The organism is Burkholderia sp. BCC0419 (assembly GCF_902830285.1).
Taxonomy (GTDB): domain Bacteria; phylum Pseudomonadota; class Gammaproteobacteria; order Burkholderiales; family Burkholderiaceae; genus Burkholderia.
In genome coordinates, this window is record NZ_CADESR010000014.1 from 1 (window position 1) to 57,671 (window position 57,671).

Sequence of the window (57,671 nt, forward strand, 5' to 3'; positions counted from 1 at the left end):
CAGGACGTTGATAGGTCAGGTGTGTAAGCGCAGTAATGCGTTCAGCTAACTGATACTAATTGCCCGTAAGGCTTGATCCTATAACAAGTCTGTTTCGCGCTACAGAGCGCGTCGGACGGTTGGATTCTCGTGTGTGATACACACAACTCAAAATTACTGCTTCTTCCAAGATTGGTTGCGCTGCGAAGCAACGCAACAACCCCCTTTGCCTGATGACCATAGCGAGTCGGTCCCACCCCTTCCCATCCCGAACAGGACCGTGAAACGACTCTACGCCGATGATAGTGCGGATTCCCGTGTGAAAGTAGGTAATCGTCAGGCTCCCTCAAGCCAAGAACCCCCGCCCGACAAGGCGGGGGTTTTTGCATTTCGGCGCCAAAAAAGCACGCGGCGAAGCGTCACCAAGGCTACGTCCGCTGACTTCCCGCAGACGCAATCCATCGCAGCGCCGAGCCCGTCAATTCGGTGCTCCGCCGTTCTCGAGCACTCTGCGGTTGTGCCGTCCGGCATTTCCCGCCAGTTCCTTTCCGCTAACCGTACCCATCCGTCTTCAGATCGGTTCCGGCCAACGCCACACATCCAGAGGCGATGTGTGATGGCCGGTGATGAGCGATGTTGATCGACAATGATCGATAAATACCGCTTGCCGGCGAAAAACTCCTACTTCATCTTCCCCTTCGATGCGCCGCGTCCCGTGCACCACTCGGCGAACGGAGCGCGAAATCATCATAAAAATCTATGCGCATAAAGTTCATTCACGCGACATGCTCGGCAGAGCGGAGATCAAGTCCTTCAGGGTAATATCGCCGTTCGTCCCGCTTCCCCGGTGCTTGCCTGCATCCGTCGGTGGTCGGCGCTTTTTGCACTCCGTCTCCTGCATCGTTCATGACTGACAGCCCTGCCCAAGGTAGTCGGACGACCGACTTCTTGCCATATCTCGTCGCCGCGACGTTCTTCATGGAGTATCTCGACACGACCGTGATCGCGACCGCACTGCCGCAAATGGCGAGCTCGTTCGGCGTCGGGCCGAACGCACTGAGCCTCGGGATGACGGCCTACATGCTGGCGCTGGCGGTGTTCATCCCGATCAGCGGCTGGATCGCGGATCGCTATGGCTCGCGAACGGTCTTCGCGAGTGCGATCGTCGTCTTTACCGGCGCGTCGGTGCTGTGCGGGTTGTCCGAAGGTGTGATGTCGTTCACGGCTGCCCGGCTGCTACAGGGTGTCGGCGGGGCGATGATGGTGCCGGTCGGGAGAATGATCGTCGTGCGGAGTACCGAGAAGGCGAAGCTGATGCGTGCGATCGCGACGATCACGTGGCCGGGCATCGTCGCGCCCGTCGTCGGGCCGCCGATCGGCGGCTTCATCACGACCTATGCATCGTGGCGATGGATCTTCCTGTTGAACGTCCCGTTCGGCGTTGTCGCGCTCGTTTGTACCTGGCTGATCGTCCGGAATACGCGGGCCGACGAGCAACGGCCGCTCGACTGGGTCGGCTTCGTGCTGGCCGGCGGCGCATTGACCTGCCTGCTGATCGGCACCGAAGCGGCCGGCCAGCAGGATGTCGACTTCACGCGCGCGGGTGTCCTGGTGGGCGCAAGCGCGCTGTTCGGCATCGCCGCATGGCTGCATGCGCGACGCTGCGCGCATCCGCTGCTCGATTTCACGACGCTGAAGGTGCCGACGTTCTCGGTGACGGTGATCACCGGCTCGATCACGCGGATGGCGATCAACGCCGTCCCGTACCTGCTGCCGCTGCTGTTCCAGATCGGCTTCGGGCTGTCGCCGTTCCAGTCAGGGCTGCTGCTGCTCGCGAGCGCGCTCGGTAATCTCGGGATGAAGGCGGGCACGTCGTGGATCCTCGACCGTTACGGCTTTCGGCGCGTTGCGCTCGTTGACGTGACGATCGCCGGCATCTTCACGATCGCATGCGGCTGGCTGACCGCGTCGACGCCGCTGGCGATCACGCTGTTCGTCGTATTCGTCTACGGGCTCACGCGGTCGATGCAGTTCACGACGCTTGCGACGCTGGCCTATGCGGATATCCCGGCTCAGCAGACGAGCGCGGCCAGCACGCTGTGGAGCGCCGCGCAGCAGATGACGATCGGGATGGGGATCGCGTTCGGTGCATTGTCATTGCGGCTCGCGGCATTGGGGCGCGGCGATGCGGCCGGCATGCACTACGTGCTCGACGATTTCCGCTGGGCGTTCGTCGCGGCGGGCGTGCTCGCGCTGCTGACGTTGCCGGGCTACGCACGGCTGGCTTCCGATGCCGGCGATCGGCTGCGGGCCAATGTGGCGCGCGGATAGGCCGGACTGCAAATCGTATTGGCGAGGCGACAGGTGAGTACGCATGTTTTGCGGTGCTCACCGGAAGCGCTGATTCGTTGCGGCCGCAATCGCCTGACGGTCAGCGCAAACGGTTTCCAGTCACCGCGGGCGAGCGACCTTCTGGCCGGCCATGCTTGGTCGGAACGCTCTTCGAACGATGACGTGTGGTTCCGGGACGAGCATGAATGCGATGCGCGACAAGCGGCACGGCAGCAGCGCAGTTGTCCCGATTCCCGCTACTGCGCGTCATGGAAGATGATGCCGACCGTGTGGCGATGGCCGCTTCGGATTCGGCTCACGCCGTGGCGCAGGTTGACGCGATAGACGCCGCGGGTTCCCTGCACGGGCCGGCCGTGTACCGCGAAGATCACTGCATCACCTTGCGTCAGCGGCACCACTTCCGCACGCGACTGCATGCGTGGTCGCTGTTCCGTCAGCACGAATTCCCCACCACTGAAATCGCGACCCGGCGCCGACAGCAGGATCGCGACCTGCAGCGGAAACACGTGCTCGCCATACAGGTCCTGGTGGAGACAGTTGTAGTCGTCGGCGCCGTATTGCAGGATCAGCGGCGTCGGTCGAGTTTGTCCTGCCGCGTGGCAGCGATCGAGGAACGTCGCATGGTCTTTCGGATAACGAACGTCGATCCCGAGCGCCTGGTTCCAGCGATTCGCGATCGGTGCGAGATGCGGGTAGATCGTCGCGCGCAACTCGGCGATGACCGCTGGCAGTGGATACGCGAAATACTTGTACTCGCCGCGGCCAAAGCCGTGCCGCGCCATTACGACACGTGAACGATAGAGCGCATCGCGCGGATAGAGCGACACAAGTGCATCGCACTCGCTTGCCGACATCAGGCCCGGCACGCGCGCGCATCCGTAGCGATCGAGCTCGGCATCGACGCTCGGCCAGTCGAGAGTGTCGACGCATTGCGCGATGTCCAGCGATTCGACGGCAGGTTGCAGATCGGCAATGTTCACGGGCGTACCTCGGGGCATCGGCAGTGTGGCGCCGTGTGCGGGCGCGCACGGTCGAATTCACGATGAAAGTTGACGAACCCAGTCTAGCGGCGTTTGTGCGCCGGTACGCTCCAGATCTTGCGCTTTAATTCGGACGAGGAAACGGGGAAACGTTGCAGGCACGGCATCGACACACTGAATGTGGCGACGTGCCGGAGCGGAGAGACGGAGCCGCGGAGAGACGGAGCAGCGGAGAGACGGAGAGACGGAGAAGCGGAGAAGCGGAGAAGCGGAGAAGCGGAGAAGCGGAGAAGCAGAGAAGCAGAGAAGCAGAGAAGCAGAGAAGCAGAGAAGCAGAGAAGCAGAGAAGCAGAGAAGCGCCAGATCCAACCCACCGCGGCGGATGGCCGGCTATCGCCCGCCACCCGCCGCGTCCACGATCAGGCCAGCGACCGGAACAACCAGTAAAGCCCTGCCGCCAGCGCGATCGACGCCGGCAGCGTCAGCACCCACGCGAGGACGAGGCTGCGCACCGTGCTCCATTGCAGTCCGGAGCCGTTCGCCGCCATCGTGCCCGCGACGCCCGACGACAGCACGTGAGTCGTCGACACGGGCAGCCCGTACATGTCGGCGGCGCCGATCGTCAGCATCGCGACGAGTTCGGCCGATGCGCCTTGTCCGTACGTCAAATGCTGCTTGCCGATTTTTTCGCCGACGGTCACGACGATCCGCTTCCAGCCGACCATCGTGCCGAGGCCCAGCGCGATCGCGACGGCGACCTTCACCCACGTCGGAATGAACTTGGTCGCGTGGTCGAGCTGCTTGCGATAGTTGTCGATCGCGAGCTTGTCGTCGGCGGCGAACGCGGGCTGGCCCGACTTCTCGATCAGGCGAATCGCTTCGGAGACCAGATACATCGTGTTGCGCACGTTGTCGACGTCGCGCTGCGGCACGGCTGCCATCGAGCCCGACGTACCGACGGCGGTCGCGAGCGACGTGGACAACTGCGCGACGGCCGGCAGCACGGCGGGCGTCAGTTCACGATGCTGCACGTAGTGTTCGACATCGGCGCGCGGGTTCGCGGACGGCGCGACACCGTTCGTGTACTTCCCGAACGTCGCAGCCGCCTGGTTCGCGACCGCCACGAAGGTCTGCGATTCGGCGGGCGTGACGGCCTTGTTCAGCGCATACGCGGTCGGCACCGTGCCGATCAGGATCAGCATGATGAGGCCCATCCCTTTCTGTCCGTCGTTCGATCCGTGTGCGAACGACACGCCGGTGCAGGTGAGGATCAGCAGGCAGCGAATCCAGAACGGCGGCGGCTGGTCCTTCGGTGGTTCCTTGTACAGCTCCGGAATCCGCACGAGCGCCTTCAGCGCGAGCAGCAGCAGCGACGCACACAGGAAGCCGACGATCGGCGAGAGCAGCAGCGACTTGCCGACGCCGAGCGCCTGACCCCAGTCGACGCCGCTCGTGCCGGACGGCCCGTGCATCAGCTGGTTCATCAGCCCGACGCCGATGATCGACCCGATCAGCGTATGCGAGCTCGACGACGGCAGCCCGAAATACCAGGTCGCGAGGTTCCAGACGATCGCGGCGATCAGCAGCGCGAACACCATCGCGAAGCCCGAGCCGCTGCCGACCTGCAGGATCAGCTCGACCGGCAGCAACTGCAGGATGCCGAACGCGACGGCACCGCTCGAGACCATCACGCCGAGGAAGTTCCACATGCCCGACCAGATCACCGCGACGTTCGGCGTCAGCGAGTGCGTATAGATCACGGTCGCGACCGCATTCGCGGTGTCGTGGAAGCCGTTGACGAATTCGAAGCCGAGCGCGATCAGCAGGGCGGCGCCGAGCAGCAGGTACGGGAACAGCGACCCTTCGCGGACCGGTGACAGATCGTCGACCAGGTGCGTGGCGATATAGACGGCACCAAGCACGAGCACCAGCAGGAACATGGCATAGCCGATCTGCCTGGTGCGTGCGATGGAGCCAGGATTGTTCGGGGCGGACGAAGCAGGTTGATTCATGACGACATCTCGTAGGGGAACCTCGTCCGATCCTAGCTGCGGCTAGCAGTCAGTTTGATGACAGTCGGGATGACGAACGGTGTGTCTTACGGAGATGTAAGGCGAGCGGCGGCATGCGAAGCGTCGGGGCGCATCGTTCGCTCACATAGTGAACACGACAGCGGCTTACGCGTGGGTATCGCGCAGGTCATCGTCCGTCGCGGCCAGCGTCCAGCCGGCCGGCGACGCGACGAACGTCGTGCACGACAGTGGTGCCACGTCGAGACGCATGGCCGCGCCGGGATCCATCCGCCGCACATGCGCGATGGCCGCGCGGACGATCGGCGCATGCGTGATCGCGACGACGTCGCGATCGGGCTGCAGCGTGCTCAACCATGCGCCGACCCGATGCGCGGCGGCGTCGAACGATTCGCCGCGATGCGGCGACGCGGACGGCGTGCCGATCCACGCGGCCAGTTCGTCAGGCAGGTTGCGCGCGAGATCGTGCAGCCGCTTGCCGCGCCAATTGCCGTAATCGATGTCGCGCAGCGCGTCGTCGATGTCGGCGTGCAGTCCGAGTGCGTCGGCGGTCTGCCTTGCGCAACGTGCCGGGCTGCACAGCACGAGCGAGCCGGCAACGCCCGTCCAGCGGCCGCGCAGCGCAGCGGCTTCGGCGAGCCCGTGTGCGTCGAGCGGATCGTCGTCGGGAAACGTGCCGCTGCGCATGGCGCGGGTCGATGCGTGCGCGATCAGGCGCAGCGAGGCATGCAGGTTCATGTCGGTTGTCGGATGATCCGGAGCGGGGCGCGCATGCCCATGTGGCATCGCTTCAATACGCGAACGTTCGCGCGTACAATTCGCCCGATACGAAGCGTGGAAGCCGGTGCAATTCCGGCGCGGTCGCGCCACTGTAACCGGGGAATCGATGATCCCGGAAGCCAGACCTGCCTTCGTACCCATCCATCATTTGTCGGGGCGCGATTCCCCTGAGGTGCATCCATGAGCGAAGCAGTGCTGAAGCCGGCGGTCGTGCCGGCACCCATCCCCGTCCGTGAGCTGTTGCCGTGGGCCGTGTTCGTCGGCCTGATCCTGCTGCTCGCACTCTATTTCGTCGGTGCGGAACAGGGCGCGACGTCGCTCGTGCCGGGCATGGTCGTCCACGAATTCGTCCACGACGGCCGCCATCTGCTCGGCTTTCCCTGCCACTGACGCGGAGCCTACGATGGTCGGAAAGCTGCTCATGCGCGGGATGCTCGCAGGCATCGCCGCAGGCCTCCTCACGTTCGGTTTCGCGAGAATCGTCGGCGAACCGCAAGTCGATCAGGCGATCTCCTTCGAAGAAAAAAACGCTGCCGCCCAAGGCGAGGCACCGGAACCCGAGCTGGTCAGTCGCCGCACGCAGGCCGGCCTCGGGCTGCTGACGGGCGTCGTGACCTACGGTGCGGCATTCGGCGGGCTGTTCTCGCTGGTCTTCGCGTATGCGTACGGACGAGGCAGCCGCCTGCCGGCACGGCCGCTGGCCGCGTGGCTGGCGCTGGCGGCGTTCGTCGCGCTCGTGATCGTGCCGAACCTCAAGTACCCGGCCAATCCGCCGTCGGTCGGCGACCCCGACACGATCGGCTATCGCACCGGCCTGTTCTTCCTGATGATCGCGATCTCGGTCGCGACGATGGTGTTCTCGGTTGGCGTGCGCCGCCATCTGCTGGCGAAGCTCGGCCAGTGGAACGCGTCGATCGTCGCCGGGCTCGTGTTCGTCGCGATCATCGCGGCCGTGCAGGTCGGGCTGCCGTCGGTCAGCGAGCTGCCGGCCGATTTCCCGGCGGCCTTGCTGTGGAAGTTCCGCGTGGCGGCCATCGGCATGCAGGTGATCATGTGGACGACGATCGGCCTGCTGTTCGGCGCGTGGGTCGAGCGCGGCGAACGCGCGGGCATGCGCGCCGCCTGACGCGCGGGGCAGCCGGGCGCGCCTAGCGCAGCATGCGCGGCGCGCTCCACGTCGATTCGCGCGCCAGCGCGACGAATGCGGCCAGATAGTCGATCGATGCGTCCGCTTCGCGGATGCCGAGGAAGATCTGCTTCGCGATGCCCTGCTTGCCGAGCTTGACCGGCACGACCGGCATCCGGTCCGCGTACTCGTCGGCGAGCCACCGCGGCAGCGCGGCCACGCCGCGCCCGCTCGCGACCATCTGCAACATGATGTCGGTCGTCTCGATCGACTTGTGCCGCCTCGGCACGATGCCGGCCGGCGTCAGGAACTGGTTGTAGATGTCGAGCCGGTCGGTTTCGACCGGGTACGTGATCAGAATCTCGTCGGTCAGTTGCTCGGGGCTCACGTAGTCGACATGCGCGAACCGGTGCGCATCCGCGACCACCAGCACCTGTTCGTAGTCGAACACGGGATCGAAACGCAGCCCCGGCTTGTTCAGCGGATCGGGCGTCACGAGCACGTCGATGTCGTAACCGAACAGCGCGCCGATGCCGCCGAACTGGAAGCGCTGCTTCACGTCCACGTCGACGTCGGGCCAGCACGACAGGTAGGGTGACACGACCTTCAGCAGCCACTGGTAGCACGGGTGGCACTCCATCCCGATGCGCAGCGTGCCGCGCTCGCCCTTCGCGTACTGCTTCATCCGTTCCTCGGCGAGTTCGAATTGCGGCAGCAGCCGGTTCGCCAGCTTCAGCAGATACTGCCCGCCCTGCGTGAGCCGCAGGCCGCGGCCTTCCCGATCCCAGATCGGCGTGCCGAGCTGCTGCTCGATTTTCCTGACGGTATGGCTGAGCGCCGACTGCGTGAGGTGCAGCACATGGGCCGCCGCGGTCAGCGAGCCCTGACGCTCGACTTCACGAATGACGACGAGATGGAATCGTTCCAGCATGGATCGTGCTCATGCAGCGAATGCATGAAAAATGTTAATGGATGAATGAAATAATGCCATTTTATTTCATGGTTTGAAATCCCTATGATGGCTGCCGGATCTACTATTTCTTCTGGACGGCAGCTTCATGGTCACGACACACAACCTCGGTTTTCCGCGCATCGGCGCGCAGCGCGAACTCAAGTTCGGTCTCGAACGCTACTGGAAGGGCGAATCGTCGCGCGACGAACTGAAGGCGCTCGGCGCCGAGCTGCGCCGGCGTCACTGGCACGACCAGCGCGATCTCGATCTCGCGCCGATCGGCGACTTCGCGTTCTACGACCAGGTGCTCGACATGAGCTTCACGCTCGGCAACCTGCCGAAGCGCGTGCAGGATTTTCACGGCGATGCGCTCGACAACTATTTCCGCGTCGCGCGCGGCCGTTCGGCTCAGTCGGCGGAAGAGCACGCCGCGTGCTGCGGCGGGGTCGCGGCCGGCGAAATGACGAAGTGGTTCGATACGAACTACCACTACATCGTGCCGGAGTTCCATGCGGACACGAACTTCTCGCTCGATCCGTCGCGCCTGCTGCAGCAACTGGCCGAAGCGAACGCGCAGGGCGTGCACGCGAAGCCGGTGATTCTCGGCCCCGTCACGTACCTGTGGCTCGGCAAGGCGAAGGACGATTCCGATCGCCTCGCGCTGTTGCCGAAGCTGCTGCCGGTGTACGGTGCGCTGCTCGATACGCTGACCGCGCAGGGCGTCGAATGGGTGCAGATCGACGAGCCGATTCTTGTCACCGAGCTCGATGCCGAATGGCGCCAGGCGTTCCGCACCGCGTATGCGGCGCTGGAAACGCGCCGCATCAAGCTGCTGCTTGCCACGTACTTCGGCCAGCTTCAGGACAACCTGACGCTTGCGGCGTCGTTGCCGGTCGACGGTCTGCACGTCGATGCAATCAACGCACGCGACGAAGTCGACGCGCTGGTGCGTGAACTGCCGGCCGACCGCGTGCTGTCGGTCGGTGCGATCAACGGCCGCAACATCTGGAAGACGGACCTGAACGCGACGCTCGACTGGCTCGAGCCGCTCGCGAAGCAACTGGGCGACCGGCTGTGGCTCGCGCCGTCGTGCTCGCTGCTGCACGTGCCGGTCGATCTTGCGAGCGAGGAGAAGCTCGATGCCGAAATCCGCTCGTGGCTCGCGTTCGCGCTGCAGAAGCTCGACGAGCTGAAGGTGCTCGCGACCGCACTGAACGAAGGCCGCGACAAGGTGGCCGACGCGCTCGCCGCGAATGCCGCCGCGATCGATTCGCGCCGCCGCTCGCCGCGCGTGAACAACCCGGCGGTGAAGGCCGCGATCGCGCGCATCGACGCGCGGCTCGGCAATCGCGCGAGCCCCTATACGCAGCGTGCGTCGAAGCAGTCGGCGCGCCTGAACCTCCCGGCGTTCCCGACGACGACGATCGGCTCGTTCCCGCAGACCGCCGAAATCCGCCAGGCGCGCAGCCGGTTCAAGGCCGGCGCGCTGGACGAAGCCGGCTATCGCACGGCGATGCAGGCCGAGATCGAGCGCAGCGTCCGCGAACAGGAATCGCTCGAACTCGACGTGCTCGTGCATGGCGAAGCCGAGCGCAACGACATGGTCGAATACTTCGGCGAACAACTCGACGGCTACGCATTCAGCCAGTTCGGCTGGGTGCAGTCGTACGGTTCGCGCTGCGTGAAGCCGCCGATCCTGTTCGGCGACATCAGCCGCCCGAAGGCGATGACGGTCGAGTGGATCACCTATGCGCAGTCGCTGACGGACAAGCCGATGAAGGGCATGCTCACCGGCCCCGTGACGATCCTGAACTGGTCGTTCGTGCGTGACGACCAGCCGCGCTCGGTATCGTGCTACCAGCTTGCGCTGGCGATCCGCGAGGAAGTACTCGATCTCGAGAAGGCCGGCGTGCGCGTGATCCAGATCGACGAAGCGGCGCTGCGCGAAGGGCTGCCGCTGCGCCGCGCGCAATGGAGCGAATACCTGAAGTGGGCGGTGGAGTCGTTCCGCATCACCGCGAACGGCGTGCAGGACGATACGCAGATCCACACGCACATGTGCTATTCGGAGTTCAACGACATCATCGCGTCGATCGCCGACATGGATGCGGACGTGATCACGATCGAGACGTCGCGCTCGGACATGGAGCTGCTCGACGCGTTCGACCACTTCAAGTATCCGAACGAAATCGGGCCGGGCGTGTACGACATCCATTCGCCGAACATCCCGACGCAGGATCACATCGTCGGGCTGATGAGGAAGGCGGCCGAGCGGATTCCGGCGGAACGCCTGTGGGTGAACCCGGATTGCGGGCTGAAGACGCGCCAGTGGGCGGAAGTGATTCCGGCGCTGACGAACATGGTCGCCGCCGCGAAGACGCTGCGCAATCGGGTGCGGTAACCACGCAGCGAGCGTTGTACGGCGCCGTTGCGATCAACGATCGCGACGAAAAAAATCGGCCCGCAGAAGCTGAGCGGGCCGATTTTCGTCATGCATGCATTTTCGCTACGCGCCTGGCGTTACGCGGTGCGTGCGCCGCGCGGCAGCGCGTCGTTCGTCTTGCCGGGCGCGCCTGCATCGTCGATGCTGACGCGGCGCGAGATCAGCCACACGCACAGCGACGACAGCACGGCGGCGCTCGTGTACTGGATCGCGAGCGGCCACCATTGCGGGGCCGTGTTCTGCGCGATCAGCGTCGCGACGAGCGGCGTGAGACCGCCGGCGAGCGCACCGCACACCTGATAAGCGATCGAGATCGCCGTATAGCGGATCCGCGCGACGAAGATGCCGCTGACGAAGCCCGCGACGACCGAGTAGTAGCCCGATTCCGCGAGCGTCGCGAGGCCGACGCCGACCGTGATCGACACCGGCGTGCCCAGATGCACGAGCGGCAGCATCACGAACGGGACGATCATCGCCCAGGCGCCGGTGATCAGCAGCACGCGCGTGGTGCCGAAGCGCTGCGCGAGGAACGCGGCCGCGAGCTGCACGACGAACTGCAGCACCGCGACGATCGTCATGCAATGCAGCACCATCGACCGGTCGAGCGACAGGAACTGGGTCGCGTAGCTGATCATGAAGATGTTGCTGAAATACACGCCGGCGATACCGTACACGTTCGCACCGATCGCGAGCAGCAGCAGCGGCCAGTACTTGAGCGCTTCGCGCAGCGGCTTTTGCGCGATGTTGCCGCTCTTCTTCACTTCCTCGAACTCGGGTGATTCCGACACACTCGCACGGATCACGAAGCCGACGATCAGGAGCACTGAACTCGCGAGGAACGGCACGCGCCAGCCCCAGCTCATCATGTCGTCCTTCGACAGCGTGCTGATCGCGCCGAACGCGAGCATCGACAGGATCAGGCCGCTCGCGCTGCCGAGCTGCGCGAACGACGCGAAGAACGTGCGCTTGCCTTCGGGCGCATGCTCGCCGGCCAGCAGCACCGCGCCGCCCCATTCGCCGCCGACCGCGATGCCTTGCAGCACGCGCATCAGCACGAGCAGGATCGGTGCGATCACGCCGGCTTGCGCATGGGTGGGCAGCAGGCCGATCGCGACCGTCGACACGGCCATCAACATCAGCGTCGCGAGCAGCGAACGCTTGCGGCCGAAGCGGTCGCCGAGATAGCCGAACATCACGCCGCCGAGCGGCCGCGCGAAGAAGCCGACGGCGAACGAGCCGAACGATGCGAGCAGGCTGACGAAGCGGTTTTCGCCGGGGAAGAACAGCGGCCCGAACACGATGGCGGCGGCGGTCGCGTAACTATAGAAGTCGTACCACTCGATCGTGGTGCCGACGAACGAAGCGAGCGCCGCCCGCTTCGGTTGCTTGACGGAAGTCCCCATCTTGATGTGTGCTCCTCTGGAATCCTCTGATTTTGGAATAGTGGCGGCGCCGGGATCAGTCGCGGTACGCGACGCCCGGCAGCACGCACAGCAGCTCGTACGCGAGGTTCGCGCCGAGCAGCGCCGTGGTGCCGAACGGGTCGTACGGCGGTGCGACTTCGACGAGATCGCAGCCGACGATGTTCAGCCCCTTCGCGCCGCGGATGATCTCGAGCGCCTGCGGCACCGTGAGGCCCGCGATTTCCGGCGTGCCGGTGCCCGGCGCGTAGGCCGGATCGATGCCGTCGATGTCGAAGCTGATGTAGACGGGCGTGTCGCCGACGCGCGCGCGCACTTCTTCCATCAGCGGCGCGAGCGACTTGTTCCAGCATTCCTCGGCCTGGACCACGCGGAAGCCCTGCTCGCGGCACCAGTCGAAATCCTCGGCCGCGTAGCCGGTGCCGCGCAGGCCGATCTGCGTGACCTTGTCGCCGTGCAGCAGGCCTTCCTCGACCGCGCGGCGGAACGGCGTGCCGTGCGCGATCTTTTCGCCCATCATCGTGTCGTTCACGTCGGCGTGTGCATCGACGTGGATCAATGCAACCTTGCCGTGTTTGCGGTGGATCGCGCGCAGGATCGGCAGCGCGATCGTATGGTCGCCGCCGAGCGTGATCGGCTTGCAGTCGTGCTCGAGAATCGCGTCGTACGCGGCCTCGATGCGGGCGATCGAATCGTGCAGGTTGTACGGATTGATCGCAACGTCGCCGATGTCGGCGATCTGCAGTGAATCGAACGGCGCAGCGCGCGTGGCCATGTTGTACGGGCGCAGCAGCACGGATTCGGTGCGGATCTGGCGCGGGCCGAAGCGCGCGCCGGTGCGGTTGGACGTGCCGAGATCGAACGGCACGCCGACGAAACACGCGTCGAGGCCTTCGGCGGTGGCCACGTGCGGCAGGCGCATCATCGTCGCGATGCCGCCGCAGCGCGGCATTTCATTGCCGCCAAGCGGCTGGAAATGGGTGTGGTCGTTCATGGGGTCGTCTCTTCCGGAGTGGGGTTGCCGTATCATGCGACGCGGTCTGGCGCACAGTTTTACGCGCTCCGTCGGGAAAGAAGAATGCGAAGATATCGACGTAAACATCGATCATCGTCGATGTATGGAAGGGGATGAACGTGCTGGGGAATCTGTCGACCCTCGATCTGCGGTTGATCCGCGTGTTTCTCGCGGTCACGGATGCGGGCGGCGTGTCGGCCGCGCAGGCGGTGCTGAACGTCGGCCAGTCGACGATCAGCGCGCAGCTGTCGTCGCTCGAGACGCGGCTCGGCTACCGGCTCTGCGAACGCGGCCGCAGCGGCTTCCGGCTCACGCCGAAGGGCGAGCGGTTCCACGCGATGAGCCGCAAGCTGCTGGCGGCGCTCGACGAATTCGGGATGGCCGCGCGGCACATGGATCGCCAGTTGGTCGGCACGCTGAACATCGGCCTGATCGGCCATACGCCGGTCAGCCAGAATGCGCGGATCGCCGAGGCGATCGCCGCGTTCCGTACCCGCGACGAGGCCGTGCGTTTCTCGATTTCGGTGCGCGCGCCCGGGGATCTCGAGGAGAAGCTGCTGAGCGACGAGATCCAGATCGCGGTCGGCTATTTCTGGCATCGCGTGCCGTCGCTGCACTACACGCCGCTGTTCATCGAGCGCCAGGTCGCGTATTGCGGCCGCGGCCATCCGCTGTTCGACGGCGCGGGCACGCTGACGCCGGCCGACGTCGCGGGCTTCGAATGGGCGTGGCGCTCGTATCCGCTGCCCGAGGCGCAGCTGTCGACGACGCCCGACCGCGTGACCGCGACCGCCGACAACATGGAAGCCGTCGCGCTGCTGATCCTGTCCGGCCATCATCTCGGCTACCTGCCGCAGCATTTCGCGGCGCCGTACGTCGCGCAGGGGCTGCTCGCGCCGCTCAATCCGGAACAGCTGCGCTACGACGTGACGTTCCACATGGTCGTCGCGCGCAACGGCCGAGGGAATCCGCTCGTGGAGGCGTTTCTCGAGGATCTCGAGCGCGCGCACGAGGCGCCCGACGTTGCGTGACGCCGGCGCTGCCGGAAATGTGAACAAGCGTTGCGCCCGGACGGCTTGCCGCTCCGGCGTGCATCACGGCACCGGCAACCCCGCGTCGTGCTTCACCTCGCGCAGCGACAGCGCCGATTCGATCGACGTCACGCCGGGCAGCATCCGCAGCGAGTCGCGCAGGAACGTGCCGTAGTCGTCGAGGTCGCGCGCGACCACCTGCAGCAGGTAGTCGGCCGTGCCCGCGACGTTGTGGCAGGCCAGGATCCGCTCGATGCCGAGCACCTCCCGTTCGAACCGGTCGGCAACCTTGCGGTCGTGCGTCGCGAAACGTACGAGCACGAACGCAACCACGCCGAAGCCGAGCGCCTGGCGCGACAGCTGCGCGCGGTAGCGCTCGATGTAGCCGTCGTTTTCGAGACGTTTCAGGCGCCGCGCGCAAGGCGTCTCGGACAGGCCGACGGATTCGGCGAGCCGCGCGATCGGCAGGCGGCCGTCGCGTTGCACCGCAGCGAGGATCGCGCGGTCGGTCTTGTCGAGGTCGATCATATTGGCGGAATCCTTTTCGTGATCTCGTGATTGTGGCGGATTCCCCCACGAATCGCCATTCCTGAGCCACAGATGGCCAATAATCCCTCCTCCTTCAACGGCAACATATCGTCATTGGAGGACGGGGGCAGACCATGATTTCCACGCATTTGCTGTTGATTTATCTTGCCGCGCTGGCGGCCATTTATGCGGTGCCGGGGCCCGACATGGCGCTCCTGCTGCAGACCGGCATCGGCCGCGGCGTGCGGCCGGGGATGGCGGCGGCGGCCGGCCTGTCGCTGTCGCGCACCGCGCACGTGACGCTGTCCGCCTGCGGTGTCGCGGCGCTGATCCGCAGCGCGCCGTGGCTGTACGAGGTGATCCGCTACGGCGGCGCGCTCTATCTCGCGTACGTCGCGATCCAGGTGTTCCGCTCGCCCGTGTTTGCGCTCGGCAATGGCGATGCGGCCGCCGCCGCCGCGGGCGAACTGCGGCAGTCGTTCGTGAAGGGGCTGCTGACGAACCTGCTGAACCCGAAGGCGCTGCTGTTCTGCTCGGTGCTGCTGCCGCAGTTCGTGCGGCCCGAGGCCGGGCCCGTCGTGTGGCAAATGTTCGAACTCGGCGCGATGCTCGTCGCGGCCGGCGTGTGCTTCGACCTGGCGTGCGTGTTCGGCGCGTCGCGCATCGCGGCGTGGATGCGCGCGCATCCGCTCGCGCAGACGGTGCAGCGCTGGACCTTTTCCGCAGCGCTGATCGGTTTCGCACTGCGGTTGTCGATGGACTGAGCGTCGCCCCGACATGGCCGCCGCGCGGAGCGATCGACCCGCGCGGGCGGGCCATGCGCGAATCGATACTGGCCGCGCGCAATGCCGGCCTTCGTGTACGCCTTGCCGCAGAAGGGCGTGCGCGCAAATCATCTGACTGTTCTAAACTTCCTCTAACTTCGCGCCGTCGCAAACGCGCCGTCGCGAATCGACTGACCGAACGGAACCGTCTTCCGCAGGCTATGTCCGATTTCCTGGCTGTTCCGTGCAACGCGGTACCAAGGAGGGTCTGAACATGGCAAGGCATCTTCAAGCCGACCGTGAACCCCGCATCATTGCCGAGTCCAAGTGTCTCGGCCAGTGCGATCCGGCAGAACGCATCCACGTCACGATCATGTTGCGGCGGCAGGAAGAAGGGCAACTCGACGCATTGGTTCACCAGCTCGCCACCGGCGACGCCCGCGCAAAACCGGTCTCGCGCGACGCATTCGCGCAGCGTTTCTCCGCCAATCCCGACGATATCCGCAAGACCGAGGACTTCGCGCATCGTCATCAACTGACGGTCGATCGCGTCGACCCGGTCGAAAGCGTCGTCGTGCTGTCCGGCACGATCCGGCAGTTCGAAACCGCCTTCAGCGTGAAGCTCGAGCGTTTCGAGCATCGGTCGATCGGCCAGTATCGCGGCCGCTCGGGCCCGATCGTGTTGCCCGACGATATCGGCGATGCGGTGACGGCCGTGCTCGGCCTCGACAGCCGCCCGCAGGCGCGGCCGCACTTTCGGATACGCCCGCCGTTCAGGCCGGCGCGCGGCGCTACGGCCGTGACGTTTACGCCGCCGCAGCTCGCTTCGCTATACGGTTTCCCTGCCGGCGACGGCGCCGGGCAATGCATCGCGATCGTCGAGCTCGGCGGCGGCTATCGCGCGGCCGACATCCAGCAGTATTTCCGCGGGCTCGGGATCACGACGCCGCCGACGCTCGTCGACGTGAACGTCGGCACCGGCCGCAATGCGCCGACCGGCGAGCCGAACGGCCCGGACGGCGAAGTCGCGCTCGACATCGAGATCGCCGGCGCGATCGCACCGGCCGCGAAGATCGCGGTGTACTTCGCGCCGAACAGCGACGCGGGCTTCATCCAGGCCGTCAACGCGGCCGTCACCGACAAGACCAACCAGCCTTCCGTGATCTCGATCAGTTGGGGCGGCCCGGAAGCGATCTGGCAGGCGCAGTCGGCACACGCGTTCAACCGCGTGCTGCAGGCGGCCGCCGCGCAGGGCATCACCGTCTGCGCGGCGTCGGGCGACAGCGGCTCGGGCGACGGGCTGCAGGATGGCGCCGATCACGTCGATTTCCCCGCGTCGAGCCCGTACGTGCTCGGCTGCGGCGGCACGCAGCTCGACGCGCTGCCCGGGCAGGGCATTCGCAGCGAAGTCACGTGGAACGACGAGGCGTCGGGCGGCGGTGCGGGCGGCGGCGGCGTCAGCACGATGTTCGACCTGCCGGCGTGGCAGCAGGGGCTCGCCGTCACGCATGCCGACGGCAGCAGCACGCCGCTCGCGAAGCGCGGCGTGCCGGACGTGGCCGGCGACGCGTCGCCGCAGACGGGCTACGAGGTGTCGGTCGCGGGCACTCCAGCGGTGATGGGCGGCACGAGCGCGGTCGCCCCGCTGTGGGCCGCGCTGATCGCGCGGATCAATGCGGCGGCCGGCGCGTCGGCCGGCTGGCTCAATCCGGTGCTGTACAAGCATCCGGGCGCGCTGCGCGACATCACGAAAGGATCGAACGGCACGTATGCGGCCGCGTCGGGCTGGGACGCGTGCACGGGCCTCGGCAGCCCGAACGGCGCGCAGCTCGCCACGATCCTCGCGCGCAAGCCGTCGAGCTGACGCACCGGCGCACGCCTTTCCGTTCGACGCGGGTGGTCTGCCCGCGTCTTTTTTCACCTCCAGGAGCAGCACGATGGGCATCGATTCCGCATCTTCCGGCGGCGTGTATCCGCTGCATCACGGCGACCACAATTCGCATGGCGTGCCGCCGACCATCAACCCGGTCGCGCTGAGCCGCGGCCGCGACCAGCCGTTCTTCGATCCGGTTGCGTACGGCAACGGCCCCGACGACTCGGTGACCGACACGACCGAGGCGGCCGCGATCACGCATCACACGATCCTGATCGACGGGAAGCGGATTGCGTACACGGCGACGGTCGGCCATCTCGTGACCGTCGATCCGAGCAGTTCGCAGCCGGCCGCGAAGATCTTCTACGTCGCGTTCACGGCCGACGGCGCGAAGGAGGAAACGCGGCCCGTGACGTTTTTCTATAACGGCGGGCCCGGTTCGTCGTCGGTGTTCGTGCTGCTCGGCTCGTTCGCGCCGAAGCGCATCAAGACGTCGATGCCGGGTTTCACGCCGCCCGCGCCGTACCAGATCGAAGACAACCCGGACAGCATGATCGACCACAGCGACCTGGTGTTCATCAACCCGGTCGGCACCGGCTATTCGGCGGCCGTCGCGCCGAACAAGAACCGCGATTTCTGGGGCGTCGACCAGGATGCGAATTCGCTGAAGCAGTTCATCAAGCGCTACCTGACGAAGAACAACCGCTGGAATTCGCCGAAATACCTGTTCGGCGAATCGTACGGCACCGCGCGCAGCTGCGTGCTCGCGTACAAGCTGCACGAGGATGGCGTCGACCTGAACGGCGTCACGTTGCAATCGTCGATCCTCGATTACCGGCAGGCCGGCAACCCGGTCGGCACGCTGCCGACCGCCGCGGCCGACGCGTGGTATCACAAAAAGCTCGGCATCAAGCCGGCGCCGACCGATCTCGGCGCGTTCGTCGAGGAAGTCGCGCAGTTCGCGCGCACCGACTACCTGAGCGCGCTGCGCAACGTGCCGCATGCCGACCCGGCCGCCGTGCAGAAGCTGTCGGACTACACCGGCATCGACACGGCCACGCTGCAGTCATGGGGGCTCGATATCGCGGGCTATAACGCGCGCGGCAATTCGCTGTTCCTGACGACGCTGCTGCACGCGCAAGGGCTGGCGCTCGGTTCGTACGACGGCCGCGTGACGGCGATCTCGACCGGCATCGCCGGCAAGATCGACCCGAACTCGGGCGGCAACGATCCGACGATGACGGCCGTGACGGGCGTCTACACCGCGATGTGGAACAGCTACCTGAACGAGCAGCTGAAGTTCACGTCGAACTCCGCGTTCACGGACCTGAACGACCAGGCGTTCCAGAACTGGGACTTCAGCCATATCGACCCGACCGGCGCGCAGCAGGGCATCGATGCGAAGGGGAACGTGATTCTTTATACGGCGGGCGATCTCGCCGCGGTGATGGCGCTGAACGTCGACCTGAAGGTGCTGTCGGCGAACGGCCTCTACGATTTCGTCACGCCGTTCTACCAGACCGTGATCGATCTGCAGCAGATGCCGCTGGAGGACCAGAAGGTGCGGCAGAACCTGTCTGCGCGGTTCTATCCGTCGGGGCACATGGTGTATCTCGACGGCGGCTCGCGCACCGCGCTCAAGCGCGATCTCGCGACGATGTACGACGCGACGGTCAGCGATACGGGCGCGCGGATGCGGATTCGTGCGCTGCAGGCGAAGAAGACGGGCGGGCACGCGTAGCGTTGCCCGTCGCGCACGCGCCGCGCGCAACCGTCACGGTTCGCGCGGCGCGTGTTTCGGCCGCCCGGGGGCCGGCTTACGCGGCCGGCCAGTCGAACATCGTGTACGGCAGCGCGCGCTTGTGGCGCGAACCGTCGTAGAAGCGCAGCACCGTTTCGTAGACGCGGTCGGCGACCGGCTTGCCTTCGAGGAAATCGTCGATCTCGTCGTAGGTCACGCCATACGCGTGCTCGTCGGGGCGCAGCGGGCGCAGTTCCTCGAGGTCGGCCGTCGGCACCTTCATCACGATCAGCTCCTCGCCGCCGAGCGCGCGCGCGACCGCGCGCACACGACGCTTGCTCAGGCCCGCGAGCGGCAGGATGTCCGCGCCGCCGTCGCCGAACTTCGTGAAGAAACCCATCAGCGATTCGGCCGCGTGATCGGTGCCGATCACGATGCCGCGCCGCGCGCCGGCCACCGCGTACTGCGCGATCATGCGCTCGCGCGCCTTGATGTTGCCGTGCACGAAATCCTGCTGCGCCGGGGTTTCGAACGCGTGGCCGGACGCGACCAGCGAACGGAGCATCGCATCGGCGGCCGGCTTCACGTCGACCGTCATCACCTCGTCCGCGCGCACGAACGCGAGCGCGCGCTGTGCATCGTCTTCGTCGTTCTGCACGCCGTTCGGCAAGCGCATCGCGATGAAGCGCGCATCGTAGCCGCCGGCGCGCAGCTGTTCGACCGACAACTGCGCGAGCCGCCCGGCCGTCGACGAATCGACGCCGCCGCTGATGCCGAGCACGTAGGTCCGCAGGCCGGTCGAACGAAGGTATTGCGCGAGGAAATCGACGCGGCGGGCAATCTCGGCCTCGGCATCGAAGTGCGGGGCGACGTTCAGTTCGGCAATGATCGCGCGTTGGCGGCTGGCGTAATCGGCGGATGTCATGAAGGAAGTTCCGGAACGAAATGCAAGGCGCACATCATAAGCGCAATCGCGGCGTGCCGCCGCGCCGGGCCTGCGTTTCCGGCGTTTCGCGTTGCTTCGACGAGACGCGGCGCATCGCCGTGGTGCACGGTGCGCCGGGCGGGTGCGGAGTGCCGCGCGAAGGGCGGCCGTGCGCGCGGCTTCGACGAGTGGGGATGGCGGCCCGATGACGGGCGTTGGCGTGGCCGCTCGATCCCGCATGCGTGTTCGCCCCGTCAGCGCCGCGCGAGCACGACGCCCACCAGCGCGAGCGCGAAGCCGGCGAGCTGGATCGTCGCGAGCGTTTCGCCGAACAGCCCGTAACCCTGCAGCGCAGCCAGTGGCGGCGCGAGAAACAGCAGCGACGTCGCGCGTGCCGCATTGCCACGCCGCAGCATCCACATCAGCATCGTGACCGCACCGCCGGACAGGAACACCACGCCCCACACGAGCGACACCCACAGCGCCGGCGCGCCGATCCAGCGGGATTCGTGGAGCAGCACGACGAAGACGGCCGCGACGATCGCCGCGCCGAAGTTCTGCACGGCGACCGCCGTGCGCAGGTCGCTCTGCGCGAGCTTGCCTTTCTGGTACAGCGAACCGGCGGTGATCGACCCGACCGCCAGCACCGACACGGTGACGACGAGCCACGCAGGCGCCGCGCCCGGCGGCGGCGCGACGCCGCCCGTGACCTTCGGCGCGAGCACGAGCGCGACACCGGCCAGCCCGAGCGCCATCCCGAGCCAGCCGCGCGCGGGCAGGCGTTCGTTGAACAGCGGGACCGCGAGCACGGCGGTGGCAAGCGGCTGCAGCGCGCCGAGCAGCGCCATCACGCCCGCATTCAACCCTTGCGCGACGGCCCAGTAGCTCGCGCCGAGATAGACGCCTTGCAGCAGCGCGCCGGCGATCAGGTGGCGCGGCCATTCGCGGCGGGCCGGCCACGGCGCGCGCGCGACGAGCGCCACCACGCCGAACAGCGCGGCCGTGCCCGCGAAACGCGCGAGCAGGAACAGGTTCGGATCGGCGTAGGGCTTGATTGCCCGCGCAACGATGAAGCCGGTGGACCAGAGCGCGACGAAAGCGGCGGCGACGATCGAGGTAAGCATGCGTGACGGGCCGCGAGGCGGCCGGACAGAACCGGGAAGTCGGCCAGTATCGGCCGAAGCGGCGCCGGCGTCTTGTCGAATCCTGCACTCGTGCCACGCGGCGCGTGATCGTGCCGGCGGTCATCGCGCGCTGGATGTGCGGTGCGGCGGGGACGAGCGCCCGCGGCACGGCGCTGCGCGGATGGGCGCGCAGCAGCGACGATCAGTCGATCGAGAACGTGTCGAGCGGCTGGTTGGCGCTCGCTTCGGTCGCGAAGCGCGCGGCGAGCTGTTCGTAGAGCCGGCGCGCTTCGTCGAGCGTCAGGTCGATCCAGTACGGATCGCCGGCGGCGTCGTTGAGGCGTTCCGGCGGAAACTGGATTTCAATCACACTGCCTTTGCGATACATGGCGCGAGCCCCTTTGTCGGTCGGTCGTTCGGCGAAGCGCAAAGTGTAGCAACCGGCGCCGCGCGGATTCGCGCGCGCCAGACAATACTGAATTTCGCTTTCGGGAAACGCGCCCGGCCGCCGCCCGGCCGCGTTTCCCGGCGCGGTCAAATGGTCGTCAAACGTCCGTAATACAATGGCCGGCTTACCCATTACCAGTCGCCTCGGGCGCACACGCGATGCTGGCGGAACAACGTCATCAATACATCCTGTCGGAGCTCGGACGGTCGGGCGCGCTGTCGGTCGCGGAACTCGTGCGTTCGCTCGACGTGTCGCGCGAAACCGTGCGGCGCGACCTGAACGCGCTGGCCGCGCGCGGCCTGCTCGTGATGACGCACGGCGGCGCGCTGGCCGCGGATCGCCGCGAGCCGAGCCTGTCCGAGCGCGAAGCCGCGAACGCCGACGCGAAGCGCACGATCGGGCGGCGCGCGGCCGAATTCGTGCCCGACGACGCATCGGTGCTGATCGATTCGGGCAGCACGCCGCATGCGGTCGCGCTGGCGCTCGCCGACCGGCACCGGCTGTCGATCTACACGAACGACTGGCGCACCGCGTTCGTGCTCGCGCGGCGCAACGGCAACCGCGTGACGCTGCTCGGCGGCGAGCTGTCCGACGACGAGGACGCCACCTTCGGGCTCGACACGATCCACCAGCTCGCGCAATACCACGTCGATTTCGCGTTCGTCGGCGCCGGCGGCATCACGCCCGACGGCGAGTGCACCGACTACTCTCGGCTCGCGGCCGAAGTGCGCAGCCGGATGATCGCGGCGGCGGGCATGGCGATCATCGTTGCCGACCATTCCAAATTCGGCCGCGTGACGCCGGTGCGGATCAACGGCGCGGCCGCCGCCCGCTATCTGGTGACCGAACGCGCGCCCGACAAGGCCGTGCGCCGCGCGCTGACGGCGCGCGGGATCGAACTGCTCGTGTGCGACTGACGCGGGTCCGACATACAAGGTTCATCGAACCGTCATCACGCGGGAAGAACCGCCGTCAAGACTGACCCATTCACCTCGACCGGCCGTCAGGCCAGGGAGCAACGAATGACCGTCAGCGTGCGCAGCTATCTTTCCCCCACCCTGGTCCTGCTGGCTTTCGACTGGCCCGATGCGGCGTCGCGGTCCGATTTCCTCGGCTTCGCGATCCGGCGCACGCCGGGCTTCTGGTCGGCCGACGGCAAGACGCGTGCGCCGGATAGCTGGCTGCCCAACCGCCTGACGTTCGACGGCCCGGCCGCCGACACGCAGGGCGATGCGCCGACCGATCAGGCGCCGATCCAGAAATTCATGTGGTGGGACGCGCGCATCGATCCGCAGGACCGCGATGCGTCGTTCCGCTACGACGTCTATCCGGTCGTCGGCACGCCGGCGAACCTGCAGGTGCTCGACGCGGAAGCCGGCACTTGCGACGTCGTGCTGCCCGCGCACATCGAGGACGGCATCGGCACGTGGTTCAACCGCGCGGTGGTCAGCTCGCAGGCGTTCGCGAAGCAGGTCGCGGCGCTCGGCCTCGCGCCGGATGCGGCGCCGAGCGCCGCCCAGGCGCTGAAACTGCGCACGTGGCTCGCGAACGACATGGAGCAGGTGTTCGCGGAAATGCTCGATCCTGCGTCGCGCGCGGTGTCGGCCGTCTATCACCTGACCGACACGCTGTGGGCGCTGCCCGCGTTCGAGGCGTTCGGCCGCCGGCACGGCGAAGCGTCGCTCGCGATCGTCTACGACGCGCACACGACGGCGCGCAAGGGCAAGCCGCCGCTGCCGTCGCCGAACCAGCCGGCCGTCGATGCGCTGCAGGGCCTCGCGACGCTCGCGCCGCGCGACAAGACGCACATCATGCACGACAAGTTCATCGTGACCGATGCGCCGTCCAACCCGGCGCCCGCGCGCGTGCTGACCGGTTCCGCGAACTTCACGACCGAAGGGCTGACCGAGCAGGCCAACGTGCTGCATGCGTTCGACTCGCCCGCGCTCGCCGCGCTGTACAACGAGCGCGCCCACGCGCTGGCCGGGAACCCGTCGATTGCGGAGACCGCCCGGCTGTCGCCGGGCTGGTCGGCGCCGATGACGATCGGCAGCGCGCAGGTGCGCGTCGCATACTCGCCGGAGCCGTCGGGGCAGCGCACCGAGATCGACACGATCGTCGCCGCGATCGCGGCCGCGAAGCATTCGGTGTCGTTCTGCCTGTTCATGCCGACCGACGCGGCGCTGCGCGATGCGTGCTTCGCGGCCGGCGACCGCGGGCTGATGATGTTCGGCCTCGTGAACAAGATCAACGCCGGCAGTGCGACGAAGGCCGATGCCGCGCAGCAGGGCGGCCAGACGCTCGATGCGGCGACGCTCGCGAACCTCGAGCTGTACCACCGCAGCCGCGACAACCACGACGTGATCGACGCGTCGTATTTTTCGCCGGCCACCGTGCCGCAGGGTTTCGAGCCGGAGCTGCGGCTCTTCCCGGGCGAACCGGCGCCGGCCTTTCCGCCCGTCGTGATCCATCACAAGTTCATCGTGATCGATGCGGAAGGCGCGAATCCGGTCGTCTATACGGGCTCGGCGAACATGAGCCGCAATTCCGAGCAGTACAACGACGAGAACCTGCTCGAGATCCGCGACAAGCGGATCGCGGCGATCTATCTCGCGGAATTCCTGCGGCTTTACGAGCACTACCGCGCACGCGCATTGGCGATCCATGCGAAGCAGCGCGGCACGGGCGCGCATGCGCGGCTCGCGCTCGCGCCCGATTCGGGCTGGGCGAAGAAGTATTACGTGGCGGGCAGCCCGGAACAGAAGGCGCGGATCGCGCTGGCGTCGACCGCGCCGACGGACTGATGCGTTGAAGTATGCGGGGCGCGGACGTGTCGCGCCCCGGCTGGCGGCTGCTGGCTGCCGGCGCCGCTTACGCGGCGACGTAGCGCAGCACCGCGTCGGCGATCGTGTCGCGATGCCGCGCGCGCAGGCGCGGCGCCGACGGATCGCGGCCGAATGCGGCGCCGAACGTGTAGCGGTTCGACACGCGATGGAAGCAGAACGAGCTGATCAGCAGATGCAGGTCGAACGCGTCGATGTCCTTGCGGAACGCGCCGCTGGCCGCACCGCGCTCGACCAGTTCCTCGAGCGTCTTGATGATGCTGACGTTGCGGTTCTTGAACGACTTGAGCTGTTCGAGATATTTCGCGCCGTGGATGTTCTCGATCGACACGAGGCGGACGAAATCGCGATGCTTGTCGTGATAGTCGAACGTGAATTCGACGAGGCGGCGCATGCCTTCGCGCGGCTCCATGTCGCCGACGTGCAGTTCCTGCTCGAGCGCGCGGATGTCGCCGTACACCTTCTCCAGCACGGCCTCGTACAGGCCTTCCTTGCTTTCGAAGTAGTAGTAGAGCATCCGCTTCGTCGTGTTCGTGCGCTCGGCGATCGCGTCGACGCGCGCACCGGCGAGGCCCATCGCGGAGAATTCCTGCGTGGCGACATCGAGGATGTTGCGCTTGGTTTGCTCGGGATCATATTTACGCCGCGCATCGGACGCAAGCGCGCGGGGGTCGGACGTGGCGGCCTTGCTTCCTGCTTTCATGTGACTTTGTTGTGGTTCGCGGCGGCTTGGAAAAGGCATTCTAGCATGTGGGAAATGCCCGCCCGGCCGACCTTCCGCTCTAATCGGCAAGGCCGTCGGCGCGATCGTTTCGGCCGTCGCGGGCGCTCAGCGGCGGCAGGATGCGAGCGCGTCGCGGGCCTGGTACGCCGTATACGTGAGCTGCGCGGCGGCGAGGCCGGCCAGCCCGAACGTGCGCGTGAGCCCGAACGCGGCGAAGCCGTCCGGCACCGGCCGGCCTTCGGCCAGCGCGGCGGCGAGCGCCTCGCCGGCCACCGTGGTCGGCGCCATCCCGTGGCCGCCGAATGCGATCGCATGCCATACGCCGTCCGCGTCGCGGCCGATCTGCGGCATCTTGTGCCGCGCGTAGCTCATCAGGCCGCCCCACGCGTAATCGACCTTCACGCCTTCCAGTTGCGGATACACGCGCAGCAGGTCGCGCCGCAGCAGGCGCGCGATCGCGTCGGGGCCGCGGTCGAGCACGGAGATCCGGCCGCCCCACAGGATCCGCGTGTCCTTCAGCGGACGGTAGTAGTCGAATGCGAAACGCGTGTCGTAGATCGCGTACGGCGCGTCGATCGCGTCGGGCAGGCGCGTGCCGAGCGGCTCGGTCGCGATCACGTAGGTCGCGATCGGCAGCACCGCGCGCTCGATGCGCGGCGACACGCCGCGCGCGTAGCCGCCGCCGGCGAACACGACGTCCTTCGCGCGCACCGCGCCCTGCGCCGTGCGCACGACGTAGCCGGCGCCGTCGCGCGCGATGCCGAGCGCCGCCGAGCGCTCGTACACGCGTGCGCCGCCGCGCGATGCGGCCGCCGCGACGCCGAGCACGTACTTGAGCGGATGGAAATGGAATGCGTTCGGCTCGAACAGGCCGCCGTAGTAGCGCTGCGTCTTCAGCCGCTCGCGCAGCGCGCCGGTCGGGACGGGTTCCCAGTCGACGCCGAGTTCGTTTTTCATCAGCGTGCGCACACTGTCGAGCCGCGACGGATCGTCGAACCAGTTCGCGAGCATCACGCCCTGGTCGACGATGTCGCAGTCGATCCCGTAGCGGGCGATGCGCGCGCGGATCAGGTCGACCGCGTCGACGGTGAGCCGGTACAGCCGGCGCCCTTCGTCGCGGCCGAGCGTGCGCAGCAGGTCGGCGTTGTCGAGGCTGTAGCCGCCGAATACGAAGCCGCCGTTGCGGCCGGACGCGCCGAAGCCGACCCGTTCGCTGTCGAGCACGACCACGTCGTGCACGCCGCGCTCGACGAGGCCGAGCGCCGTGCACAGTCCGGCGAGGCCGCCGCCGACGATGCAGACCTGGGTATCGATCGTGCCGGTCAGTTGCGGGTAGGGCTGGCGGGTAACGGTGGCTTCGTAGAAGTTCTGCATGCGTTTTCGGTGATTCGTGACGGCGATAAAACGGACGGCGCGCGTCGATCTTGCCTGAACGCGCGCGCCGCGTCGAATGGGGTTTTCAGCGCAGCGGCCGCCGTGATCGGGCGGCCGCCGGCGCATTACCGGGCTTCAGGCGCCCGGCGTCGGGTTGACCGGACGGGCGACGTAGGCCGGATAGCCGGCGTTGGCCTTTTCGGTGGCGTCGGGCGTCGCGTTGCGTTCGATCCACGGCGCGATTTCCATGTCCTCGTAGCGCACCAGGCGGCATTTGCGCACGAGCGCGTAGCCGAGCCAGATCGCGAGGAAGAACGGCAGGCCGATGTAGGTCGCGGCGATGCCGGCCCAGTCGATCTTGTCGGCGAGGAATGCCTGGTAGTCCTGGCCGAGCGCGACGATCGCGCACAGCGCGAACGCGAACAGCGGGCCGAACGGGAACCACTTCGACCGGTACGGCAACTGGTCGAGCCGATAGCCCTGCTTCAGGAAACCCTTGCGGAAGCGGTAGTGGCTGACCGCGATGCCGAGCCACGTGATGAAGCCGGCCATGCCCGACGTGTTCAGCAGCCACAGGTAGACGGTCTTGTCGCCGTAGAGCGACGTGAGGAAACACAGCGCGCCGATCGCGGTGGTCGCATACAGCGCGTTGCGCGGCACGCCGCCCGGCGACAGCTTCGCGAACAGCTTCGGCGCGCGGCCTTCGACCGCGAGGTTGTAGAGCATGCGCGTCGATGCGTACATGCCCGAGTTGCCGGCCGACAGCACGGCCGTCAGGATCACCGCGTTCATCACGCCGGCCGCGAAGGCCAGGCCAGCGTGGCGGAACACCAGCGTGAACGGGCTCACGCCGATATCGGTCACGTCGCTCTTCAGCAGGCTCGGATCGGTGTACGGAACCAGCACGCCGATCACGACGATCGCGAACACGTAGAACAGCAGGATGCGCCAGAAGATCTGGCTCACCGCGCGCGGAATCGTCGTGCGCGGGTTTTCCGATTCGCCGGCCGCGACGCCGATCATTTCGGTGCCCTGGAACGAGAAGCCCGCGATCATCGCGACGCCGAGCATCGTTGCCCAGCCGCCGACGAACGGCGCGTCGCCGATCGTGAAGTTGCCCCAGCCGGCGCTCGGGCCGCCCTGCATGATCCCGAAGATCATCAGCAGGCCGACGCCGACGAACGCGAGCACCGTCAGTACCTTGATCAGCGCGAACCAGTATTCTGCTTCGCCGAAGCCGCGCACCGACAGCGCGTTGAGCGCGAAGATCAAGGTGAGGAACAGCGCGCTCCACCAGACGCCTAGCACGTCCGGAAACCAGTAGTGCATCACGAGCTGCGCGGCGACGAGCTCCACCGCCAGCGTCACGGCCCAGCTGTACCAGTAGTTCCAGCCGAGCGCGAAGCCGAAGCCTTCGTCGACGAACTTCGCGCCGTAGGTCGCGAACGACCCCGACACCGGCATGAACGCGGCCATTTCGCCGAGGCTCGTCATCAGGAAATAGACCATCAGGCCGATCAGCATGTACGCGACCATCGCGCCGCCCGGCCCGGCCTGCGAGATCGATGCGCCGGACGCGACGAACAGGCCCGTGCCGATCGAGCCGCCGATCGCGATCATCCGGAGATGGCGGGCCTGCAACGCGCGGTGGAGGGACGGCTTCGCGGGCGGCGAGCCGGACGGGCGGGACGAATCGGGGCGGGCATCTGAATGCATGGCGGGCGCTGGGCGCTGTCTCCGGGATTGTTTTTCGGTGACGAAGCGCGACGCGTCGCCGGCCGCGGGCCGGGCAGCGGTGATGCGGTGCGAAACCGGCCCGCTGAGCGGGCCGTGGTGCGTGTCGCCTTCGTCGGTCGTCCGGCTGCCGTAGTGACGGCCGGCGGCGCGCCGGGTGCGTTGCACCTCGACGTCGCACCGATTGTGTGTGCCCGGTGCACGGGCGGCAAACGATATTTCCGAACAGGGTGATGCGAGATGGTCATCAACTTGTGTCGGCCTGGGACACGTCCGAGTACCCGTCTGCGGGCTTTGGAAACGTCCGATATCGGCGCGGGTACAGGCGCGGCTGGCCGGTTGACTTCTTGCGTTTTGGGAATGAAGTCGTGAGTTAATATCAATAGCGGCCCGACTTGTGGCCATCGACAATGTGTTTCATGGATCGTGCCTCGCGAGGCGGGGGCGCGCCGTCCGGCCGGGCTTTCCGGCGGCGGCGCAGCGCGATGCGCCGGATGGCGCACCGGGCCCGCCGCGCGGCGCATCCGCTTGCACAAGGCGCTCGAACGCGCTCCAATCGAATCACGCGGGCGGCGCTGCCGCCGCACCGATCAATCTGTCCCTGAAGAGGAAGTGATGCAATTCAACGACATTCTTGCCGCGCTCGACATCGATCTCGCCCAGTGGAAAGGCAATGCGCTGACCGCGCGTTCGCCGCTCGATGGCGCGACGCTTGCGACGCTGGCCGTCGACACGCCCGCCGACGCAGAGCGCAAGATCGACGCCGCGCACGACGCATTCCTCAAGTGGCGCACGGTGCCGGCGCCGGTGCGCGGCGAACTCGTGCGCGTGTTCGGCAACGTGCTGCGCGAGCACAAGGCCGAGCTCGGCCGCCTCGTCACGCTCGAAGCCGGCAAGATCACGTCGGAAGGGCTCGGTGAAGTACAGGAAATGATCGACATCTGCGATTTCGCGGTCGGTCTGTCGCGCCAGCTTTACGGCCTCACGATCGCCTCCGAGCGCCCCGGCCACCGGATGATGGAAACGTGGCACCCGATCGGCGTGTGCGGCGTGATTTCGGCGTTCAACTTCCCGGTTGCGGTGTGGGCGTGGAATGCGGCGCTCGCGTTCGTGTGCGGCGATTCGGTCGTGTGGAAGCCGTCCGAGAAGACGCCGCTTACCGCGATCGCCTGCCATGTGCTGCTCCAGAAGGCGCTCCGCGAGTTCGAGAAGACGCATCCGGGCGTCGCGCCGGCGGAGCTGAGCCAACTGGTGCTCGGCATGCGCGATGTCGGCGAGGTGCTGACGGCGTCGAAGAAGGTGCCGGTCGTCAGCGCGACGGGCAGCGTGCGGATGGGCCAGGAAGTCGCGAAGGTGCTGAGCCAGCGCCTGGCACGAGGCATTCTCGAACTCGGCGGCAACAACGGGATGATCGTCGCGCCGAGCGCGGATCTCGATCTCGTCGTGCGCGCGGTCACGTTCGCGGCGGTCGGCACGGCCGGCCAGCGCTGCACGACGCTGCGCCGCCTGATCGTGCATCGCAGCCTCGTCGAGCAGTTGCTGCCGCGCATCGAGAAGGCCTACGCGTCGGTGAAGGTCGGCAACCCCCTTGAAGAAGGTACGCTGGTCGGCCCGCTGGTCGATCGTGCGTCGTTCGATGCGATGCAGAAGGCGCTGGCCGATGCACGCGAGCAGGGCGGCGAAGTGAAGGGCGGCGAGCGCGTCGACGTCGGTCACGCGGATGCGTACTACGTGCGTCCGGCCATCGTGCGGATGCCGAAGCAATCGGCGGTGGTCGAGCGCGAGACGTTCGCGCCGATCCTGTACGTGATGATCTACGACAACTTCGAAGACGCGATCGACGTGCACAACGCGGTGCCGCAAGGCCTGTCGTCGGCGATCTTCACGAACGACATGCGCGAGGCCGAGCAGTTCATGTCGGCGGCCGGCAGCGACTGCGGGATCGTCAACGTGAACATTGGCACGAGCGGCGCGGAAATCGGCGGCGCGTTCGGCGGCGAGAAGGAAACGGGCGGCGGCCGCGAGTCGGGTTCGGATGCATGGAAGGCGTATATGCGCCGTGCGACGAATACGATCAACTACAGTCGGCAGTTGCCGCTGGCGCAGGGGGTGAAGTTCGACGTATAAGTGCAGGCGCCCGACCAGGGCGCTTCGACGGTCGAATGAGAAGGGCCGGTTGCCGCGAAAGCGGTAACCGGCCCTTGTCGTTTACTGCGATGCGCGCGGCGCGCCGATCGAGCGTGAGCGTCGCCGCTCAATGGCTCACTTACGATTCTTGCCGCGTCGGACCATCGTTCGCCGGCATGTTCTGCACGACCAGCATCTGCGGGCTCGACAGCGTGATCCCCGCCGCGCGCAACTGCTTGAGGATCTCGAACAGCAGGTCGCTCTTCGTCGAACTCGCGATCCGCGGGCTCGACACGTAACCCGTCACGCTCAGCGTGATCCCGTCCGGCGTGAGCTGGCTGAACGTCACCGACGGCGCCGGTTTGTCGAGAATCGCCTGGTGCTCGCGATACGCATCGAGCAGCAGGTCGCGTACCTGCTCGGGATCGGTGTTCAGCGGGAACGTCAGCACCAGCGTCGCGACGCCCTGCGTGCTGTTGCCCATCGTCACGTTGCGCAGGTTCTGCGAGATCAGCTGCGAATTCGGCACGATCACGGTCGAGCGGTCGCTGAGCTGGATCTCGGTCGCGCGCACGTTGATGCGGCGGATGTCGCCTTCGACGCCCGCGATGCTGATCATGTCGCCCACCTTCACCGGGCGCTCGGTCAGCAGGATCAGCCCCGACACGAAGTTCTTCACGATCTCCTGCAGGCCGAAGCCGATACCGACCGACAACGCGCTGACGATCCACGCGAGATTGTTCCACCGGACGCCGAGCAGCCCGAGCGTCATCAGCACGAGCAGCACGTAGCCGACGTTGGTGAACAGCGTGATCAGCGACACGCGCATGCCCGTATCCATGCCGAGCGCGGGCATGAATTCGCCGTCGAGCCAGCGGCGCAGCGAGCGCAGCAGGTAGAAGCCGATCGCGAAGCCGATCACGGCGTTCATGATCCGGTCGGGCATGATGTTCAGGCTCTGCAGCCGCTGGCTGCCGATCATCGCGACCGCGCTGTCGAGCAGGTCGCCCGGCGTCGTGCCGAAGCCGCCGGTCAGCAGCGCGATCGCCGCGATCAGCATCAGCAGGCTCGTGCCGAAGCCGGACAGGACCGTGCGCGCCTGGTCGAGGTGGCGGTCTTCGAGCGCGAACAGATGCTTGATCTGCTGGCCCGTCGACAGGCTCGACGAGAACAGGCTTTCGCTCGCGTCGCGCGTCAACTGGATCAGGATGTAGGTTGCGCACAGCACGATCTCGAACCATACGAGCTCGTACGTGATGAAGCGCGCGACCGTGATGTAACCGATCAGGAGTGCGATCAACGACGCGACGATCGCGAGCGTGACGCCGGCATGGATCAGCCCGGCGAGCGTCGAGCGCTGCTCGGGCGCCTCGCCTGCCGCTGCAAGTGCGCTGCGCGCGCGGTTCGCGCGCAACAGCGATGCGCCGACCGTCAGCGCGACGACGAGCGACACGATGCCGCGACCGAACAGCGTGACCGACAGGCTGGTGTCGACGATCCGGTTGATCGATTCGAGCGTGCCCGACACCAGCAGCAGCCCGGCCAGGATGGCGGGGAACGGCTTCATCGCGAGCGCGACGGGATCGGCGAGCGCCGGCAGGCGCCACGACGGATGCTTCGTGCAAAGCAGCGCGCGGCCGAGCCCGGCGATCAGTGCGCAGGTCGCGGCGAGCTTCGCGAACTGGTCCCACAGATCGGTCAGCGACGGCGTGAGCTCGTAGTGGCGCGCGACGGCGAGGTAGAGGATCTGAATCGCGATGGCCGTCGCGAGGAAGGTCGATAGTGCGGTCGTCAGCGCCAGTGCGCTGCGGCGCAAGCGGGAGGGCGGCAGGCGGTTCAGCGCGATCCACGCGAGCCCGCGCTCGATGAGCCGGCGGCCGCCGAGCCATGCCGCGAATGCGGCGATCAGCAGCAGCGTGGTGAGCGCCCGTTGCCCGGGTACCCACGACGAATGCAGCATGTCGAACAGCTCGCCGTTGAAATCATCGAGCCGCTGGCGATCGTCCGGCGACAGGTGGAACAGCGGCAGCCAGAACTGCGCGCTGAAGATGCTGCCCGAACGGAATGCGAGCTGGTTCTTCAGGAGGCTGCGATGCAGCTTCGCGAACTGCTCGGTCAGGTTCGTGAGGCTCGTCTTCTGGTCGGCGGCCTGCTTCAGCGCGGCGTCGATCTGCGTCTTGCGCGCGCCCAGCGCGGCCCGCTGCTTCGCGACGGCTGCCGTTTCCGGTGCGGCGCCCTCGGCCGGCGGCGGCCCGAGCACGTCGAGTTGCGCCTGAACCTGCGCGCGTTGCGGCGTGAGATCGCTCTGCAGTTTCGCGACATCGGCGCTCAGTTCCTGCGCCGAGTCGTCGAGCGCGTCCAGCTCCTTGCTGTTGGACGTGGTCGAGGTCTGCTGCTTGATGCGGTCCAGCTCGGCCTGCATCTGCTTGAGTTGCGCGACGGCGTCGGGCAGCGAGATGGCCGGCGCGGTTGCGCCGACGCCGCTCGCGGCGGGAGCGGAAGCGGCCGCCGGAAACGCCGACGCGGTCGCGATCGCCGCGAACTGCAGCAGCGCGATCAGCGCGATCCGGCGGGCGTACGTGGAGAGTCGTTGTATGGACATGGAATACTTACGATTTGCCGACAATGCCGGTTGCCGAAAGGCAGCCGGAAGCCGGTAGTTGGCCCGGTAGCATGTTACCGGGGCGCGGAACGCGTGGTTGTACTGATTGCGTTTCCCGGTTCGCGGCGCTTCCGGCGGCGCGCGCCAGCGCGAAACAGCGCGGTACGCCTGCTATTGCTGGCTGCGCGGCCTGCGTGCGCGGCCGGTGGCACCGGAACGTCGCAGTGACGCGCTTGCCATATCCGACATACGGTTACGCAATTTACACATTATCCGGCGGGAAAACGGGGCGTCGAATTGCTTTGGCGCCTGCGACGCGGCGCGCCTGTTGGCTCGCACATGGGCCAAACGGGCGTGCCGGTACAATGCAGCGATTCGCCCGGTGGCGGTTCGGCGGTCCGCCGGACGACGACATACAACACGACACGATCAGGAGACGCGCCCAAGATGGCCTCAACGGACAGCCTTTCGCAGGCACCCGCCCAATCCCCCTCCGTCGACCCTGGCTCCATCTCGGCCCGCCTCGACCGCCTGCCGCCGACGCGCAGCGTCTGGAAGCTCGTCGTGCTGCTGAGCCTCGGCTTCTTCTTCGAACTCTACGATCTGCTGTACAGCGGCTACGTCGCACCGGGCCTCGTGAAAAGCGGCATCCTGTCCGCGACGACACACGGCCTGTTCGGCACCACGGGCGTCGCGAGTTTCATCGCCGCGCTGTTCTCCGGGCTCTTCATCGGCACGATCGCGTGCGGCTTCCTCGCCGACCGCTTCGGCCGCCGCGCGATCTTCACGTGGTCGCTGCTGTGGTACACGGCCGCCAACATCGTGATGGCGTTCCAGGACACCGCGGCGGGGCTGAACTTCTGGCGCTTCGTCGTCGGTCTCGGCCTCGGCGTCGAGATGGTGACGATCGGCACGTACATCTCCGAACTCGTGCCGAAACAGATCCGCGGCCGTGCGTTCGCATGCGAGCAGGCGGTAGGGTTCGTCGCGGTGCCGGTGGTCGCGTTCCTCGCTTACCTGCTCGTGCCGCACGCGCCGCTCGGCCTCGACGGCTGGCGCTGGGTCGTGCTGATCGGCGCGCATGGCGCGCTGTTCGTGTGGTGGATTCGCCGCGAACTGCCGGAAAGCCCGCGCTGGCTCGCGCAGCAGGGCCGGGTCGACGAAGCCGACCGCATCATGCGCGCGCTCGAGGCGAAGGTCGAAGCCGAATACGGGCGGCCGCTGCCGCCGCCCGCGCCGGCCGAACCCGTGCCGCCGCGGGGCAGCTTCCGCGACATGTGGGTGCCGCCGTATCGCAGCCGCACGATCATGATGACGATCTTCAACGTGTTCCAGACGGTCGGCTTCTACGGCTTCGCGAACTGGGTGCCGACGCTGCTGATCAAGCAGGGCATCACGATCACGTCGAGCCTGATGTATTCGAGCGTGATCGCGCTCGCGGCGCCGATCGGCCCGCTGATCGGCCTCGTGATCGCCGATCGCTTCGAGCGCAAGTCGGTGATCGTCGCGATGGCGGCGGCGATCGTCGTCTGCGGGCTGATGTTCAGCCAGACGAAGGTGGGTGCGTTCCTGATCGTGCTCGGCATCGGCCTCACGCTCGCGAGCAACATCATGTCGTACAGCTTCCACGCGTATCAGGCCGAGCTGTTCCCGACGTCGATTCGCGCGCGGGCCGTCGGCTTCGTCTATTCGTGGAGCCGCTTCTCGGCGATCTTCTCGTCGTTCGTGATCGCGGCCGTGCTGCGCGGTTTCGGCACGTTCGGCGTGTTTGCATTCATCGCCGGCGCGATGGTGATCGTGATGGCCGCGATCGGGTGGATGGGACCGCGCACGAAGGGCATCGCGCTCGAAACCATCTCGAAGTAGTCGGCAGGTGCGCACGCGTGTCGCACGCTTCGTGCGGCATGCGTGCGATGCGGTGGAGATCCGGTTTCTGGTCGCCGGATCGTAAAAATGCTTTGTTATGCAAATCAATAGGGAAGCGTGATCAGAACCGGATGAAACGCGCCAGCCTTCGGCCGCATGCCGAAACATCCAGCACGCAAGCCTGCCACGCAACGAACACGCAAGCGGAAACGAGTTGAAACAAAGCGTGACGAAGCGCAATTTCGACGTGAAATCGCGGTTTTCATCGCTGCCGAATCGTGTATGGACGAGTAGAATGAAGGGCCTGACGACTCATTAGCCGCCATCGGAGCGACCGCGTTTGCATCAGCGAACGGCTCCACCGCGAAGAGGCGTCGGCGCCGGGCGCACGCGATGCGCCGGACGTGTCGATGGCTTGCGCGGAAGATGCGCCGCTCGCAACAGCACCATGCGGCGGCCGGATCGGCCGATGGCTTCGAACGTATGATTCTTGCCCATCTGGCGCGGCGTTTTGCGAAGCCGCGTTGTCTTAGCCGCCCAGTCGCCGCATACGTGTGGCTCGCTGTCGTAGTGTCGATTTCCGTTCTCGCCGAACGGCCTGCCTTTGCCGCGTCCGACGCTCCGTCGTCTGCTGTGCAATCCTCATCTGTTGCATCGCCTGCTTCGGCGACCTCCCGCACGCATCCGGCTTCGTCTGCGCATGCGGCGTCGGGCGCATCGGCCGCAGTGCCGACATCCGCCGCGTCACAAGCGAATCACGCAGAACCCGCGAGCGCTGCATCGGGTGCGTCGGCCGCTTCCGCCGCTTCCGCCGCTTCCGCCGCGTCGGCCGCCGCGCCTGCATCGGCCGCCAGCGAGGCCGAGCCGCCTCCGCCCACCCCGCCGCGCCGGCATCCGCCGCTGTCGGCCGAGGAGGCACAGAACGCGACGACGCGCGCGCTCGACATGCGCAAGCGTTTCACGCAGGAAGTCACGCGACGCCTGAACGTGCCGGCGAGCGAGCAGCGCGCGTACGGCGAGCGGCTCCAGAAAGCGCTCGCCAACGCGGATCTCGGCGACCTCGCCGGCGAATACGTCGCGATGGTCGACCGCGCACCGAACGTGCAGGCGTTGTTCATCTACTTCCGCGCGACGCCGACCAATGCGTGGCTGATGATTGGCGCATCGCCGGTCGGCACCGGGCTGCCGGGCAAGTACGACCATTTCCTGACGCCGCTCGGCGTGTTTCATCACTCGCCCGACACGATGGATTTCCGCGCGGAAGGCACGACGAACGAGAACGGCATCCGCGGCTACGGCCACCGCGACATGCGCATCTACGATTTCGGCTGGGTGGACGGCGAGCGCGGTTGGGGCAAGGGCGGCGTGTCGCCGATGCGCTTCCAGATGCATGCGACCGACCCCGACCGGCTCGAAGGGCTGCTCGGTATCCGGCACTCGAAGGGCTGCGTGCGGATTCCCGCGTCGCTGAACACGTTCCTCGACCAGCACGGCCTGCTCGACGACGATTACCAGGCCCGCGTCGAGGCCGGCAAGTCGCTGTGGGTGCTGCGTCGCGATCGCGACATCACGCCGATCGCGGGCCGCTACCTGGTCGTGATCGACAGCGCTCGCAAGACGCGTCCGGCGTGGTCGCCGGCGCCGGGGCGCCATGCATGGTCGAAGCTGCCGAAGGGCGGCGACACGGCGGACTGAGTGCCGTTCGCCGAGCGCGGCAGGCATGGAGATGAGAATAAATCCGATTTATTGAGATATAAGGAAAGCAAACTTTTATTATCCGATCCGGGTTCGTATAGTCGAGTCCAGTTTCGCGGAACCCTGCCGCGCCTGGACCACCACCGACCACACGACCCGCATGAAAACTCTCTACAAGCTCGCCCCGCTCGCGATGCTCGGCGCCTTCGCGACCCATGCCGGTGCGCAAAGCAGCATCACGCTGTACGGTCTCATCTCGGCCGGTGTCGGGTTCGCGACGAACCAGGGCGGCAAGAACGCGTGGCAGGCGCTGTCCGGTACGAACCAGAATCCCCGCTGGGGGCTGAAGGGCAAGGAGGATCTCGGGCAAGGGCTGTCCGCGGTCTTCCAGCTCGAGAACGGCTTCAACGTGATGACGGGCACGGCCGCGCAGAACGGCCGCGAGTTCGGGCGCATGGCCTACGTCGGCCTGGCCGACCGCACCTACGGCTCGCTGACGTTCGGCCGTCAGTACGACGCGATCCACGACTACATCGGGCCCGTGATCATCGCGAGCAACGGCGTGAACATCGGCGACAACGACAACGGTTACAACGACATCCGCGTGCAGAACTCGGTGAAGTACGTGAGCCCCGTCTACTACGGGCTGAAGTTCACCGCGCTGTACGGCTTCAGCAACGCGACCGGTTTCGCGAACAACAGCGCGTACAGCTTCGGGCTCGGCTATGAGCGCGGTCCGTTGCGCTGGAGCGCGGTCTATGCGCAGTACAACCATCCTTACAGCGCGACGAACCAGGACGGCGCGATCGCGAACGACTATGCGTCGCCGCTGCTGATCTTCAGCAAGAGCGCGATGTCGCCGGCGGCATACGCGAGCCGGCAGCGGATCGCGGGCACGGGCGGCTTCTACACGATCGGCCGCGCGCAGTTCGCGGCGATGTTCACCGACGTGCGCTACGATTACCTCGACAATTCGCACCTGCACCTGCAGAACCTGGGCGTGAACATCGTCTACACGATGACGCCGCAGCTCTTTCTCGGCGCAGCGTATGCGTTCACGAACGGCAAGTACGACGTGATCGACAAGCGCCCGAAATGGCATCAGGTGAACCTGCAGGCCGATTACTTCCTGTCCAAACGCACCGACGTCGCGTTGACGGTGATCGCGCAGCAGGCGGCCGGCGACGCGGACCATGCGCAGATCTTCGCGTATGCGCGCTCGACCGGCACGCGCCAGATGATGGCGACGCTCGGCGTCCGGCACGTGTTTTGAGCGCCCCCAAACTTGCCGCTTCGCGACAGGCCCCCCGAGGGGGCCTGGAAAATTTGGGGCGGCCCGGCGTTTTCCTGAGAGCTCGACCATGACCCATCCGATCGCATCCCGCCGCACGTTCCTGAAACTGTCCGCCGCGCTGGCCGGCACCGCGCTGCTTCCCGAAACGGGCGCATTCGCGGCCGGCGGCGACGCCGCGCGTCGCACGGTGATCATCGATACCGACCCGGGGCAGGACGACGCTATCGCGATCCTGTTCGCGCTCGGCGCACAGGACCGGCTCGACGTGCGCGCGCTGACGGCCGTGGCCGGCAACGTGCCGCTCGACCTGACCGAACGCAATGCGCGGATCATCCGTGACTGGGCCGGCCGCACGAAAGCGCTGCCGGTGTATGCGGGCTGCCCGCGTCCGCTCGTGCGCGATCTCGTGACGGCCGCGAACGTGCACGGCAAGACGGGGCTCGAAGGCGTCGAACTGCACGAGCCGCGCGCGCCGCTCGCCGCCGGTCACGCGGTGTCGTACCTCGTCGATACGCTGAGCCGCGCGGCGCCGAACAGCGTGACGCTGTGCGCGCTCGGGCCGCTCACCAACATCGCGACCGCGCTGGTCGAGGCGCCGCAGATTCGCGGCGCGCTGCGCGACATCGTGCTGATGGGCGGCGCGTTCTTCGAGCGCGGCAACATCACGCCGGCTGCCGAGTTCAACATCTACGTCGATCCGCAGGCGGCCGACGTGGTGTTCGGCAGCGGCGTGCCGATCGTCGTGCTGCCGCGCGACGTGGCGGTGAAGGCGCCGATCACGCCGGCGCGCGTCGCGCCGTTCCGTGCGCTCGGCAACCGCTGCGGCGCGATCGTCGCCGACATCATGGCGGCCGAGCTCGCCTACAACAAGAAGCGGCGCGGTATCGACGACGCACCGATGTACGACCCGACGGCCGTCGGCTATCTCGTCGATCCGACGCTGTTCGGCGGACGCAAGGTGAACGTGGTGGTCGAGACGACCGGGCAGTGGACGCTCGGCGAGACGATCGTCGACTGGAACGGGCGCAGCGGCCGTGCGGCGAATGCGACATGGATCAACGAGGTCGACGCGGACCGCTTCTACGCGACGCTCGTCGAGCGCATCGCGAAGCTGCCCTGAACGCGGGCGTCCAGGCGCGGCGAACGGAATCAGATGTGTTTCGCAATCCACTCGCGGCACGCGCGCACGTGCGGGCCGCGATCGTCGGCGGCGAGCGAGATCAGCGAGATCGCGCGCGTGACGCGCGGTTTGTCGACGCGCAGCGCGACGAGTTCGGGATCGTGCAGATGCATCGTGTAGAGGCTCGGCAGCACAGCGGTCGCGAGGCCGTTGCGCGCGAGCGCGTAGAGCGGCTCGGTGTATTCCATCCGGTACGTGACGTTCAGGCGCAGCTTTCCGGCGCCGCCGGTGCGATGCAGCGATTCGCTGACGCTGCCGCGCACGAACACCGCGAGTTCGCGATCGACGAGCTTCGCCCACGTGACGCTCTTCGCGCGGGCGAGCGGATCGTCGTGCCGCACGACGATCACGATCTCGTCCTCGAACAGTTGCTGGTAGCGCAGCGTGCCGTCGTCGCCGTCGGGTTCGCGCACGCCGATGCCGAGATCGGCGACGCCGTCGCGCACCGCTTCGACGAGCGCGCTGTTCGGCAGGTCGGTGAGGGTAAAGCGCAGCGTCGGGTGCGTGCCGCGCAGTGCGTTGAGCGCGGGCAGCAGGCGGCCCGCGACCGACGGGATGAACGCGATGCGTACGGTCTGGATGCGTTCGCCGATGAGCCGCGTCATGTCGTCGAAGGTGCCGCGCGCTTGGTTGAGCAGGCGTTCGGCGAGCGGCAGCACGGCTTCGCCTGCAGACGTCAGCGTCAGACGATGCGCGGTGCGCGCGAACAGGCGGCCGCCGAGCAGGAACTCGATCTGGCGGATCGACGCGGTGAGCGCGGGCTGCGTGAGCGACAGCGCCTGCGCGGCCTGCGTGAAGCTGCGCGCATGGGCAAGGACGACGAAGTGCTGGACCTGCCGCAGCGTGAGTGCGGGAAGCCGCGACGAGCGGTCGGACATCGGGCAATAACGGTCGGGATGCGGTACGCGGCAGTATAAGACCGCGCTGCACGAACCGGCACAGGACAATATTCGGAATCACAGGAGAACCACCATGTCAGCGACTGACACGATGCCGGCGCACGCGCCGGCCAACTGGCTCGAACGCCGCTTCGCGCTTGCCGCGCGCGGCACGAGCGTGCGCACCGAGACGATCGCGGGCGTCACGTCGTTTCTCGCGGCCGCATACCTGCTCGTCGTGATCCCGTCGCTGCTCGCGACGGGCGGCATGGACCGCGGCGCGGCGACGACCGCGACGATCGTCGTGTTCGTGCTGTTCACCACGCTGATGGGGCTCTATGCGAACCTGCCGTTCCTCGTCGGCCCCGGTATCGGCGGCTCGGTGATCATCGGCGTGACGCTCGCGACGACCGAGCACGTCGGCTGGCAGACGGGCCTCGGCATCGCGTGCGTGTCGGGCGTGCTGTTCTTCTTGCTGACGATCCTCGGCGCGCGCGGCGTCGTGGTGCGGCTGATTCCGGTGCAGATCAAGCTCGGGCTCGGTGCGTCGATCGGGCTGTTCGTCACGATGCTCGGGCTGCGCAATGCGGGGATGGTCGTCGCGAACGCGAAGACCAACGCGTTCGCGCTCGGCGACTTCTCGCGGCCGGGCGCGCTCGTCGCGCTGATCGGCCTCGCGGTCGCGATCGTGCTGCAGGCGCGCAAGGTGCCCGGCGCGATCCTGATCGCGATCCTCGTCGCGGCCGCGGCCGGCGTGCCGCTCGGCGTCACGCACCTGCCCGCGTCGTTCATGTCGCTGCCGCACAGCATCGCGCCGATCGCGTTCAAGCTCGATATCGGCAGCGCGTTGAGCCTTGCCGCCGCGCCGTACCTGTTCGCGTTCTTCGCGGCGGAATTCTTCTCGACGCTCGGCACCGCGCTCGCGGTCGGTGCGAAGGCGAACCTGCTCGACGAACAGGGCAACCTGCCGAACATCAACCGGCCGTTTCTCGTCGATTCGCTCGCCGCGACGCTCGGCCCCGTGTTCGGCATTCCCGCGCTGACCGCGCTGATCGAATCGGCGGCCGGCGTCGAGGCCGGCGGCCGCAGCGGGCTGTCGTCGCTGGCCGCGGCCGTGCTGTTCGCCGCGATGCTGCTGTTCGTGCCGGTCGCGCTCGCGATCCCGAAGGAGGCCACGGCGCCGGCGCTGATCCTGATCGGGCTGTCGATGTTCGCGACGATCCGCCATACGCATTTCGACGACTTCACCGATGCGCTGCCTGTGATGTCGATGGTGCTGCTCACGCTGATGTCGAACAGCTTCGGCACCGGCATCGCGGGCGGGCTGCTGTGCTACGTGCTCGTCAAGCTGCTGGCCGGCCGCTGGCGTGACGTGTCGTGGGGGCTCGTCGTGCTCGCGGTTCCGCTCGGCTATTACTTCTGGACCGTCGTGAAGCCGCATTGAGAGACGGCTTTCGCGACGCAACGGCACTACCGCAAAAAGAGACTGACATGAAGGGAACACCAGGCAACGTCCCGGCCGCGCGCACGGGTATCGAGATCACGCCCGCTCATCGGGCTTTCTTCCACGCGCTGCCGAAGGTCGAGCTGCATTGCCACTTGCTCGGCGCGGTGCGGCACGACACGTTCGTCGCGCTCGCGGCGCGCAGCGGCGCGCCGATCGAGCGTGCGGAAATCGACGCGTTCTACGCGCGCGGCGAGAAGCCGGTCGGCGTGCTGCACGTGCTGCGCGCGCTCGACAAATATCTGCTGACACAACCCGACGACCTGCGGCGGATCGCATACGAGTATCTGGAAGACGCGGCCGCGCACAACGTCAGGCATGCGGAATTCTTCTGGAATCCGACGGGAACGGTGCGCGTATCGGGCATCGCGTATGCGGACGCGCAGGCGGCAATCGTGACGGCGATCCGCGATGCCGCACGCGATTTCGGGATCGGCGCATGCGTGATTCCGAGCATCGACCGCGAGCAGGATCCCGACGAAGCGGTGGCGATCGTCGAGTGGATGAAGGCGAATCGCGCGGACGAAGTCGCGGGGCTCGGCATCGACTATCGCGAGAACGACCGGCCGCCCGAACTGTTCTGGAAGGCATACCGCAATGCACGCGCGGCCGGCTTCCGCACGACCGCGCATGCGGGCGAGTTCGGGATGCCGTGGCGCAACGTCGAGACGGCGGTCGATCTGCTGCAGGTCGACCGCGTCGATCACGGCTATACGATCGTCGACAACCCCGAGCTGTGCGCGCGCTACGCGGAGCGCGGCATCGTGTTTACCGTCGTGCCGACGAATTCGTACTACCTGCGCATGCTGCCGCCGGAGCAGTGGGCCGAACGGCATCCGATGCGCAAGATGCCGGGGCTCGGGCTGAAGATTCATCCGAACACCGACGATCCGACGCTGCACAAGGTCGATCCGAGCGAAGCATGGGAGCTGATGTTCAGCCATTTCGGCTTCACCGTGGCCGAGTTGAAGCAATTCATGCTGAACGGGATCGACGGCGCGTGGGTCGATGACGCGACGAAGGGTGCGTGGCGTGCGGCATGGGCGCCGGAGTTCGATGCGCTGGCTGCCACGCTCGCGGCGGGCTGAGCGCGATCGAGTGCTTCGCCGGCCGGCACGTTGCCCGGCAGGCGACGCTTTCGGATCAGGAGGGTAGTGCAGGTCGCTCGCGAAATCGGACAGTGGGTCCGCGCTCGTGATCGTGCGGGCGCTGTCGTCGTCGAACGATGACGCCGATTGGGCCCGGCCCGCGGCGGCAACCGCCGGCGTCACGGCATGCTCCTATAATGAGCGCCGACACGATCACGGCAACAATAAAAACGAGGGCGACCCTTCCGATGGGCAATCGAGCATGGCTGTATCTCCAGTCAAGTGACGGAGACGACGCGCGAACGGTCGAGTTCGCGGAATCCAACAATCACTTCCCGCTGCTGTGGCGCGTGCTGCTCGCCGACGGCGGGGCGGGCGACGCGATTACCGATCAGCGTGTGTTCGGCGACTCGGGCACACCGAATCTTTCCAGCGACGCGCGCGCCGCACATGCGCGCCTGAGCCGGCTTGCGTCATTCGTCGTCGCGCATCCGCTGCACGGCGACGATCCCGCACTCGCGCGTCAGTTCGATGCGCTCGTGCGCCATCTCGGCGAGTCGATCGACGCGCTCGGCGATGCGCACGGCGCACCTCGGCTGTCCGCGAACCTCGACGAGCTGTCATGGCTCGACGGCGGCGATCCGGACGACTTCATCGACGCGGAACGCGACAACTGCACGCGCCTGTGGTGGCGGGTCGCGAACTGCATGGACTTTCGCGACGTGCGCGGCGTGCGCGACGCGCTCGAGATCGAGACGCCGGCGGACTGGGGCGACTGGGCGTGGGGCTTCGGGTTCGGCGGCGTGTCGCATCACTATTTCCAGCGCCAGAATCCGCCGCGCGGCGTGACGTTCGCCGAGATGTTCGACGCCGGCGAGCTGCACGGCAACTGGCTCGATCACGACACGTTCAGCTTTCGCGGGCGCAACGGACTGTGGGGCGTGCGGCGCGAAACCGACGATGCGTGGGACGTGATCGTGCCGCCCGAGTGGACGAACCTGTGGACGAGCGGTGCACGCGACGACCGGCTGCTGTGGGCCGCGCGCGACGGGAAGGTCGGCTTGCTGCTCGCCGATGGCGACGGCGACGAGGCGCGGATCGTGCGCGAACCGGCGTTCGACGCCGTGTGGGATTTCCGCGGCGACGTCGCGTGCGTACGCGTCGGCGAGCGGTTCGGGCTCGTGCGCACGGACGGCACGTGGGTGCTCGAACCGACGCTCGACGATTTCGGCGAATTTTCCGGCGGTCTTGCGTCCGCGAGCGTGGACGGCCGCTGGGGCTTCGTCGATACGCACGGCGCGTGGGCGATTTCGCCGCGTTTCGACGATACGCACGAGTTCGTGAACGGCACCGTCGTCGCGGCATGCGAAGGCGAACGCTGGGGGCTGGTCGGCCGCGACGGGCAATGGCTGACGAAACCCGAATGGGCGTCGCTCGAATGGTCGTCCGAGTGCGGCGCGTTTCTCGCACAGCGGGACGACGATCACGTCGGTCTCGTCGATCTCAACGGTCGCATGGTCGTCGAGCCGCGTTACGCGGAAATTGCGAAACTCGACGACACGCCGACGGAGCGCGTGGCAGACCTCGGCGCGATCCGCCATATCGTGCGGCGCGACGACGGCCGTTGCGCGATCGTCGACGGGCGGGGCCGCGCGTTGGTGCCGTTCGATTTCGTGAACCTCGGTGCATTGTCGTGGTTGCCGGAGGACGAAGCGGTGCCGGGCGCGCTGTCCACGCGTTTCGCGCTCGGCGTCCTGCTGGGCGAGCCGGTGCAGGTGGCGATCTGCGATCTCGATACGGGGGCGACGATCGTGCAGGGGCCGTACGACGATGTGTCCGGCCTGTTCTGGGGCGCCGATCACGGCTGGCTGGTATGTGTGCAGGACGAAGACGGTGACGACGTGCACGCGACGATATTGCGTGCGGACGGCACCGTCCTGCATCCGGCCCGTTACGCGCGGATCGGCGACGGCGCGCTGTTCGACGGTACGGCGCAGGCATTCCTGATGCCGTGGTATGTCCGCCGCACGGCGATCGCGCAGAACTGGCGCAACGGTGAGCCGGTGGCGGCTTTGCGCGACGACGGCGTACCCGTCTGGCTGTATGCAGACGGGCACGTGTCGACGGCGCGCCGGTAAAATGCGCCGCCGGTGTGACCGGCCGGCGGTATCGCGATCAGCGAAAGAACCTCAACCAGTCGAACAGGCCCGAATGCTGCGGCGCGCGCCGCTTCGGCGCCGGCGCGCTGCGCGGCCGGAAGTCCGGCGAGAACTGCACGTGCGGATCGATCGCCCGCGCGCGCAGCGCCGCATCATAGAACGAGCCGACGATCGGCAGCGCGCTGTGCGCGCCCGCACCCCAGTAGTCGCTGCGCAGCGTCACGCTGCCGTCGTCGAAGCCGACCCACGCGCCGGCCACCAGTTGCGGATGCATCAGGATGAACCAGCCGTCCGTGTTGTCCTGCGTCGTGCCGGTCTTGCCCGCGACGTCGATCCGAATCCCGTAGCGCGAGCGGATGTCGGCGCCGGTCCCGTAATCGACGACGCCGCGCATCGCGTCGACGAGCGTCTGCGCGGCGGCCACCGGCAACGCGCGTTCCGGCGGCGCGCTGCCGAACGCGGCGAGCACCTTGCCGTCGCGATCCTCGATGCGCGTGATCATCTGCGGCGCGACGTACACGCCGCGGTTCGCGATCGTGCCGTACGCGGACACCATCTCTTTCAGCGTGACGGGGCTCGTGCCGAGCGCGAGCGACGGCACCGCATCGAGCGGGCTGTCGCGCACACCCATCGCGCGGGCGAGCTGCGCGACCTTCGCGGCGCCTTCGTGCTGCATGACCTGTGCGGTGATGCGGTTGCGCGACAGCGCCAGCCCGTCGCGCAGCGTCATCGGCTCGCCGGTCGGCGGCTCCGCATCGGTCGGACGCCACACGGCGCGGCCGTCGATCGGGATCGCAACGGGGCGATCGACGAACGTATCGCCCGGCCGCATCCCGTCCGCGAACGCAGCGCCATAGACGAACGGCTTGAACGTCGAACCCGGCTGGCGCCGCGCCTGCGCGACGTGATCGAACGGCGCGCTGCCGAAATCGGGGCTGCCGACCCACGCGCGGATCGCGCCGTTGCGCGGATCGATCGCGACGAAGCCCGCCTGTACCTGCGTCTTGCGCTCGCACAGCGCCCGCATGAATTCGCGATTCGCGCCGAGCTGCTTCAGCGCAACCACGTCGGCGAGCCCCGTGTCACGGACCTGGCGATACTCGGGCGTCTGGCGCATGAAGCCGCGGAACAGGTCGTTGCGCAGCCCGCAGCCGGACGGCCCGCGCCATGCGCCGTCGGCGATCACCTGTAGCTGTTCGGTCTGCCGCGTCAGCGCCTGCGTGGCCATGTCCTGCAGCCGCGCATCGAGCGTCGTGCGCACGACGAGGCCGTCCGCGTAGAGATCGTAGTTGTTGCGGTCGGCCCACGCGATCAGCCACTTGCGCAGCTGTACCGCGAAATGCGGCGCGAGGCCCGGCTGCGCCGTCTGCGGTTCGAAATCGACGCGCAGCGGCCGGCGCTGCAGTTTCGCGAGCTGCTGCGGCGACAGCATGCCCATCTGCGCCATCCGGCCGAGCACGATGTTGCGCCGCTGGACCGCGCGTTCCGGATTCAGCACCGGGTTGTAGTAGCTGTTGCCCTTCAGCATCCCGACGAGCGTCGCGCTTTCCGTGATGTCGAGCTGGTCCGCCGACTTGCCGAAGTAGGTGCGCGCGGCCATTTCGACGCCGTACGCGTTGTACAGGAACGGCACGGTATTCAGGTAGGTTTCGAGGATCTCGTCCTTGCTGTACACCGATTCGATCTTGAACGCGGTGATCAGCTCCTTCAGCTTGCGCGTGAGCGTCGGCGCACGGCCGACTTCGTCGGGATACAGGTTGCGCGCGAGTTGCTGCGTGATCGTCGAGCCGCCCTGGCGGCCGCCCGAGAACGTATGCAGCCCGGCCGCGAGCGTGCGGCGCCAGTCGATGCCGTGATGTGCGTAGAAGCGGTGGTCCTCGGTCGCGATCAGCGCGTCGACCATGTGCGGCGAGATCTGCTTGAGCGGCACCCATTCGCGGTTCACGGGCCGGAATTCGGCGATCAGCTGGCCATCGGCCGACAGCACGCGCGCGGGGCGGTCGATGCGCGCCTTGCGGATGTCGCCGATGCTCGGCGTGAGCGGAACGAACGCGAGCAGGACCAGCAGGCCCAGCACGGGAATCGCGGCGAGCGTCAGCGCCACGCCGCGCCGAGTCGGATGGCGCAGGCGATGCAGCGCGCCGGCACCCAGTGCGCGGACGCGCGTGCGGCACGCGGCGGCGAGCGGCGCGACACGGGCGCGGCAACGGAGCCACGCGTCTCGGAGAAACGGCACGAAGCGATTCAAGGCGGCAGGGGCGCGGATGGAAGACGCGCGATCCTAGCAAACGGAACCCGCGCGGCGGCCGCCGAAACGGCCGTTTGCTTGCAGGATTTACAGACGATTACGTTTGTTGCCCGCCGCCAACCTTTTACCGCGTGCGGGGCCGCGATTCCGCAGACGAAACGACGCCCGCGAGCCGTTGCGCGGCCGCTTCCATCTGCGCGCGGCCGAACCCGCCGAAACCGAGCACGAGCCCGGGGCGCGCCGTGCCGGGCGCGAACATCGGCGACACCGCACGCACCGCGACACCGGCCCGGGCGGCGCGCGCGACCACGTCGAGATCGTCGATTCCTTCGGCGAGCCACAGCACGACGTGCATCCCCTGGTCACCCGGCTGCACCCACGCGCGTTCGCGCGGCAGCCGCGCGCCGAGCGTGTCGATCAGCAGCGCGCGCTGTTCCGCATAGACGCCGCGCACGCGGCGGATGTGGCGATCGAGATGCCCTTCGGCGATGAACGCGGCGAGCACGTGCTGGTCGGCGGTCGGCGCGTGGCGATCCATCAGCACGCGCGCGCCGCAGAACGCGGGCACGAGATCGTCGGGGGCGATCACGTAGCCGAGCCGCAGCGACGGAAACAGGATCTTGCTGAAGGTGCCGAGATAGATCACGCGATCGGGCGCGAGGCCCTGCAGCGATGGGAACGGATAGCCTTCGTAGCGCAATTCGCTGTCGTAGTCGTCTTCGACGACCCATGCGCGGTGCGTGCGCGCCCACGCGAGCAGCGCATTGCGCCGCGCCATGCTCAGCGGCATGCCGAGCGGGTACTGGTGCGACGGCGTGACGAACGCGGCGCGCGCATCGGGTGCGAGACGGACGCCGGCGTCGACGTCGAGGCCGTCGGCGTCGACCGGCACGCGCACCATCGCGTCGCGCCGCCCGGTGCTTTCGAGCAGCGCGGTGATGCCGCGATAGGCCGGATTCTCGACCCACGCGCGGTCGTTTGCGCCGAGCAGCACCTGGCTCGCGAGATGCAGCCCCTGCTGCGTGCCGCTCGTGATCACCACCTGGCCGGCATCGCAGCGCACCGAGCGCGACCGGCGCACGTAGTCGGCGATCGCTTCGCGCAGCGGCAGCGCGCCTTGCGGATCGGCATAGCCGGACGGCGCGCCGGCGCCGCAGGCGCGCAGGCGGTTGCCGAGCCGGCGCCAGATGTCGTCGGGCGCGGTGAGGCCGACCGGCACCGAGATCGCGAACGGCATGGCCGGCAGCGGACTGAATTCGCGGGCGATCCGCGCGAAGGTGGCGGCCGGCTCGGGCAGGCCGTCGCGTACCGGGTGCTGACGCCGGGCAGGCGGCTCGGGTTCGGTGCCGGGTGTCGGCTCCGCGAGTGCGTTCGCGACCCGCGTGCCCGCGCCGCCGCGCGATTCGAGAAAGCCTTCGGCGATGAGCTGCGCATACGCATCGACGACGGTGCCGCGCGCCACCTGCAGCGACGCCGCCAGCAGCCGCGTGGAAGGCAGCGTGTCGCCGGGCCGGACGTCGCCGCGGCGCACCGCGTCGCGCAGCGCCTGCGCGAGCTGGCGGCTCAGGTCGCCGGCCGCGCGGTCGAGCGCGCCGAGCGACGGGATTTCGACGATCCGGGCCGTTCTTGCCATGATTCTGGTCTGCTGAAATTGTTTCAAACCGGCTCTACAGCATAAACCAGTTTGGGATCACAATCGACGCATGACGGGCCTGCGCCCGCGCCATTTCCCACCCCGCACGACCGTGGAGCCGACATGTACGTCCCCGCCGATTTCAACGAGCCCAACCCCGACGCGCTGCGCGAGCTGATCGTGCAGCACCCGTTCGGCAGCCTGATCACGCACGGCAAGAGCGGGCTCGACGCGAACCATATTCCGTTCGAACTGGTGCCCGACGACGGCGGGCTCGGCGAACTGCATGCGCACGTCGCGCGGGCGAATCCGGTCTGGCAGGACGTCGCGGACGGCGACGAGGTGCTCGTGATCTTTCGCGCCGGCGACGCGTACATCTCGCCGAACTGGTATCCGAGCAAGCACGTCGCGCACCGGCAGGTGCCGACGTGGAACTACCGGGTCGTGCATGCGCATGGCCGCATCACGGTGCGCGACGACGAGAAGTTCGTGCGCGGTGTCGTCGCCCGGCTGACGCGCACGCACGAGGCGTCGCAGCCGGTGCCGTGGAAGATGGGCGATGCGCCGCCGGACTATATCGACACGATGCTGCAATCGATCGTCGGGCTGCAGGTCAAGATCACGCGGCTCGTCGGCAAGCGCAAGCTCGGGCAGAACAAGGCCGAGGCCGATATTCGCGGCGCCGGCGAAGCGCTGGTCGCGGACGGCCATCTCGCGATCGGGGAGGCGATGCTGGCGGAAATCGAGCGCAAGGGCGAATAGGCCTGAGCGCGGGGCGGCTGCGTGCGTGGCTGGGGCCGGGAATTTATGTGACCACGGTTCATGTTCGTGATTGATTCACCGCTGCGCGTCCAGCATCCAGAACGAAGCCCTCGTGATCAAGCCCGCGATAGCGAAGGTGATCAGATGGAATAAACAGCACATCATTTGAAAATCGCTTCAGAATTATTTTTCTATCCGACAAGCCATTTGTCGAGAAGCCATAGGTAGGGAGCGGCGTAAAGAAATAGGTGGATCAAAACGATGAAAAACGTCGCGGCAGCGAACTTGATGCGCCATTCGCGCGGAGACCAACGCCGATAAGCAAAGGCATTGAGTGCAGCGAAGACGGCAGACGGCCACAAAGTCATAACTAATAGACCCGTTACAAATTTCCAGTGAGGCGCACAGTGTTCCATGTCGCTACAGCCGGTCGTGTGCGAGGCAGGGAAAGCTGGCCTGGGAAGAATGCTAAACGTGTAGAGACACGCCCATGCAACGAGCAGGCCCCATACGATACCCAGAACAGCGAAAGCTAAGCGCTTCATTTAACTTCCCAAAAGAGAATTTCTTTGGATTGCGACAAATCCGAAATCCAGTTTTCCGTTCCTCCGGACAGCCATGAACGAAAGTTTGGCATCGTACTGGCACCAACACGAAACCGCCAAAATGACGCGAATGATGGAGTAAGCGTGTCCTTGTTCCACAGATCGATATGACCACCGCTCAGGGCGCCGGCAGAGTCACCTTCCTGCCGCCAATAGCCGAAAAAATAGATGATACCGGTTCGACCTTGAACCTTGTCTTGCCAGTTCGGCCCGGTGATGTTTTCGGGCTTGCCCATACCAAGGAATGGGCGAAGCTTCAACCATTCGGCTAGTTCGTATGCGCGGGTCGAGGTTGCCTTGCCACTGAGAATCAAACGGCCTAGCGTCTTCTTACCCGGCATCGGCTTCAACACGCTTTGTGAAAACGACTTCATGTCGCTACCGACGCTGTGAAACGTGACGCTCATGCGAATGGCGCATTGGTTTTCATACTCGCCAGTGGGGTCGTCGTACGGATCTTTCTTCGGGTATGCGCTCCAGAGCTCCTGAAAGGATAGTGCTTTGAGCTGTACAGATTTTTTTGATCTAGGTGTGTCGGTCGTGCGGACCTTTGTGGCTGGGTTAGGCATACCTTACCCTGTTGTGTTGTTTTGCAATGGCTTCGTCTCCCCAATACACGGTGTACTCGCCGGACGCATCGCCTGTATGAATACGCGGTAGCTCACCGCTCGCGTCAAGCTCGCCGGAATGTACGCGTCCGTCCGCGGTTTCGATGTAGTACGGATAGCCATCCGGCCCAGCAATAGTGCTGCTGCTCGTCGATGCTTCGATTTGCTCGTGGAATGAGCCTTTCCTGATCGATACGATTCCGCCTGTCAGCGTGCGGCTCGAAATGACTTCCCCGAGACCTTTTATCCCGTCGTTGCACCAGGCTTCGCCACCAAGCAATGCAACGATGTGCGGTGGGATAACGCAGCCGCACAGGACGACATCGTTATCCAGCGCGACTTCTCCCCGGAACTTGATCCGGTACGGGCCGCCAGCTTTTGCGATGGTGCCGACGCTTTGGCACGCGGTGCAGAATGCGTTACCCCCGATCAGGGCTGCTTGATGCCCGTGTACACGGAACGGCGGAGCGTCGTACGCGTTAATTGTCCCGCCGCGTGAAAGACTATCGCCAACGACTGCAATTCTTCTTTTCATTGACCGGCCCTCTCGGAAAGCCGTCATCGTAGCCGCGTCGCGCGATAGCGCATCTCGATATTGATAGGGTTCCTTGAACCGGGCGAGTTTGAAACTGTAATTACCATGGGGAAGCACACACGCTGCGAGTCATGTATTCAAGGTGTGTGGGTTCGCTGTTTCCGAATCAGTTTCCCCGTGGCTGCGTACCATCTATTGCTATCGTGCTCGGCTTTCCCCCGCCTGCGCCAGCGCCCCCCGAATCGCCGCCTCCGTCTTGTCATACCCGCCTTCGCCATAACGCGTATAGACGATCTTGCCGTTCGCATCGATCAGGTACAGCGCGGGCCAGTACTGGTTGCCGTACGCGCGCCACGTGTCGTAGCGGTTGTCCTGCGCGACCGGATAGCGGATGTCGAAGCGCCTGATCGCATCGGCGACGTTCTTCGCATCGCGTTCGAACGGATATTCCGGCGTATGCACGCCGACCACGACGAGCCCCTGGTCGCGATACTTCCGATACCAGTCGTTCACGTACGGGATGGTATGAATGCAGTTGATGCACGAGTACGTCCAGAAGTCGACGAGGACGACCTTGCCGCGCAACTGGTCGAGCGTCAGCGGCGCGCTGTTGTGCCAGCGGTCGATGCCGGTGAAACCGGGCGCCGCCGTGCCGGCCGCCGACGCCTGCATGCCCGCGTCGTCGTGGGTGCCCGCGAAGGCGGCGAGCCCGGCCGTGGCGGCGAGGGCGATGACGAGGGCGGCGGTCTTGAATCGGGGCAGCATGGCGTTCTCCTGATCTTTGGGGCCGCGGCGCGAGGGCGGCGGCCCGACGGGTTTCGACAGGCCCCATTAGGCGGCGCCGACGTATCTGCGATGTGTCCGGCCAGCCGCGCGTGTGCAATGTTGTGTGTCGTCGCGGCGGCGCGATACATTGGGATACAAACGCGTGCCCGCCGTGCGGTATAAAAGCGGACATCGCCCACCCGAACCCCGACACCGATACCGACAACGACTCATGGACAAGATCGACCACGTGCTGATCGTCGACGACGATCGCGCGATCCGCGAACTGATCGCGGACTACCTGGAGAAGAACGGCATGCGCGTGTCGCTGGCCGCGAACGGCCGCGAGATGCGCAACGCGCTGGACGACGGCGCGCCCGACCTGATCGTGCTCGACCTGATGCTGCCCGGCGAGGACGGTCTCACGCTGTGCCGCGACCTGCGCGCCGGCAAGTTCCGCACGGTACCGGTGCTGATGCTGACCGCGCGCGGCGAGGAAACCGACCGCATCATCGGCCTCGAGATGGGCGCCGACGATTACCTGGCCAAGCCGTTCGCGGTGCGCGAGCTGCTCGCGCGGATCCGCTCGGTGCTGCGCCGCGCGCGCATGCTGCCGCCCGGCATGCAGGTGACGGAAACGGCCGCGCTGCTCGCGTTCGGCGAATGGCAGCTCGACACGACCGGGCGCCACCTGCTCGACGCCGAAGGCACGCTGGTCGCGCTGAGCGGCGCCGAATACCGGCTGCTGCGCGTGTTCCTCGACAACCCGCAGCGCGTGCTGACGCGCGACCAGTTGCTCAACCTCACGCAAGGGCGCCAGTCCGACCCGTTCGACCGCTCGATCGACCTGCTCGTGAGCCGGCTGCGCCAGCGGCTGCGCGACGGCGCGCGCGAACCGCGCTACATCAAGACGCTGCGCAACGAGGGCTACGTGTTCTCGTCGGCCGTGACCGCCGTCGACGGTACGCCATGAGCGCGCGCATGCCGTGGCGCTGGCCGCGCTCGCTGTTCGCGCGGCTCGCGCTGATCCTGTGCGTGGGCCTCGCGCTCGCGCAGACGCTGTCGTTCTGGCTCACCGTGACCGAGCGCGACCAGGCGACCACGAACCTGATGATGGGCTACATCGAGCGCGAGGTCGCCAGCTCGGTCGCGCTGCTCGACCATCTGCCGCCGGCCGAGCGGGCCGCGTGGCTGCCGCGTCTCGCGCGGCGCAGCTATGCGTTCATCCTCGGGCCCGGCCAAACCGGCACGCCGCCGGAAGCGCGGTTGTCGGCGCGCGTCGAGCGCTCGATCTCGGACGGCATCGGCGGCGACTACCCGCTGACCGCGAATTCGATCCCCGGCGACCGCGAACATCTGCAGGTGCATCTGCGGCTGACCGACGGGTCGCCGCTGACGATCGACATCCACCCGATGTCGACGGTGCCGCTGTCGGGCTGGCTGCCAGCCGTGCTCGTGGTGCAGCTCGCGGTGCTGGCCGCGTGCTGCTGGCTCGCGGTGCGGCTGGCGACGCGGCCGCTCAAGCAGCTCGCGCAGGCCGCCGATGCGCTCGGCCCCGACCTGAAAGGCGAGCGGCTGAGCGAAGAGGGGCCGTCGGAAGTCGCGCGCGCCGCGCGGGCCTTCAACGCGATGCAGGACCGCATCGCGCAGTACATGGCCGAGCGCATGCAGATCCTCGCGTCGATCTCGCACGATCTGCAGACGCCGATCACGCGGATGCGGCTGCGCGTCGACGTGATGGACGACGACACGCAGGGCGCGAAGCTGCGCCAGGACCTGCTCGAGATGGAGCATCTGGTGAAGGAGGGCGTCGCGTACGCGCGGACGCTGCACGGCACCGAGGAAGCCGCGCGCCGCATCGATGTCGATGCGCTGCTCGACAGCATCGTGTGCGACTACACGGATGCGGGGCAGGACGTGGCGCTGCACAGCCGCGCGCCGCTCGCGCTCGTCACGCGGCCGAAGGCGCTGCGCCGGATCGTCGGCAACCTGGTGGACAACGCGCTGAAGTTCGCGGGCGCGGCCGAGATCGACGTGCAGGCGGCGCCGGACGGCGGCGCGGTGATCGCGGTGCTCGACCGCGGGCCCGGCATTCCGGACGATCAGCTCGACGCGGTGTTCGAGCCGTTCCGGCGCGTGGAGACGTCGCGCAATCGCGAGACGGGCGGCACGGGGCTGGGCCTCGCGATCGCGCGGCAACTCGCGCTTGCGATGGGCGGCACGCTCACGCTGAACAACCGGCCGGACGGCGGCGGGCTCGAAGCGAGGCTGACGCTGAGGAACGCGGGATGACACGACGCGGCGCGCGAGCGTCGCGGTGTCAGGCGCGTGCCGAAGCGTGCGGTGTGTGCGACGTGTTCGACGTCACACGCGTTGCAGATGCGCGTCGACGAGCGGCGCGAGCGTTTCTGCGTGCACGGCCGCGAGATCGTGCCGCCCGCCCGGCACGATATGCAACTGTGCATCGGGCAGCCGTTCGAGCAGGCGCCGGCCGGCCGCGACCGGGCTGATCGGATCGTCGTCGCCCCACAGCAGCAGCGTCGGCTGCGCGATACGGCCGATGTCCGGCGACAGGTCCGCGCGAAACGTCATGAACCAGTCGGGCAAGTGCGGGTTCGCTTCGGCGAAACCGGCCCGCCAGTCCTGCCCGCCGAGTCCTGCCATGTCGAGGCCGCCGGACGTGACCGTCAGCACGAGATGCGTGACGAGATCCGGCTTGTCGAGCGCCGCGCGCATCGCGATCACGCCGCCCATCGATTGCGCGATCACGGCGGTCGGCCGGTCGACGGTGGCCAGCACATGACGTACGAGGCTGTCGAAATCGTCGACGGCGGGATCGCGCGGCATGTCGCCGAAGCCCGGATAGGCGACGATCCGCCGCTCGGCCGGATGCGTCAGCATGCCGGCCAGCGGTTGCCAGAACGCGGTGCTGCCCGAGGCGCCGGGCAGGAAGAGCAATTGCGACGGAAAGGGCATGGCGTGGTGGTGTTCCTGTAATCGAAGCGAAACGGGTGACGGGGCGGGGCGTGCGCGTCAGCAGCGGCCGGTGCGCAGCGCGACGGCCCAGTCGTCGCGGCCGCGCGAGGCCGCGATGGGGGCGGCCGTGTGCCAGTCGTATTCGACCGCATGGAATTCGACGTTCCAGCCGGCCGCCGTGCGCGACACCATCGCGTAGCGCGCATGCGGCGAGCCCGTCTCGATCCGGTGCGGATGCGGCAGGTCGTCCGCGTACGCCTGCAGCCCGACGCTGCCCGGATTGACGATCAACCGGCCGTCGTCGAGCTTCGCGGTGCGCGGCACGTGCGTGTGGCCGCACAGGATCAGCGAGGCCGCCGTGTCGCCCGCGCGCTGCGCGACTTCGTCGGGCGTGGCCGCGCGGCAGCCGTCGGGCGTGATCGTTTCGAGGAAATAGACGAGATCGCTGGCCGGCGTGCCGTGCACCATCAGCACGTCGCCGTCGAGCGTCAGGCGTTCGGGCAGCGCAGCGATCCAGTCGAGCTGGTCGGCGCGCAGCGTGTCGTGCGCCCAGCGATCCGACAGCCGCATCGCATCGCGATCGTAGGTGAGCAACTGCCGTTCGTGATTGCCCTTGACGGTCGGCAGGCCGAGCGCGATCAGGCGGTCGGCCGTCTCGGCCGGGTGGAGCGGGCCCGACACGATGTCGCCGAGATTGACGATCACGTCGGCGCCGCGGCGGCGGACGTCGTCGAGCACCGCGTCGAGCGCGGCGAGGTTGCCGTGGATGTCGGAGAGCGCGGCGATTTTCATGGCGGAGCGTCGATGAGGGGAACGGCGATTGTCGCCAATTCGGTGCGGGCCGTCCAATCGCGTCACGGCATCGGCGCGCGAGGCCGCGAGCGGCGCGTCAGTCGGTCGCGAGCCGCGCGTACATCGCGAAATCGCCCGGCGTGCCGCGCACCATCTTGTAGGCGCGCAGCAGCCCTTCGTAGCGGTAACCGCACTTCTGCAGCACGCGTGCGGAGCCCGCGTTGCTGGTCAGCACGACGGCCTGCATGCGGACGAAGCCGCCGTGCGTGAACGCCCACGCGGTGACGGCTTCGCATACCGCGCTCGCGATGCCGCGCCCCCAGTGCGACGGCGCGAGGTCATACGCGATCTCCGCCGAGCGGTTCACGGTGGACACCGTATGCAGCCCGATCGTCCCGGCGAGCGCGCCCGATGCGGTGTCGACGATCGCGAGGCGCCGGACCGAATCCGGATCGGCCGATTCGATGTTGTCGAACAGCGGCAGCAGATCGTCGGGCGAGCGCAGGTTCCAGCTCGTGTGGCGGAAGACGTCGGGATTCGACAGGTACGCGTACCACGCGTCGAGATCCGCGCGTTCGAGTTGCCGGAGTGACAGGCCGGGGAATCCGGCGCGGGGCGGTGCGGCGATTTTCATCGAACCCGGCGCCTACGCCGCGTGGCGCCGGTACAGCACCAGCGAACCGGCGAGCGCGAGCAGCATCGCGCCGCACGTGCGTTCGAGCCACAGCGCGCCCGAGCGCTTCAGCAGCCGCACCGCGCGGGCGCCGAGCAGCGCGTAGCCGAACATCACGACGCCGTCGAGCAGTGCGAACGTGACCGCGAGCGCGACGTATTGCGGCGCGAGCGGCGCCAGCGGATCGAGGAACTGCGGCAGGAACGCGGAGAAGAACAGATAGCCCTTCGGGTTCGTCACCGCGGTCAGGAAGCTTTTCGCGAAGATCGACGCGCTGCGTCCGGAGGCCGTGCCGCCCTGCGCGGCCGCGACGTCGAGCGACCCGTTCGACGTCAGCAGCCGGATGCCGACATAGGCGAGGTAGGCGGCGCCGAGCCACTTCACGACCGAGAACCAGAACGCCGACGCCATCAGCAGCGCGCCGAGGCCGAGCGCGACCGCGACGATCAGCACGAAGTCGGACAGCATCGCGCCCGCGAAACCGTAGGCCGCGCGGCGCACGCCGTAGCGCGAGCCGTTGGTCAGCGCGAGCAGCACGGTCGGGCCGGGTGTCGCGATGCCGACGAACGCGACGGCGGCGAAGATCAGCAGGGTCGTTTCATGCATGAAGCAGCTCCCGGTGGAAGGCGCGCAGCCGATTATCGTCCGAGTCGCTCCGGGCTGTACAGGCGCGCCAGCCGCGCCCCCGGCCGCGCATCCGACTATCTCAATTTTGACAAAAAGCTGTTGTCATTATTCCGCTTTGGAACGGAACCGGTTCCAACTACCATACCGGCCGCAGCGGGCATGCCCGCCGCGTCGTCGCGCGCGGGCATGCCGGCCTCGCACCGCCGGCGGATGTCGTCGCCCGCGCGCGCTACTCGCAACAGTCAGCCAGAACAACGGGTTCACCGCCCGGAGACATAACCATGAACAAGCAACTGATCGCAGCGCCGCTGCTGCTCTCGCTCGCGGGTGTCGCCGCCGCGCAAAGCTCCGTCACGCTGTACGGCATCGTCGACGCGGGCGTGACCTATCGCAGCAACGAACGGGTCGGTTCGGCGGGCGCGTACACCGGGCATTCGAGCGTCGGGCTCACGACCGGCAACCTGTCCGGCAGCCGCTGGGGCATCAAGGGTTCCGAGGATCTCGGCGGCGGGATGCGCGCGCTGTTCGTCCTCGAGAACGGCTTCGACATCACCAACGGCACGTCGGGCCAGGGCGGCCGCCAGTTCGGCCGGCAGGCGTTCGTCGGCGTCGGCAGCGACCGCTACGGCACGATCACGCTCGGCCGCCAGTACACGTCGCTCGATGACTTCGTGAGCCCGGTCGGCCCGTCGTCGTTCATCGGCGGCTTCGGTGCGCACCCGGGCGACATCGACGATCTCGACCAGACCGCGCGCGTCGACAGCGCGATCAAGTACACGAGCGCGAACTACTCGGGCTTCACGTTCGGCGCGCTGTACGGCTTCGGCGGCCAGCCGGGCAGCATGAAGCAGCGCAACACGTGGAGCG

The 57,671-nt window shown here is 67.2% G+C and carries 46 protein-coding genes, 2 rRNA genes and 1 riboswitch (1 of these 49 running past the window's edge); of the genes, 24 read left to right on the forward strand and 24 right to left on the reverse strand.

Annotated elements, in window-relative coordinates; all coding sequences use genetic code 11:
* From HWW87_RS34685 to HWW87_RS34695, 3 genes are all read left to right on the forward strand, one after another.
* Positions 1-80 (forward strand): 23S ribosomal RNA (locus HWW87_RS34685); the annotation flags it as partial.
* A 128-nt stretch (positions 81-208) separates the two neighbouring features.
* Positions 209-321: ribosomal RNA gene (gene rrf / locus HWW87_RS34690) — 5S ribosomal RNA — on the forward strand.
* Positions 322-885: 564 nt separating this feature from the next.
* Positions 886-2,310, forward strand: a complete 1,425-nt coding sequence (locus HWW87_RS34695) for a DHA2 family efflux MFS transporter permease subunit (RefSeq protein WP_175824048.1) — start codon at positions 886-888, stop codon at positions 2,308-2,310.
* 257 nt (positions 2,311-2,567) lie between these two features.
* Here the strand turns inward: HWW87_RS34695 and HWW87_RS34700 are convergent, their stop codons facing one another.
* The 3 genes from HWW87_RS34700 to HWW87_RS34710 form a co-directional block, all read right to left on the reverse strand.
* On the reverse strand, positions 2,568-3,329 hold the full coding sequence (locus HWW87_RS34700; protein WP_175824049.1) for a 2OG-Fe(II) oxygenase: 762 nt from the start codon (positions 3,327-3,329) through the stop codon (positions 2,568-2,570).
* A gap of 401 nt (positions 3,330-3,730) precedes the next feature.
* Positions 3,731-5,323, reverse strand: a complete 1,593-nt coding sequence (locus tag HWW87_RS34705; protein WP_175824050.1) for an inorganic phosphate transporter — start codon at positions 5,321-5,323, stop codon at positions 3,731-3,733.
* Positions 5,324-5,488: 165 nt separating this feature from the next.
* A complete protein-coding gene (locus tag HWW87_RS34710; RefSeq protein ID WP_175824051.1) occupies positions 5,489-6,079 on the reverse strand; it encodes a histidine phosphatase family protein in 591 nt (196 codons plus the stop codon).
* Between the two features lie 46 nt (positions 6,080-6,125).
* A riboswitch (cobalamin riboswitch) is annotated at positions 6,126-6,269 on the forward strand.
* Between the two features lie 32 nt (positions 6,270-6,301).
* On the opposite strand from HWW87_RS34710, the gene HWW87_RS34715 reads away from it, so the two are divergent.
* Both HWW87_RS34715 and HWW87_RS34720 read left to right on the forward strand, forming a co-directional pair.
* Complete coding sequence (locus tag HWW87_RS34715) at positions 6,302-6,511, forward strand: CbtB-domain containing protein (RefSeq protein WP_034175140.1); 210 nt, start codon at positions 6,302-6,304, stop codon at positions 6,509-6,511.
* Between the two features lie 13 nt (positions 6,512-6,524).
* Positions 6,525-7,247 carry a CbtA family protein gene (locus tag HWW87_RS34720; RefSeq protein WP_175824052.1) on the forward strand — a complete coding sequence of 241 codons (723 nt, stop codon included), beginning with the start codon at positions 6,525-6,527 and terminating at the stop codon, positions 7,245-7,247.
* Positions 7,248-7,269: 22 nt separating this feature from the next.
* Here the strand turns inward: HWW87_RS34720 and HWW87_RS34725 are convergent, their stop codons facing one another.
* Positions 7,270-8,178 carry a LysR family transcriptional regulator gene (locus HWW87_RS34725; protein ID WP_175824053.1) on the reverse strand — a complete coding sequence of 303 codons (909 nt, stop codon included), beginning with the start codon at positions 8,176-8,178 and terminating at the stop codon, positions 7,270-7,272.
* Between the two features lie 127 nt (positions 8,179-8,305).
* Here HWW87_RS34725 and metE point away from each other — a divergent pair, with 127 nt between their 5' ends.
* Positions 8,306-10,600, forward strand: a complete 2,295-nt coding sequence (gene metE / locus HWW87_RS34730; protein WP_175824054.1) for a 5-methyltetrahydropteroyltriglutamate--homocysteine S-methyltransferase — start codon at positions 8,306-8,308, stop codon at positions 10,598-10,600.
* 119 nt (positions 10,601-10,719) lie between these two features.
* Here metE and HWW87_RS34735 read toward each other — a convergent pair whose 3' ends face one another.
* Together HWW87_RS34735 and speB are read right to left on the reverse strand one after the other, a co-directional pair.
* Positions 10,720-12,045 (reverse strand): MFS transporter, encoded by a 1,326-nt coding sequence (locus HWW87_RS34735; RefSeq protein WP_175824055.1) that lies wholly within the window; start codon positions 12,043-12,045, stop codon positions 10,720-10,722.
* Between the two features lie 55 nt (positions 12,046-12,100).
* Positions 12,101-13,057 (reverse strand): agmatinase, encoded by a 957-nt coding sequence (gene speB / locus HWW87_RS34740; RefSeq protein WP_174387144.1) that lies wholly within the window; start codon positions 13,055-13,057, stop codon positions 12,101-12,103.
* 140 nt (positions 13,058-13,197) lie between these two features.
* Between speB and HWW87_RS34745 the strand changes: the two genes are divergently transcribed.
* Positions 13,198-14,109 (forward strand): LysR family transcriptional regulator, encoded by a 912-nt coding sequence (locus tag HWW87_RS34745; protein WP_174434548.1) that lies wholly within the window; start codon positions 13,198-13,200, stop codon positions 14,107-14,109.
* A gap of 63 nt (positions 14,110-14,172) precedes the next feature.
* On the opposite strand, the gene HWW87_RS34750 is transcribed toward HWW87_RS34745, so the two are convergent.
* Positions 14,173-14,637 carry an Lrp/AsnC family transcriptional regulator gene (locus tag HWW87_RS34750; protein ID WP_006488501.1) on the reverse strand — a complete coding sequence of 155 codons (465 nt, stop codon included), beginning with the start codon at positions 14,635-14,637 and terminating at the stop codon, positions 14,173-14,175.
* Positions 14,638-14,771: 134 nt separating this feature from the next.
* Here HWW87_RS34750 and HWW87_RS34755 point away from each other — a divergent pair, with 134 nt between their 5' ends.
* The 3 genes from HWW87_RS34755 to HWW87_RS34765 all read left to right on the forward strand — a co-directional run bounded on the left by HWW87_RS34755 (position 14,772) and on the right by HWW87_RS34765 (position 19,015).
* Positions 14,772-15,401 (forward strand): LysE family translocator, encoded by a 630-nt coding sequence (locus tag HWW87_RS34755; RefSeq protein ID WP_174387141.1) that lies wholly within the window; start codon positions 14,772-14,774, stop codon positions 15,399-15,401.
* Positions 15,402-15,675: 274 nt separating this feature from the next.
* On the forward strand, positions 15,676-17,265 hold the full coding sequence (locus HWW87_RS34760; RefSeq protein WP_175824056.1) for a S53 family peptidase: 1,590 nt from the start codon (positions 15,676-15,678) through the stop codon (positions 17,263-17,265).
* Between the two features lie 73 nt (positions 17,266-17,338).
* Entirely contained in the window at positions 17,339-19,015 is a 1,677-nt protein-coding gene (locus tag HWW87_RS34765; RefSeq protein WP_175824057.1) for a peptidase S1, read from the forward strand.
* 76 nt (positions 19,016-19,091) lie between these two features.
* On the opposite strand, the gene nadE is transcribed toward HWW87_RS34765, so the two are convergent.
* From nadE to HWW87_RS34780, 3 genes are all read right to left on the reverse strand, one after another.
* The gene (gene nadE / locus HWW87_RS34770) at positions 19,092-19,940 is read right to left on the reverse strand and encodes an ammonia-dependent NAD(+) synthetase (RefSeq protein ID WP_175824058.1); all 849 of its coding nucleotides are present in this window, start codon (positions 19,938-19,940) and stop codon (positions 19,092-19,094) included.
* Positions 19,941-20,194: 254 nt separating this feature from the next.
* Positions 20,195-21,064 carry a DMT family transporter gene (locus HWW87_RS34775; RefSeq protein ID WP_175824059.1) on the reverse strand — a complete coding sequence of 290 codons (870 nt, stop codon included), beginning with the start codon at positions 21,062-21,064 and terminating at the stop codon, positions 20,195-20,197.
* Between the two features lie 202 nt (positions 21,065-21,266).
* Positions 21,267-21,452, reverse strand: coding sequence for a hypothetical protein (locus HWW87_RS34780; protein WP_175824060.1), 186 nt, complete (start codon positions 21,450-21,452; stop codon positions 21,267-21,269).
* A 218-nt stretch (positions 21,453-21,670) separates the two neighbouring features.
* Between HWW87_RS34780 and HWW87_RS34785 the strand changes: the two genes are divergently transcribed.
* Together HWW87_RS34785 and HWW87_RS34790 are read left to right on the forward strand one after the other, a co-directional pair.
* Positions 21,671-22,429, forward strand: coding sequence for a DeoR/GlpR family DNA-binding transcription regulator (locus tag HWW87_RS34785; RefSeq protein ID WP_174434129.1), 759 nt, complete (start codon positions 21,671-21,673; stop codon positions 22,427-22,429).
* 105 nt (positions 22,430-22,534) lie between these two features.
* A complete protein-coding gene (locus HWW87_RS34790) occupies positions 22,535-24,316 on the forward strand; it encodes a phospholipase D-like domain-containing protein (RefSeq protein WP_175824061.1) in 1,782 nt (593 codons plus the stop codon).
* 67 nt (positions 24,317-24,383) lie between these two features.
* On the opposite strand, the gene HWW87_RS34795 is transcribed toward HWW87_RS34790, so the two are convergent.
* The 3 genes from HWW87_RS34795 to HWW87_RS34805 all read right to left on the reverse strand — a co-directional run bounded on the left by HWW87_RS34795 (position 24,384) and on the right by HWW87_RS34805 (position 28,073).
* The gene (locus tag HWW87_RS34795) at positions 24,384-25,058 is read right to left on the reverse strand and encodes a TetR family transcriptional regulator (protein ID WP_089437020.1); all 675 of its coding nucleotides are present in this window, start codon (positions 25,056-25,058) and stop codon (positions 24,384-24,386) included.
* 126 nt (positions 25,059-25,184) lie between these two features.
* Positions 25,185-26,453 carry an FAD-binding oxidoreductase gene (locus HWW87_RS34800; protein ID WP_175824062.1) on the reverse strand — a complete coding sequence of 423 codons (1,269 nt, stop codon included), beginning with the start codon at positions 26,451-26,453 and terminating at the stop codon, positions 25,185-25,187.
* Positions 26,454-26,588: 135 nt separating this feature from the next.
* Positions 26,589-28,073 (reverse strand): amino acid permease, encoded by a 1,485-nt coding sequence (locus tag HWW87_RS34805; RefSeq protein ID WP_347879309.1) that lies wholly within the window; start codon positions 28,071-28,073, stop codon positions 26,589-26,591.
* A 729-nt stretch (positions 28,074-28,802) separates the two neighbouring features.
* Between HWW87_RS34805 and HWW87_RS34810 the strand changes: the two genes are divergently transcribed.
* On the forward strand, positions 28,803-30,314 hold the full coding sequence (locus HWW87_RS34810; RefSeq protein WP_174434124.1) for an aldehyde dehydrogenase family protein: 1,512 nt from the start codon (positions 28,803-28,805) through the stop codon (positions 30,312-30,314).
* A gap of 139 nt (positions 30,315-30,453) precedes the next feature.
* On the opposite strand, the gene HWW87_RS34815 is transcribed toward HWW87_RS34810, so the two are convergent.
* Positions 30,454-32,916, reverse strand: a complete 2,463-nt coding sequence (locus tag HWW87_RS34815) for a DUF3772 domain-containing protein (RefSeq protein WP_175824064.1) — start codon at positions 32,914-32,916, stop codon at positions 30,454-30,456.
* 447 nt (positions 32,917-33,363) lie between these two features.
* On the opposite strand from HWW87_RS34815, the gene HWW87_RS34820 reads away from it, so the two are divergent.
* From HWW87_RS34820 to HWW87_RS34835, 4 genes are all read left to right on the forward strand, one after another.
* Positions 33,364-34,782, forward strand: coding sequence for an MFS transporter (locus tag HWW87_RS34820; RefSeq protein ID WP_175824065.1), 1,419 nt, complete (start codon positions 33,364-33,366; stop codon positions 34,780-34,782).
* A gap of 393 nt (positions 34,783-35,175) precedes the next feature.
* Complete coding sequence (locus HWW87_RS34825) at positions 35,176-36,477, forward strand: hypothetical protein (protein ID WP_175824066.1); 1,302 nt, start codon at positions 35,176-35,178, stop codon at positions 36,475-36,477.
* 160 nt (positions 36,478-36,637) lie between these two features.
* Positions 36,638-37,750: a porin gene (locus tag HWW87_RS34830; RefSeq protein ID WP_175824067.1), complete on the forward strand. Its 1,113-nt coding sequence runs from the start codon at positions 36,638-36,640 to the stop codon at positions 37,748-37,750.
* 88 nt (positions 37,751-37,838) lie between these two features.
* On the forward strand, positions 37,839-38,891 hold the full coding sequence (locus tag HWW87_RS34835) for a nucleoside hydrolase (RefSeq protein ID WP_175824068.1): 1,053 nt from the start codon (positions 37,839-37,841) through the stop codon (positions 38,889-38,891).
* 29 nt (positions 38,892-38,920) lie between these two features.
* Here HWW87_RS34835 and HWW87_RS34840 read toward each other — a convergent pair whose 3' ends face one another.
* A complete protein-coding gene (locus HWW87_RS34840; protein ID WP_175824069.1) occupies positions 38,921-39,829 on the reverse strand; it encodes a LysR family transcriptional regulator in 909 nt (302 codons plus the stop codon).
* Between the two features lie 94 nt (positions 39,830-39,923).
* Between HWW87_RS34840 and HWW87_RS34845 the strand changes: the two genes are divergently transcribed.
* The 3 genes from HWW87_RS34845 (at position 39,924) to HWW87_RS34855 (ending at position 44,559) form a co-directional block, all read left to right on the forward strand.
* Entirely contained in the window at positions 39,924-41,273 is a 1,350-nt protein-coding gene (locus HWW87_RS34845) for an NCS2 family permease (RefSeq protein ID WP_175824070.1), read from the forward strand.
* 47 nt (positions 41,274-41,320) lie between these two features.
* Entirely contained in the window at positions 41,321-42,421 is a 1,101-nt protein-coding gene (gene add, locus HWW87_RS34850) for an adenosine deaminase (protein WP_175824071.1), read from the forward strand.
* A 248-nt stretch (positions 42,422-42,669) separates the two neighbouring features.
* A complete protein-coding gene (locus HWW87_RS34855; RefSeq protein WP_175824072.1) occupies positions 42,670-44,559 on the forward strand; it encodes a WG repeat-containing protein in 1,890 nt (629 codons plus the stop codon).
* 37 nt (positions 44,560-44,596) lie between these two features.
* On the opposite strand, the gene HWW87_RS34860 is transcribed toward HWW87_RS34855, so the two are convergent.
* Together HWW87_RS34860 and HWW87_RS34865 are read right to left on the reverse strand one after the other, a co-directional pair.
* Entirely contained in the window at positions 44,597-46,828 is a 2,232-nt protein-coding gene (locus tag HWW87_RS34860; RefSeq protein WP_175824073.1) for a transglycosylase domain-containing protein, read from the reverse strand.
* Positions 46,829-46,952: 124 nt separating this feature from the next.
* Positions 46,953-48,461 carry a PLP-dependent aminotransferase family protein gene (locus tag HWW87_RS34865; RefSeq protein WP_175824074.1) on the reverse strand — a complete coding sequence of 503 codons (1,509 nt, stop codon included), beginning with the start codon at positions 48,459-48,461 and terminating at the stop codon, positions 46,953-46,955.
* Positions 48,462-48,584: 123 nt separating this feature from the next.
* On the opposite strand from HWW87_RS34865, the gene HWW87_RS34870 reads away from it, so the two are divergent.
* The gene (locus tag HWW87_RS34870; protein WP_175824075.1) at positions 48,585-49,223 is read left to right on the forward strand and encodes an FMN-binding negative transcriptional regulator; all 639 of its coding nucleotides are present in this window, start codon (positions 48,585-48,587) and stop codon (positions 49,221-49,223) included.
* 541 nt (positions 49,224-49,764) lie between these two features.
* On the opposite strand, the gene HWW87_RS34875 is transcribed toward HWW87_RS34870, so the two are convergent.
* The 3 genes from HWW87_RS34875 to HWW87_RS34885 all read right to left on the reverse strand — a co-directional run bounded on the left by HWW87_RS34875 (position 49,765) and on the right by HWW87_RS34885 (position 51,736).
* A complete protein-coding gene (locus tag HWW87_RS34875; protein ID WP_175824076.1) occupies positions 49,765-50,397 on the reverse strand; it encodes a type VI secretion system amidase effector protein Tae4 in 633 nt (210 codons plus the stop codon).
* Complete coding sequence (locus HWW87_RS34880) at positions 50,390-50,971, reverse strand: PAAR domain-containing protein (RefSeq protein WP_175824077.1); 582 nt, start codon at positions 50,969-50,971, stop codon at positions 50,390-50,392. Before HWW87_RS34880 ends, HWW87_RS34875 begins: the two co-directional genes overlap by 8 nt.
* Before the next feature lie 198 nt (positions 50,972-51,169).
* Entirely contained in the window at positions 51,170-51,736 is a 567-nt protein-coding gene (locus HWW87_RS34885) for a thioredoxin family protein (RefSeq protein WP_175824078.1), read from the reverse strand.
* 232 nt (positions 51,737-51,968) lie between these two features.
* Here HWW87_RS34885 and HWW87_RS34890 point away from each other — a divergent pair, with 232 nt between their 5' ends.
* Complete coding sequence (locus HWW87_RS34890) at positions 51,969-52,709, forward strand: response regulator (RefSeq protein ID WP_175824079.1); 741 nt, start codon at positions 51,969-51,971, stop codon at positions 52,707-52,709.
* Positions 52,706-54,028, forward strand: a complete 1,323-nt coding sequence (locus tag HWW87_RS34895; protein WP_175824080.1) for an ATP-binding protein — start codon at positions 52,706-52,708, stop codon at positions 54,026-54,028. Before HWW87_RS34890 ends, HWW87_RS34895 begins: the two co-directional genes overlap by 4 nt.
* A gap of 72 nt (positions 54,029-54,100) precedes the next feature.
* Here the strand turns inward: HWW87_RS34895 and HWW87_RS34900 are convergent, their stop codons facing one another.
* The 4 genes from HWW87_RS34900 to HWW87_RS34915 all read right to left on the reverse strand — a co-directional run bounded on the left by HWW87_RS34900 (position 54,101) and on the right by HWW87_RS34915 (position 56,783).
* Entirely contained in the window at positions 54,101-54,712 is a 612-nt protein-coding gene (locus HWW87_RS34900) for an alpha/beta fold hydrolase (RefSeq protein ID WP_175824081.1), read from the reverse strand.
* Positions 54,713-54,769: 57 nt separating this feature from the next.
* Entirely contained in the window at positions 54,770-55,504 is a 735-nt protein-coding gene (locus HWW87_RS34905) for a metallophosphoesterase family protein (protein ID WP_175824082.1), read from the reverse strand.
* A gap of 97 nt (positions 55,505-55,601) precedes the next feature.
* A complete protein-coding gene (locus tag HWW87_RS34910; RefSeq protein ID WP_175824083.1) occupies positions 55,602-56,138 on the reverse strand; it encodes a GNAT family protein in 537 nt (178 codons plus the stop codon).
* Between the two features lie 12 nt (positions 56,139-56,150).
* Entirely contained in the window at positions 56,151-56,783 is a 633-nt protein-coding gene (locus HWW87_RS34915) for a LysE family translocator (protein ID WP_175824084.1), read from the reverse strand.
* 302 nt (positions 56,784-57,085) lie between these two features.
* On the opposite strand from HWW87_RS34915, the gene HWW87_RS34920 reads away from it, so the two are divergent.
* Positions 57,086-57,671 carry the start of a porin gene (locus tag HWW87_RS34920; RefSeq protein ID WP_174387107.1) on the forward strand. 608 nt of this gene lie beyond the right edge of the window, so only the first 586 of its 1,194 coding nucleotides appear in the window; it begins with the start codon at positions 57,086-57,088; its stop codon lies off the right edge, out of view.

Excerpts from the sequence above, each read along its gene's own strand:
- HWW87_RS34845 (WP_175824070.1), top strand. The coding sequence starts at position 39,924 with ATGTCAGCGACTGACACGATGCCGGCGCACGCGCCGGCCAACTGGCTC.
- HWW87_RS34895 (WP_175824080.1), top strand. The coding sequence starts at position 52,706 with ATGAGCGCGCGCATGCCGTGGCGCTGGCCGCGCTCGCTGTTCGCGCGG.
- HWW87_RS34765 (WP_175824057.1), top strand. The coding sequence starts at position 17,339 with ATGGGCATCGATTCCGCATCTTCCGGCGGCGTGTATCCGCTGCATCAC.
- HWW87_RS34760 (WP_175824056.1), top strand. The coding sequence starts at position 15,676 with ATGGCAAGGCATCTTCAAGCCGACCGTGAACCCCGCATCATTGCCGAG.
- HWW87_RS34695 (WP_175824048.1), top strand. The coding sequence starts at position 886 with ATGACTGACAGCCCTGCCCAAGGTAGTCGGACGACCGACTTCTTGCCA.
- HWW87_RS34700 (WP_175824049.1), bottom strand. The coding sequence starts at position 3,329 with ATGCCCCGAGGTACGCCCGTGAACATTGCCGATCTGCAACCTGCCGTC.
- HWW87_RS34755 (WP_174387141.1), top strand. The coding sequence starts at position 14,772 with ATGATTTCCACGCATTTGCTGTTGATTTATCTTGCCGCGCTGGCGGCC.
- HWW87_RS34825 (WP_175824066.1), top strand. The coding sequence starts at position 35,176 with ATGCGCCGGACGTGTCGATGGCTTGCGCGGAAGATGCGCCGCTCGCAA.
- HWW87_RS34735 (WP_175824055.1), bottom strand. The coding sequence starts at position 12,045 with ATGGGGACTTCCGTCAAGCAACCGAAGCGGGCGGCGCTCGCTTCGTTC.
- HWW87_RS34810 (WP_174434124.1), top strand. The coding sequence starts at position 28,803 with ATGCAATTCAACGACATTCTTGCCGCGCTCGACATCGATCTCGCCCAG.
- HWW87_RS34720 (WP_175824052.1), top strand. The coding sequence starts at position 6,525 with ATGGTCGGAAAGCTGCTCATGCGCGGGATGCTCGCAGGCATCGCCGCA.
- HWW87_RS34795 (WP_089437020.1), bottom strand. The coding sequence starts at position 25,058 with ATGAAAGCAGGAAGCAAGGCCGCCACGTCCGACCCCCGCGCGCTTGCG.
- HWW87_RS34835 (WP_175824068.1), top strand. The coding sequence starts at position 37,839 with ATGACCCATCCGATCGCATCCCGCCGCACGTTCCTGAAACTGTCCGCC.
- HWW87_RS34780 (WP_175824060.1), bottom strand. The coding sequence starts at position 21,452 with ATGTATCGCAAAGGCAGTGTGATTGAAATCCAGTTTCCGCCGGAACGC.
- add (WP_175824071.1), top strand. The coding sequence starts at position 41,321 with ATGAAGGGAACACCAGGCAACGTCCCGGCCGCGCGCACGGGTATCGAG.
- HWW87_RS34800 (WP_175824062.1), bottom strand. The coding sequence starts at position 26,453 with ATGCAGAACTTCTACGAAGCCACCGTTACCCGCCAGCCCTACCCGCAA.
- HWW87_RS34785 (WP_174434129.1), top strand. The coding sequence starts at position 21,671 with ATGCTGGCGGAACAACGTCATCAATACATCCTGTCGGAGCTCGGACGG.
- HWW87_RS34750 (WP_006488501.1), bottom strand. The coding sequence starts at position 14,637 with ATGATCGACCTCGACAAGACCGACCGCGCGATCCTCGCTGCGGTGCAA.
- HWW87_RS34915 (WP_175824084.1), bottom strand. The coding sequence starts at position 56,783 with ATGCATGAAACGACCCTGCTGATCTTCGCCGCCGTCGCGTTCGTCGGC.
- HWW87_RS34855 (WP_175824072.1), top strand. The coding sequence starts at position 42,670 with ATGGGCAATCGAGCATGGCTGTATCTCCAGTCAAGTGACGGAGACGAC.
- HWW87_RS34830 (WP_175824067.1), top strand. The coding sequence starts at position 36,638 with ATGAAAACTCTCTACAAGCTCGCCCCGCTCGCGATGCTCGGCGCCTTC.
- HWW87_RS34880 (WP_175824077.1), bottom strand. The coding sequence starts at position 50,971 with ATGAAAAGAAGAATTGCAGTCGTTGGCGATAGTCTTTCACGCGGCGGG.
- HWW87_RS34900 (WP_175824081.1), bottom strand. The coding sequence starts at position 54,712 with ATGCCCTTTCCGTCGCAATTGCTCTTCCTGCCCGGCGCCTCGGGCAGC.
- HWW87_RS34890 (WP_175824079.1), top strand. The coding sequence starts at position 51,969 with ATGGACAAGATCGACCACGTGCTGATCGTCGACGACGATCGCGCGATC.
- HWW87_RS34875 (WP_175824076.1), bottom strand. The coding sequence starts at position 50,397 with ATGCCTAACCCAGCCACAAAGGTCCGCACGACCGACACACCTAGATCA.
- HWW87_RS34905 (WP_175824082.1), bottom strand. The coding sequence starts at position 55,504 with ATGAAAATCGCCGCGCTCTCCGACATCCACGGCAACCTCGCCGCGCTC.
- HWW87_RS34715 (WP_034175140.1), top strand. The coding sequence starts at position 6,302 with ATGAGCGAAGCAGTGCTGAAGCCGGCGGTCGTGCCGGCACCCATCCCC.
- HWW87_RS34870 (WP_175824075.1), top strand. The coding sequence starts at position 48,585 with ATGTACGTCCCCGCCGATTTCAACGAGCCCAACCCCGACGCGCTGCGC.
- HWW87_RS34805 (WP_347879309.1), bottom strand. The coding sequence starts at position 28,073 with ATGATCGCGATCGGCGGCTCGATCGGCACGGGCCTGTTCGTCGCGTCC.
- HWW87_RS34725 (WP_175824053.1), bottom strand. The coding sequence starts at position 8,178 with ATGCTGGAACGATTCCATCTCGTCGTCATTCGTGAAGTCGAGCGTCAG.
- metE (WP_175824054.1), top strand. The coding sequence starts at position 8,306 with ATGGTCACGACACACAACCTCGGTTTTCCGCGCATCGGCGCGCAGCGC.
- HWW87_RS34885 (WP_175824078.1), bottom strand. The coding sequence starts at position 51,736 with ATGCTGCCCCGATTCAAGACCGCCGCCCTCGTCATCGCCCTCGCCGCC.
- HWW87_RS34790 (WP_175824061.1), top strand. The coding sequence starts at position 22,535 with ATGACCGTCAGCGTGCGCAGCTATCTTTCCCCCACCCTGGTCCTGCTG.
- HWW87_RS34705 (WP_175824050.1), bottom strand. The coding sequence starts at position 5,323 with ATGAATCAACCTGCTTCGTCCGCCCCGAACAATCCTGGCTCCATCGCA.
- HWW87_RS34910 (WP_175824083.1), bottom strand. The coding sequence starts at position 56,138 with ATGAAAATCGCCGCACCGCCCCGCGCCGGATTCCCCGGCCTGTCACTC.
- HWW87_RS34775 (WP_175824059.1), bottom strand. The coding sequence starts at position 21,064 with ATGCTTACCTCGATCGTCGCCGCCGCTTTCGTCGCGCTCTGGTCCACC.
- speB (WP_174387144.1), bottom strand. The coding sequence starts at position 13,057 with ATGAACGACCACACCCATTTCCAGCCGCTTGGCGGCAATGAAATGCCG.
- HWW87_RS34840 (WP_175824069.1), bottom strand. The coding sequence starts at position 39,829 with ATGTCCGACCGCTCGTCGCGGCTTCCCGCACTCACGCTGCGGCAGGTC.
- HWW87_RS34820 (WP_175824065.1), top strand. The coding sequence starts at position 33,364 with ATGGCCTCAACGGACAGCCTTTCGCAGGCACCCGCCCAATCCCCCTCC.
- HWW87_RS34710 (WP_175824051.1), bottom strand. The coding sequence starts at position 6,079 with ATGAACCTGCATGCCTCGCTGCGCCTGATCGCGCACGCATCGACCCGC.
- nadE (WP_175824058.1), bottom strand. The coding sequence starts at position 19,940 with ATGACATCCGCCGATTACGCCAGCCGCCAACGCGCGATCATTGCCGAA.
- HWW87_RS34865 (WP_175824074.1), bottom strand. The coding sequence starts at position 48,461 with ATGGCAAGAACGGCCCGGATCGTCGAAATCCCGTCGCTCGGCGCGCTC.
- HWW87_RS34815 (WP_175824064.1), bottom strand. The coding sequence starts at position 32,916 with ATGTCCATACAACGACTCTCCACGTACGCCCGCCGGATCGCGCTGATC.